At 66.4% G+C, this 54975-nt stretch carries 58 protein-coding genes and 1 pseudogene (1 of these 59 only partly in view); 24 read left to right on the top strand and 35 right to left on the bottom strand.

All coding sequences use genetic code 11. The annotated features are described in order from the left end of the window. Window positions 1-1201, top strand: the 3' portion of a protein-coding gene (locus BCY78_RS25305; protein ID WP_068304459.1) for a hypothetical protein. 1811 nt of this gene lie to the left of the window's left edge; the window shows 1201 of its 3012 coding nt (coding positions 1812-3012); its start codon lies off the left edge, out of view; its stop codon occupies window positions 1199-1201. A 271-nt stretch (window positions 1202-1472) separates the two neighbouring features. Here BCY78_RS25305 and BCY78_RS17465 read toward each other — a convergent pair whose 3' ends face one another. Together BCY78_RS17465 and BCY78_RS17460 are read right to left on the bottom strand one after the other, a co-directional pair. Then, window positions 1473-1697 carry a DUF2842 domain-containing protein gene (locus BCY78_RS17465; protein WP_068304456.1) on the bottom strand — a complete coding sequence of 75 codons (225 nt, stop codon included), beginning with the start codon at window positions 1695-1697 and terminating at the stop codon, window positions 1473-1475. Window positions 1698-1701: 4 nt separating this feature from the next. Next, entirely contained in the window at window positions 1702-2997 is a 1296-nt protein-coding gene (locus tag BCY78_RS17460) for an adenylosuccinate synthase (protein WP_068304454.1), read from the bottom strand. A gap of 155 nt (window positions 2998-3152) precedes the next feature. On the opposite strand from BCY78_RS17460, the gene BCY78_RS17455 reads away from it, so the two are divergent. The 5 genes from BCY78_RS17455 to BCY78_RS17435 all read left to right on the top strand — a co-directional run bounded on the left by BCY78_RS17455 (window position 3153) and on the right by BCY78_RS17435 (window position 6996). Further along, window positions 3153-3551: a DUF6524 family protein gene (locus tag BCY78_RS17455; RefSeq protein WP_068304452.1), complete on the top strand. Its 399-nt coding sequence runs from the start codon at window positions 3153-3155 to the stop codon at window positions 3549-3551. Beyond that, the gene (locus tag BCY78_RS17450; protein WP_068304450.1) at window positions 3541-3936 is read left to right on the top strand and encodes a VOC family protein; all 396 of its coding nucleotides are present in this window, start codon (window positions 3541-3543) and stop codon (window positions 3934-3936) included. The genes BCY78_RS17455 and BCY78_RS17450 overlap by 11 nt, the downstream gene beginning before the upstream one ends. A gap of 141 nt (window positions 3937-4077) precedes the next feature. Continuing rightward, window positions 4078-4446 (top strand): preprotein translocase subunit SecG, encoded by a 369-nt coding sequence (gene secG, locus BCY78_RS17445; RefSeq protein WP_068304448.1) that lies wholly within the window; start codon window positions 4078-4080, stop codon window positions 4444-4446. Window positions 4447-4584: 138 nt separating this feature from the next. Beyond that, on the top strand, window positions 4585-6228 hold the full coding sequence (locus tag BCY78_RS17440; protein WP_068304444.1) for a CTP synthase: 1644 nt from the start codon (window positions 4585-4587) through the stop codon (window positions 6226-6228). 267 nt (window positions 6229-6495) lie between these two features. Then, entirely contained in the window at window positions 6496-6996 is a 501-nt protein-coding gene (locus BCY78_RS17435; RefSeq protein WP_068304442.1) for a hypothetical protein, read from the top strand. Between the two features lie 75 nt (window positions 6997-7071). Here BCY78_RS17435 and BCY78_RS17430 read toward each other — a convergent pair whose 3' ends face one another. The 4 genes from BCY78_RS17430 to BCY78_RS17415 form a co-directional block, all read right to left on the bottom strand. Further along, on the bottom strand, window positions 7072-8670 hold the full coding sequence (locus BCY78_RS17430) for a peptide chain release factor 3 (protein WP_068304440.1): 1599 nt from the start codon (window positions 8668-8670) through the stop codon (window positions 7072-7074). Between the two features lie 71 nt (window positions 8671-8741). Continuing rightward, entirely contained in the window at window positions 8742-8939 is a 198-nt protein-coding gene (locus tag BCY78_RS17425) for a hypothetical protein (protein ID WP_068304438.1), read from the bottom strand. 72 nt (window positions 8940-9011) lie between these two features. Beyond that, window positions 9012-9239, bottom strand: coding sequence for a hypothetical protein (locus tag BCY78_RS17420; RefSeq protein WP_068304436.1), 228 nt, complete (start codon window positions 9237-9239; stop codon window positions 9012-9014). A 393-nt stretch (window positions 9240-9632) separates the two neighbouring features. Next, on the bottom strand, window positions 9633-10517 hold the full coding sequence (locus BCY78_RS17415; RefSeq protein ID WP_068304434.1) for a sensor domain-containing diguanylate cyclase: 885 nt from the start codon (window positions 10515-10517) through the stop codon (window positions 9633-9635). 376 nt (window positions 10518-10893) lie between these two features. On the opposite strand from BCY78_RS17415, the gene BCY78_RS17410 reads away from it, so the two are divergent. Next, complete coding sequence (locus BCY78_RS17410) at window positions 10894-12477, top strand: DEAD/DEAH box helicase (protein WP_068304432.1); 1584 nt, start codon at window positions 10894-10896, stop codon at window positions 12475-12477. Between the two features lie 62 nt (window positions 12478-12539). Here BCY78_RS17410 and BCY78_RS17405 read toward each other — a convergent pair whose 3' ends face one another. The 5 genes from BCY78_RS17405 to BCY78_RS17385 all read right to left on the bottom strand — a co-directional run bounded on the left by BCY78_RS17405 (window position 12540) and on the right by BCY78_RS17385 (window position 16602). Beyond that, on the bottom strand, window positions 12540-12803 hold the full coding sequence (locus BCY78_RS17405; protein ID WP_068304430.1) for a hypothetical protein: 264 nt from the start codon (window positions 12801-12803) through the stop codon (window positions 12540-12542). A gap of 119 nt (window positions 12804-12922) precedes the next feature. After that, window positions 12923-14293, bottom strand: coding sequence for a glutamate--cysteine ligase (locus BCY78_RS17400; RefSeq protein ID WP_068304427.1), 1371 nt, complete (start codon window positions 14291-14293; stop codon window positions 12923-12925). A gap of 55 nt (window positions 14294-14348) precedes the next feature. Beyond that, entirely contained in the window at window positions 14349-14864 is a 516-nt protein-coding gene (locus BCY78_RS17395; RefSeq protein ID WP_068304426.1) for a hypothetical protein, read from the bottom strand. Then, complete coding sequence (locus BCY78_RS17390; RefSeq protein ID WP_083195115.1) at window positions 14857-15753, bottom strand: GNAT family N-acetyltransferase; 897 nt, start codon at window positions 15751-15753, stop codon at window positions 14857-14859. Before BCY78_RS17390 ends, BCY78_RS17395 begins: the two co-directional genes overlap by 8 nt. A 93-nt stretch (window positions 15754-15846) precedes the next feature. Then, window positions 15847-16602, bottom strand: coding sequence for a 16S rRNA (uracil(1498)-N(3))-methyltransferase (locus tag BCY78_RS17385; RefSeq protein WP_068304424.1), 756 nt, complete (start codon window positions 16600-16602; stop codon window positions 15847-15849). Window positions 16603-16614: 12 nt separating this feature from the next. Here BCY78_RS17385 and ubiA point away from each other — a divergent pair, with 12 nt between their 5' ends. From ubiA to BCY78_RS17365, 4 genes are all read left to right on the top strand, one after another. Further along, entirely contained in the window at window positions 16615-17595 is a 981-nt protein-coding gene (ubiA, locus tag BCY78_RS17380; RefSeq protein WP_068304422.1) for a 4-hydroxybenzoate octaprenyltransferase, read from the top strand. A 69-nt stretch (window positions 17596-17664) separates the two neighbouring features. Next, a complete protein-coding gene (locus tag BCY78_RS17375; protein ID WP_068304420.1) occupies window positions 17665-19644 on the top strand; it encodes an OmpA family protein in 1980 nt (659 codons plus the stop codon). A gap of 73 nt (window positions 19645-19717) precedes the next feature. Further along, entirely contained in the window at window positions 19718-20038 is a 321-nt protein-coding gene (locus BCY78_RS17370; protein WP_068304419.1) for a hypothetical protein, read from the top strand. A 128-nt stretch (window positions 20039-20166) separates the two neighbouring features. Then, complete coding sequence (locus BCY78_RS17365) at window positions 20167-20802, top strand: hypothetical protein (protein ID WP_068304416.1); 636 nt, start codon at window positions 20167-20169, stop codon at window positions 20800-20802. 19 nt (window positions 20803-20821) lie between these two features. Here the strand turns inward: BCY78_RS17365 and BCY78_RS17360 are convergent, their stop codons facing one another. From BCY78_RS17360 to BCY78_RS17285, 16 genes are all read right to left on the bottom strand, one after another. Beyond that, window positions 20822-21262: a molybdenum cofactor biosynthesis protein MoaE gene (locus BCY78_RS17360; protein ID WP_068304413.1), complete on the bottom strand. Its 441-nt coding sequence runs from the start codon at window positions 21260-21262 to the stop codon at window positions 20822-20824. Between the two features lie 4 nt (window positions 21263-21266). Beyond that, window positions 21267-21512, bottom strand: coding sequence for a molybdopterin converting factor subunit 1 (gene moaD / locus BCY78_RS17355; RefSeq protein WP_068304506.1), 246 nt, complete (start codon window positions 21510-21512; stop codon window positions 21267-21269). A 2-nt stretch (window positions 21513-21514) separates the two neighbouring features. Further along, window positions 21515-22183, bottom strand: coding sequence for a CDP-diacylglycerol--glycerol-3-phosphate 3-phosphatidyltransferase (gene pgsA / locus BCY78_RS17350; RefSeq protein ID WP_068304412.1), 669 nt, complete (start codon window positions 22181-22183; stop codon window positions 21515-21517). Between the two features lie 41 nt (window positions 22184-22224). Then, window positions 22225-23643, bottom strand: coding sequence for a PAS domain-containing protein (locus tag BCY78_RS17345; protein WP_068304410.1), 1419 nt, complete (start codon window positions 23641-23643; stop codon window positions 22225-22227). 87 nt (window positions 23644-23730) lie between these two features. Continuing rightward, window positions 23731-25632, bottom strand: coding sequence for an excinuclease ABC subunit UvrC (gene uvrC, locus BCY78_RS17340; RefSeq protein WP_068304408.1), 1902 nt, complete (start codon window positions 25630-25632; stop codon window positions 23731-23733). A gap of 323 nt (window positions 25633-25955) precedes the next feature. Next, window positions 25956-26738, bottom strand: coding sequence for an SDR family oxidoreductase (locus tag BCY78_RS17335; RefSeq protein WP_068304406.1), 783 nt, complete (start codon window positions 26736-26738; stop codon window positions 25956-25958). Window positions 26739-26747: 9 nt separating this feature from the next. Continuing rightward, complete coding sequence (locus BCY78_RS17330) at window positions 26748-27680, bottom strand: calcium/sodium antiporter (RefSeq protein WP_068304404.1); 933 nt, start codon at window positions 27678-27680, stop codon at window positions 26748-26750. Next, on the bottom strand, window positions 27680-27880 hold the full coding sequence (locus BCY78_RS17325; RefSeq protein ID WP_068304403.1) for a hypothetical protein: 201 nt from the start codon (window positions 27878-27880) through the stop codon (window positions 27680-27682). Before BCY78_RS17325 ends, BCY78_RS17330 begins: the two co-directional genes overlap by 1 nt. Window positions 27881-27884: 4 nt before the next feature. Next, window positions 27885-28694, bottom strand: coding sequence for a S49 family peptidase (locus tag BCY78_RS17320; protein WP_068304401.1), 810 nt, complete (start codon window positions 28692-28694; stop codon window positions 27885-27887). 97 nt (window positions 28695-28791) lie between these two features. Then, window positions 28792-29340: a hypothetical protein gene (locus BCY78_RS17315; RefSeq protein WP_139103206.1), complete on the bottom strand. Its 549-nt coding sequence runs from the start codon at window positions 29338-29340 to the stop codon at window positions 28792-28794. Beyond that, window positions 29337-29921, bottom strand: coding sequence for a hypothetical protein (locus BCY78_RS17310; RefSeq protein WP_068304398.1), 585 nt, complete (start codon window positions 29919-29921; stop codon window positions 29337-29339). The genes BCY78_RS17315 and BCY78_RS17310 overlap by 4 nt, the downstream gene beginning before the upstream one ends. Continuing rightward, entirely contained in the window at window positions 29918-30502 is a 585-nt protein-coding gene (locus BCY78_RS17305) for a hypothetical protein (protein ID WP_068304396.1), read from the bottom strand. Before BCY78_RS17305 ends, BCY78_RS17310 begins: the two co-directional genes overlap by 4 nt. Window positions 30503-30563: 61 nt before the next feature. Next, window positions 30564-31139, bottom strand: coding sequence for a hypothetical protein (locus BCY78_RS17300; protein ID WP_068304394.1), 576 nt, complete (start codon window positions 31137-31139; stop codon window positions 30564-30566). Between the two features lie 67 nt (window positions 31140-31206). Beyond that, a complete protein-coding gene (locus tag BCY78_RS17295) occupies window positions 31207-32148 on the bottom strand; it encodes an aspartate carbamoyltransferase catalytic subunit (RefSeq protein WP_068304392.1) in 942 nt (313 codons plus the stop codon). 140 nt (window positions 32149-32288) lie between these two features. Further along, complete coding sequence (locus BCY78_RS17290) at window positions 32289-34805, bottom strand: ABC transporter permease (protein WP_068304390.1); 2517 nt, start codon at window positions 34803-34805, stop codon at window positions 32289-32291. After that, complete coding sequence (locus BCY78_RS17285) at window positions 34802-35500, bottom strand: ABC transporter ATP-binding protein (RefSeq protein WP_068304387.1); 699 nt, start codon at window positions 35498-35500, stop codon at window positions 34802-34804. The genes BCY78_RS17290 and BCY78_RS17285 overlap by 4 nt, the downstream gene beginning before the upstream one ends. On the opposite strand from BCY78_RS17285, the gene BCY78_RS17280 reads away from it, so the two are divergent. Beyond that, complete coding sequence (locus BCY78_RS17280; protein WP_068304385.1) at window positions 35499-36197, top strand: arylesterase; 699 nt, start codon at window positions 35499-35501, stop codon at window positions 36195-36197. The two genes, BCY78_RS17285 and BCY78_RS17280, sit on opposite strands and share 2 nt — an antisense overlap. A 3-nt stretch (window positions 36198-36200) precedes the next feature. Here BCY78_RS17280 and BCY78_RS17275 read toward each other — a convergent pair whose 3' ends face one another. The 3 genes from BCY78_RS17275 to clpS are packed head-to-tail and all read right to left on the bottom strand — an operon-like array spanning window position 36201 to window position 38429. After that, on the bottom strand, window positions 36201-37007 hold the full coding sequence (locus BCY78_RS17275; protein WP_068304383.1) for an SDR family NAD(P)-dependent oxidoreductase: 807 nt from the start codon (window positions 37005-37007) through the stop codon (window positions 36201-36203). Continuing rightward, window positions 37007-38086, bottom strand: coding sequence for a class I SAM-dependent methyltransferase (locus BCY78_RS17270; RefSeq protein WP_068304381.1), 1080 nt, complete (start codon window positions 38084-38086; stop codon window positions 37007-37009). Before BCY78_RS17270 ends, BCY78_RS17275 begins: the two co-directional genes overlap by 1 nt. Window positions 38087-38105: 19 nt before the next feature. Then, window positions 38106-38429: an ATP-dependent Clp protease adapter ClpS gene (gene clpS, locus BCY78_RS17265; RefSeq protein ID WP_068304503.1), complete on the bottom strand. Its 324-nt coding sequence runs from the start codon at window positions 38427-38429 to the stop codon at window positions 38106-38108. 173 nt (window positions 38430-38602) lie between these two features. Here clpS and BCY78_RS17260 point away from each other — a divergent pair, with 173 nt between their 5' ends. Next, window positions 38603-39310, top strand: a complete 708-nt coding sequence (locus BCY78_RS17260) for an HAD family hydrolase (protein ID WP_199523175.1) — start codon at window positions 38603-38605, stop codon at window positions 39308-39310. 172 nt (window positions 39311-39482) lie between these two features. After that, window positions 39483-41441 (top strand): D-alanyl-D-alanine carboxypeptidase family protein, encoded by a 1959-nt coding sequence (locus BCY78_RS25875; RefSeq protein WP_233499430.1) that lies wholly within the window; start codon window positions 39483-39485, stop codon window positions 41439-41441. A gap of 73 nt (window positions 41442-41514) precedes the next feature. Here BCY78_RS25875 and BCY78_RS17250 read toward each other — a convergent pair whose 3' ends face one another. Both BCY78_RS17250 and BCY78_RS25635 read right to left on the bottom strand, forming a co-directional pair. Beyond that, the gene (locus BCY78_RS17250; RefSeq protein WP_068304376.1) at window positions 41515-42429 is read right to left on the bottom strand and encodes a class I SAM-dependent methyltransferase; all 915 of its coding nucleotides are present in this window, start codon (window positions 42427-42429) and stop codon (window positions 41515-41517) included. A 185-nt stretch (window positions 42430-42614) separates the two neighbouring features. Next, entirely contained in the window at window positions 42615-42764 is a 150-nt protein-coding gene (locus BCY78_RS25635) for a hypothetical protein (protein ID WP_158515950.1), read from the bottom strand. A 121-nt stretch (window positions 42765-42885) separates the two neighbouring features. Between BCY78_RS25635 and hemC the strand changes: the two genes are divergently transcribed. Then, window positions 42886-43845 carry a hydroxymethylbilane synthase gene (gene hemC, locus BCY78_RS17245; RefSeq protein ID WP_068304374.1) on the top strand — a complete coding sequence of 320 codons (960 nt, stop codon included), beginning with the start codon at window positions 42886-42888 and terminating at the stop codon, window positions 43843-43845. A gap of 84 nt (window positions 43846-43929) precedes the next feature. Here the strand turns inward: hemC and mnmH are convergent, their stop codons facing one another. The 3 genes from mnmH to BCY78_RS17230 all read right to left on the bottom strand — a co-directional run bounded on the left by mnmH (window position 43930) and on the right by BCY78_RS17230 (window position 46343). Next, window positions 43930-44982: a tRNA 2-selenouridine(34) synthase MnmH gene (mnmH, locus tag BCY78_RS17240; RefSeq protein WP_068304372.1), complete on the bottom strand. Its 1053-nt coding sequence runs from the start codon at window positions 44980-44982 to the stop codon at window positions 43930-43932. A gap of 138 nt (window positions 44983-45120) precedes the next feature. After that, window positions 45121-46059 (bottom strand): alpha/beta fold hydrolase, encoded by a 939-nt coding sequence (locus BCY78_RS17235; RefSeq protein WP_068304370.1) that lies wholly within the window; start codon window positions 46057-46059, stop codon window positions 45121-45123. After that, complete coding sequence (locus BCY78_RS17230; protein ID WP_068304368.1) at window positions 46059-46343, bottom strand: SCP2 sterol-binding domain-containing protein; 285 nt, start codon at window positions 46341-46343, stop codon at window positions 46059-46061. Before BCY78_RS17230 ends, BCY78_RS17235 begins: the two co-directional genes overlap by 1 nt. A gap of 162 nt (window positions 46344-46505) precedes the next feature. On the opposite strand from BCY78_RS17230, the gene BCY78_RS17225 reads away from it, so the two are divergent. From BCY78_RS17225 to BCY78_RS17190, 9 genes and pseudogenes are all read left to right on the top strand, one after another. Further along, window positions 46506-47012, top strand: coding sequence for a tetratricopeptide repeat protein (locus tag BCY78_RS17225; RefSeq protein WP_233499432.1), 507 nt, complete (start codon window positions 46506-46508; stop codon window positions 47010-47012). 42 nt (window positions 47013-47054) lie between these two features. Then, window positions 47055-49955, top strand: a complete 2901-nt coding sequence (locus BCY78_RS17220) for a helicase-related protein (protein ID WP_068304365.1) — start codon at window positions 47055-47057, stop codon at window positions 49953-49955. After that, a complete protein-coding gene (locus BCY78_RS17215) occupies window positions 49952-50368 on the top strand; it encodes an RNA-binding S4 domain-containing protein (RefSeq protein WP_233499429.1) in 417 nt (138 codons plus the stop codon). The genes BCY78_RS17220 and BCY78_RS17215 overlap by 4 nt, the downstream gene beginning before the upstream one ends. Before the next feature lie 116 nt (window positions 50369-50484). Then, window positions 50485-50823: a ferredoxin FdxA gene (fdxA, locus tag BCY78_RS17210; protein ID WP_068304363.1), complete on the top strand. Its 339-nt coding sequence runs from the start codon at window positions 50485-50487 to the stop codon at window positions 50821-50823. 266 nt (window positions 50824-51089) lie between these two features. Beyond that, a complete protein-coding gene (locus BCY78_RS17205) occupies window positions 51090-51599 on the top strand; it encodes a CarD family transcriptional regulator (RefSeq protein ID WP_068304361.1) in 510 nt (169 codons plus the stop codon). 101 nt (window positions 51600-51700) lie between these two features. Then, complete coding sequence (locus tag BCY78_RS17200; RefSeq protein ID WP_068304359.1) at window positions 51701-52369, top strand: DUF2726 domain-containing protein; 669 nt, start codon at window positions 51701-51703, stop codon at window positions 52367-52369. Window positions 52370-52426: 57 nt separating this feature from the next. Then, on the top strand, window positions 52427-53167 hold the full coding sequence (locus BCY78_RS17195; RefSeq protein WP_068304357.1) for a YebC/PmpR family DNA-binding transcriptional regulator: 741 nt from the start codon (window positions 52427-52429) through the stop codon (window positions 53165-53167). Between the two features lie 240 nt (window positions 53168-53407). Beyond that, window positions 53408-53832: pseudogene (locus BCY78_RS24720) on the top strand (IS5/IS1182 family transposase); the annotation flags it as partial. 518 nt (window positions 53833-54350) lie between these two features. After that, on the top strand, window positions 54351-54975 hold a 625-nt coding region (locus BCY78_RS17190; RefSeq protein WP_139103204.1), incomplete at its 3' end, for a hypothetical protein.

The raw sequence follows: 54975 nt of genomic DNA, 5'->3' as shown, positions 1-54975 counted from the left end.
TCCGGCCGTGGCGGAAACCCCGGCCGAACCCGCCAGCACCGCCGATTCGGTGCGCGCGGCAATGGCGGCTTTCGCCTCGGACGGCTTCGCCGATGAAGATGCGCCGGAAACCCAAGCCGCGGTTGCTGATCTGGTTGAGCCTGTCCCGGCTCAGACCGATTTCGCCGAGGAAGCCCCGGTCGAGGTTGAGGAAGACACCCCGCTGGTCGCCGAAGAACCCGCTGTTCAGGTCGAGCCCGAAACGCAGGCGACGTCGCACGAGAACGCCTTTGACGAGGACGACCTCGATGACGACGAGGACGAGGATGACGATTTCGAGGCGCGTGTGGCTCAGGCTCTGGGCCGGACGGGTCTCGACGCCGAGAACGAGGCCGAATTGGTCGCCGAGCTGGCGGAAGTCGAGCGCGAGGCCGAGCAGGCTCGCCGCGCGGAAAGCGAACGCCGTGCCATGCTGCGCGGCGAGGCCGCCGATGCGGCTGTCGACCGGCTGATCAGCCAAGCTGATTCGGCGCTCTCGGGTGCCGAGGCGCAGCGTCGCCAGTCGACGCTCAGCCATCTGAAAGCCGCCGTCGTGGCGACCCGGGCCGAGGAAGAAGCGGGCGCCCCACGCAACGCCGAGGCCGAGCAACAGCAGGAGATCGCGCGCTACCGTGCCGATCTGGAACGCTCGGTGCGCCGGGGCGGGGATGAGGCCGGGGATGGAACCCCGCGTCGCCCGTCGCGCCCGCAGGTGCAGCGGACCGAACGTCCGCGCAGTGCCCAGCCGCCGCTGGTTTTGGTCAGCGAACAGCGGATCGACAAGCCGAAGGATACCGAGGTCGTGCGCCCTCGCCGGATCAACACCGGCGCCTTGGCCATGGAAGAGCTCTACGACGAGGACGCGCCCGCGCAGGAAGCCCCGCGCGGCAAGCGTTTTGCCGATTTCGTCGGGCCGATGAACCTGACGACGCTGGCGGAACTGACCGAGGCCGCTGCGGCCTATGTCACGCATATCGAGGGACTGGAGGAATTCACCCGCCCGCAGGTCATGCGCCATGTGGTGTCGACCGGGCTGCCGATGACCCGCTCGCGCGAGAACCTCCTGCGCAGCTTCGGCATGCTGATGCGTCAGGGCACGATGCAGCGCTCGCGCCGCGGTCAGTTCGAGCTGGCGCAGGGTTCGGAATTCGGCGAACAGGCCCGCCGCTTCGCGCAGAAGTAAGGCTACGGAAATCCATGGGGAAAGCGCCGGGAGACCGGCGCTTTTCGCGTTTAGGGTAGGTGCCTTGCGCGGAGCCAAGGCCGAAGGCCGCCGCGCATCGCCGGCGCGCGCCCACGCGGCGGCGATTTGGCCGGGGCTGGCGCGACGCTCAGGTGTCGGAGGGGCTTGGCCGGCATAAAGCGCGTCGTTCTGGCCGGGGATCGCCCCCGCGCGCGCCGGCAATGCGCGGCTTCTCGCAACGAAAAAGGCGCCGGGAGACCGGCGCCTTCGCTTAGTCTTCGGCCTTCTCGGGATCGGGCTGGCCGACCCCTTTGAACACGGCCTTCAACGGGAAGGCCCAGATCACGCCCAAGGCGATGTAGATGCCCAGTTCCACAAGGATCGGCGGGCGGTCGAACAGCGCCATCAGGCTCACCGCCGCGACGATATAGGCCGGCAGCGCCACCACGAGGATCAGGATCGACAGCCGCTTGCGGGCCTTGAGGGACAGGGCCATCAGATCAGTCCGCGAAGGGGTCGGTGACCAGGATCGTGTCGTCACGCTCGGGGCTGGTCGAGACCAGAGCCACCGGGCATTGGATCAGCTCCTCGATGCGGCGGATATACTTGATCGCCTGCGCCGGCAGATCCGCCCAGGAGCGCGCGCCGACGGTCGATTCCGACCAGCCCGCCATCTCCTCATAGACCGGGGTGCAACGTGCCTGCTGGTCCGCCGCGGTGGGCAGGTAATCCAGCTTCTGACCATCCAGCTCGTAGCCGACGCAGATCTTCAATGTCTCGAACCCGTCCAGAACATCGAGCTTCGTCAACGAGATACCGGTCACGCCCGAGGTCGCGCAGGTCTGACGCACCAGCGCGGCGTCGAACCAGCCGCAGCGGCGCTTCCGGCCCGTCACGGTGCCGAATTCATGCCCGCGCTCGCCCAGACGCTGGCCGACCTCATCGGTCAGCTCGGTCGGGAAGGGGCCTTCGCCGACGCGGGTGGTGTAGGCTTTCACGATGCCCAGCACATAGTCGATAGAGGTCGGGCCGATGCCGACACCGGTCGCTGCTTGACCGGCGATCACGTTCGAGGAGGTCACGAAGGGATAGGTGCCGAAATCGATGTCCAGCAGCGCGCCTTGAGCGCCTTCGAACAGGATGCGCTTGCCCGATTTGCGGGCCTCGGTCAGCACTTTCCAGACCGGCGCGGCATAGGGCAGGATCTCGGCGGCGATGGCGTTCAGATCGGCCAGCAGACGCTCACGATCCACCGGCTCGATGCCCAGACCGCGACGCAGCGGGTCATGGTGCTGCAACGCGCGGTCAACGCGGGCAGCCAGCGTCGCCGGATCGGCCAGATCGGCCACGCGGACGGAACGACGACCAACCTTGTCCTCATAGGCCGGGCCGATGCCGCGACCGGTGGTGCCGATCTTCGTGCCCTTCGAGGCCGCTTCCTCGCGGGCACGGTCCAGCTCGCCATGGATCGGCAGGATCAGCGGGGTGTTCTCGGCGATCATCAGCGTCTCGGGGCTGATCTCGACGCCCTGCTCGCGGATCTTGGCGATCTCCTTGACCAGGTGCCAGGGGTCCAGAACCACGCCGTTGCCGATGACAGACAGCTTGCCGCCGCGCACCACGCCCGAAGGCAGCGCGTTCAGCTTGTAGACCTTGCCGTCGATGACGAGAGTATGACCGGCGTTATGGCCCCCCTGAAAACGCGCGATCACATCCGCGCGCTCGCTGAGCCAGTCGACGATCTTGCCTTTGCCTTCGTCGCCCCATTGGGCGCCTACGACAACCACGTTGGCCATGACGGAGTCCTTCCCCGGTTTGGTGAAACCGTGCGTTCTATAGCGATGCCCGCGCCGGGGCGAAACACCCTTTTGATGATCCGGCGGGTTCCGGGCACTGGACAGCATGCCGCAGCTGTCGCACCAATCGAAGGGTTAACGAAAGGATTTGCCCGATGTCATTTGTGATCCGCTGGCTCATTGCCTTCATTCTGGTCGCCGCAACCTGGAATCCGACCGAATGGAATTTCACCCGCTGGGTGATCGAGAATGGCAAGGCCGAGCTGCCGATCACCGTGCTGGCGGGCCTGATCCTGCTGGTCGGCTGGATCATCTACCTGCGGGCAACGCTGCGCTCGATCGGGCCGATCGGCATGGCGCTGGTCGCCGCCCTGTTCGCGGCGCTGATCTGGGTGCTGGTCGATTACGGCATCATCCGCACCGATGATCCGGGCCTTAACGCCTGGCTGGGGATCCTGGTGGCGTCGCTGGTTCTGGGCATCGGGCTGAGCTGGTCGCTGGTACGGCGGCGAATCAGCGGTCAGGCGGATGTGGACGACGTGGATGTCGAATGATGTCTTCTCCTATGTCACGGTCGGCACCTCGGACCTGACACGGGCCGCGGCCTTCTACGACGCAGCCTTGGGGGCGTTGGGGCTGGAGCGACTGCATACGGACGCGCGGGAGATCGGCTATGGCCGCCCGGGCGGTCCGTGCCGCTTCTGGGCCAATCTGCCGTTCGACGGGCAGACGATGAGCGTCGGCAATGGCTCGATGCCCTGTTTTCAGGCCCTATCGCGGGCAGAAGTCACGGCCTTTCATGCGGCGGGCCTCGCTGCTGGAGGGACGGACGAAGGCGCGCCGGGGCTTCGGCCATACGGCCCCCATTTCTTCGCCGCCTATCTTCGTGATCCCGATGGCAACAAGCTGTCGGCAGTCTGCGAGTTCTCCGAGGGCTGAGGCGGGCAGGGGCCGTCGGGCCTCGCCTTTGGGCTACAGGGGGCGAAACGCTGACCTGATGGCCAAATGCAACGGCCAAAGGGCTTGCACCCCCAAATCCTGCGTCATAGATAGGCCCGAACCGAGACAAAGGCCCGCCCCATGCAGACTGTCGTCCTGATCATTCACCTCCTCCTCGCGCTGTCGCTGATCGGCGTGGTGCTGCTCCAGCGGTCGGAAGGCGGCGGTCTGGGCATCGGCGGGGGCGCCATGGGCCCGCAGGCGGGTCGTCCCCCGATGACCGGCCTTGCCAAGCTGACCTGGGGTTTCGCCGGGGCGTTCATCATCACCTCGCTGGCGCTGACCGTGATCGCCGCTTCGAACTCGTCGGATACCTCGGTCCTCGACCGTCTGGGCGTCGAGCTTCCCGCCGATGCCGGTACCTCGCCCGAGACCCCGTCGATCCCGCTGCCGGATATCCAGCTGCCGCCCTCGGGCGATGCGCCGGCCCTGCCTCCGGCGGGCGAGTAACGATTACCCAGATTTTGGGGTCTTGGCCCCGTTGACGCTGCATGTTGCGTCCGTATTGCGGATCGCGTGGGTTTGCGCTATAGCTCGAATCCCGTGATCCGTTCCTATTTGACCGCGACGAACACGGGAGTTTCCAGCATGGCGCGCTATGTCTTCATCACCGGTGGTGTGGTGTCGAGCCTTGGCAAGGGTCTGGCATCGGCAGCGCTGGGCGCGCTTCTGCAGGCCCGCGGCTTCACCGTCCGGCTGCGCAAGCTGGACCCCTATCTGAACGTCGATCCCGGCACGATGTCGCCCTTCGAGCATGGCGAGGTTTTCGTCACCGATGACGGCGCCGAGACCGATCTCGACCTCGGCCATTACGAGCGTTTCACCGGCGTGCCGGCGCGCAAGACCGATTCCATCTCCTCCGGCCGGATCTATTCCAACGTTCTGGAGAAGGAGCGCCGCGGCGACTACCTCGGCAAGACCATTCAGGTCGTTCCGCATGTCACCAACGAGATCAAGGACTTCCTCCGCGTCGGCGACGATGAGGTGGATTTCATGCTCTGCGAGATCGGCGGCACGGTCGGCGACATCGAGGGCCTGCCGTTCTTCGAAGCCATCCGTCAGTTCATCCACGAGCGTCCGCGCGGCCAGTGCATCCTGATGCACCTGACGCTGCTGCCGTATCTGGCGGCCTCGGGCGAGCTAAAGACCAAGCCGACGCAGCACTCGGTCAAGGAACTGCAGTCGATCGGCCTCGCGCCCGACGTGCTGGTCTGCCGCTCGGAACATCCGATCCCGGAAAAGGAACGCGCCAAGATCGCGCTGTTCTGTAACGTCCGCCCGGATGCCGTGATCCCGGCCTATGACCTGAAGACGATCTACGAGGCGCCGCTGGCCTATCACCGCGAGGGGCTGGATCAGGCGGTTCTGGACGCTTTCGGCATCACCCCCGCGCCGCGCCCGAATCTGAGTCGCTGGGAAGACGTCATGGACCGTCTGACCCATGCCGAGGGTCAGGTTCGCGTCGCTATCGTCGGCAAGTACACGCAGCTGGAAGACGCCTATAAATCCATCGCCGAGGCGCTGACCCATGGCGGCATGGCGAACCGGGTGCGCGTCAAGGCCGAGTGGATTGACGCCGAGCTGTTCGAGAAGGGCGACCCGACTGCCGTGCTGGAAGGCTATCATGCCGTTCTGGTGCCGGGCGGCTTCGGCGAGCGCGGGACCGAAGGCAAGATTCGCGCTGCTGCCTGGGCGCGTGAGAAGAAGATCCCCTATCTGGGCATCTGCCTCGGCATGCAGATGGCGGTCATCGAGGCGGCGCGCAACCTCGCCGGCATCGAGGATGCGGGCTCGGAAGAATTCGATCACGAGCGCGGCGCTAAGCGGTTCGAGCCGGTGGTCTACCACCTAAAGGAATGGGTGCAGGGCAACTACAAGGTCCAGCGCTCGGTCGGCGACGACAAGGGCGGCACCATGCGTCTGGGCGCCTATAACGCCGCGCTGGACCCGGAATCGCTGGTGGCCAAGGTCTATGGCGCGACGGCGATCGAAGAGCGCCACCGCCACCGCTATGAGGTCGACATCCGCTACCGCGACAAGCTGGAAGCCTGCGGGATGCATTTCTCGGGCATGTCGCCGGACGGCCGCCTGCCGGAGATCGTCGAGCACAAGGATCACCCGTGGTTCATCGGCGTGCAGTTCCACCCGGAACTGAAGTCGAAGCCCTTCGCGCCGCATCCGCTGTTCGCGGACTTCGTGCGCGCCGCGGTCGAGGTCAGCCGGCTGGTCTGACCGACCGAGCCTCAACGTCAGGGAAGGGCGGGGCAGTAGCCTCGCCTTTTTTCATTGCGCTCTGCGGTTGATCGGGTGGGGGCCGATACAATGTCGAGGGGTGATGTTGTGACCTTAGGGCAGCAGTCTAACTAGTTGACGGGGCAACTGAATTTCTCCGGGTGAATAAATATTGATCAATGTGGGCGGGGCTTGCACCCTGAGCAGACGCTGGCCGTGGCATTTCTCACGGTGAGCCAATCTTGCTTACTTTGACGGAGAAGACATATGTCCAAAGTTCTCACATGGGTTCCTGTTGCCGCGTTTCTGGCATCTTTCGCGACAACCGCTTCGGCCGATACCATTTGTGGTGCCCGTGCCATTCCTCGCGGCTCTGTCTGGTTCCTTCAGGTTTCGCATTCGGCCAACACGATCTGCGAAGTCAACTTTACCAGTGCACGCGGCAATTTCTCGGGCAATTGCGTGACCTATGCCGAGGATGAGTTTGGTGACGCCCTGCCTATCCCCGCCACCATGTCCGGTCGGCTGGTCATCAACGGGGCCTGCGGTTTCACCGGAAATGCCTCGCATACCACGGCCGAGGGTTCGGATACGCTGGCCCTGAACGGCAGCCTCTCGGCGCCGGGTCGTGGCCGGAACGAGCGGCCGACCGAAGCATCGGGCATGGTGTCCACCGGGGTTACCCTCGACGGTGGCTATCCGGAGATATTCAGCTTCAGCATGGTGCGCCGGACCGACAGCGCCTCGTTCCCCAGCCTGATGAACTGACACAAGAAAAACGAAGCGCCGACGGTTTCCCGTCGGCGCTTTGCGTTTGTCAGCTGGGAAGGCCTGAGGCCTCTCTCAGACCATCATTTCCTTGGTCGCGGTCAGCTTGACCCCTTCATGGTCGCGCTGGATGCGGTCGATGTCCCATTGCAGGCGCGTCAGATAGACCAGATCGCCGTCATGGTCGGTGGCGATATGGCCCTTGTTGGTGTTCACTACCTTCTCGACCTCGGCCTTCTCGCCCGAGATCCAACGCGCCGAGGTGAATTGCGAGCCCTCGAAACGCACGGGCAGGCCGTATTCCAGCTCGATCCGCGAGGCGAGGACCTCGAACTGCAGCGCGCCCACGACGCCGACGATGAAGCCCGAGCCGATCATCGGCTTGAACACCTTCGCGGCGCCTTCCTCGGCGAATTGCATCAGCGCCTTTTCCAGATGCTTGGCCTTCATCGGGTCGCCCGGGCGCACCGATTGCAGCAGTTCCGGCGCAAACGACGGGATGCCGGTGAACTTCAGCGCCTCGCCCTCGGTCAGCGTGTCGCCGATGCGCAGCTGGCCATGGTTCGGAATGCCCATGATGTCGCCGGCCCAGGCTTCCTCGGTCAACTCGCGGTCCGAGGCGAGGAACAGCACGGGGTTGGTGATCGACATCGGCTTGCCCGAGCGGACATGCGTCAGCTTCATCCCGCGGTGGAAGTGCCCCGAGGCGAGGCGCACGAAAGCCACCCGGTCGCGGTGCTTGGGGTCCATGTTGGCCTGCACCTTGAAGACAAAGCCCGTGACCTTCCCTTCCTCAGGGCCGACCTCGCGCTTGTCGGTGTTCAGGGGCTGCGGCTCCGGGCCGAATTCGGCCATGCCGGCCATCAGTTCGCGCACCCCGAACGAGTTGATCGCCGAACCGAACCAGATCGGCGTCATCGAGCCATTGAGCACCGAGGCGCGGTCGAAGGCGGGCAGCAACTCGCGCGCCATCTCCAGCTCCTCGCGCAGCTGGGCCAGCATATCGGCGGGGATGTGCTCGGCCAGCTTCGGGTCGTCGAGGCCGTTGATCTTGACGCTCTCGCCGACCTTGTTGCGGTCGGCGCGGTCCATCAGCTCCAGCCGGTCGTGCAGGATGTCATAGCAGCCAAGGAAATCGCGGCCCTGACCGATCGGCCAGGACGCCGGGGTCACGTCGATCGCCAGGTTCTCCTGGATCTCGTCGATGATCTCGAAGGTGTCGCGGCTCTCGCGGTCCATCTTGTTACAGAAGGTCAGGATCGGCAGGTCGCGCAGGCGGCAGACCTCGAACAGCTTCTGCGTCTGGCTTTCCACGCCCTTCGCCCCGTCAATCACCATGATCGCGGCGTCGACGGCGGTCAGCGTGCGGTAGGTGTCTTCCGAGAAGTCCGAGTGGCCGGGCGTGTCGACGAGGTTGAAGCGGTAGGTGTCAAAATCGAAGGACATGGCCGAGGCCGAGACCGAGATCCCCCGGTCCTTCTCCATCTGCATGAAGTCCGACCGCGTACGACGGGCTTCGCCTTTGGCGCGGACTTGTCCGGCCATCTGGATTGCCCCCCCGAACAGGAGGAACTTCTCGGTCAGCGTGGTCTTGCCGGCGTCGGGGTGCGAGATGATCGCAAAGGTCCGGCGGCGGGCGATTTCGGGCGGAAGTTGGGGGCGATTGTCCAGCATGCGCGAGGCTCTAGCCGAAGGCGCGCGGCAAGTCTACTGGCGCCTCGATCCGCGCCCTTGTCAGGAAGGGTTTAGTCGGCTTGCTGGACGTCGTCGGCCTTGACCACAACGGCGGGGCGGGCCGGCGGCGGGGTCAGCATCCGCAGTGAGACAGCGCAGACGCCTTGGGCGTTGCATTGCGGGGCGGTGTCCGTGCTGGCGGCCACGGCGATGGAGCCGTTCAGCGAGAGGGTCAGCAGGGCGGCAAGCGCGAGGGCGGTGCGGGTCATGGCGGTCATCCTTGTGCAGGTGTTGCAAGGAGAACGACGCTCAGGACTCGCGGGTTCCCGCCCATGAGAAATTTAGCTGTGGACAGTCGCAACCCGAGGGGTGTCGGCCTGCGCCTCGGTAGCCGACGCGGCTTGCGTCGAGGCATGGATATGGGCCGGGCGCGGCGGCGGCGGGGTCAGCATGCGCAGGGACAGGGCGCAGACGCCACGGTCGTTGCAGGCGCTTTCCGTCGCGCTGACTTGCGCGCCGTTGAGGGTGAGCGTGGCGAGGGTCGCAAGGGTGAGGGCAAGGCGGGTCATGGCAGCAAACTCCGGACAACTGGGGGAACATGGCCATGGGTCGCGCCGGGGCCTTCTTCGGTTCAATCGAAGGGCCGGATAAAAAAGACCGCCCCGAGGGGCGGTCGAGAAACGTCCGAAGGGACGGGGGACAAGGGACGGCCGAACGTCGGCCAATGGCGTGCCGGAGGAAATACGCCGGCAGGCCGATACTCACGCAACACGGCAGCGGGGCGCTGACTCCCCGGGGCCAACAGCGCAGCGGCACGAGGGAACACCGACCGCGCTGAGTTCGCGAGGTCAACGCACGGCTTGAGCCTTTGGTTCCCGTGTTTCGCGAAAAAAAAATTGAAAAGCGAAACGCCGCGGATCCGGGGATCGCGGCGTCGCTTTTCATAGGGGCTGTCGGGTGGATCAGTTGACCATGACCTTCCGGCGCATCGCGTTGGAGGCGACGCAGATCCGGTTCCGGCCGCTGGCCTTGGCTTCGTACAGCTGGGCATCGGCGCGGTCGGTCCAATCCTCGACATCCAGCAGCGAATCGCAGGCCTCGGCCACGCCGAAGCTGGAGGTCACCTTGATCTCGGGATGGCCGGGGATCACCGCAGCCTCGATGGCGCGGCGGACCCGCTCGGCCACATCGGCGGCGGTCATGGAATCGGCATTGGCCACCAGCAGCGCGAATTCCTCGCCGCCCACGCGGCCGAAGCTGTCTTCGACCCGCAGCTCCCGCAGCACGGTGCGGGCCACGGTCTTCAGCACGGCATCACCGGCGGCATGGCCCCACGTGTCGTTGATCTTCTTGAAGTGGTCGAGGTCGAACAGCACCAGCGACGCCTTGGCATGGTTGCGGGCGCGTGCGGCGAAGGTCTTGCGCAGGATGTCCGAGAAGGCGCGCCGGGTCATGGCGCCGGTTAGCACATCGCGGCTGGCTTCGGACCACAAGCTCACTTGATCGACGACCAGCTTGGCAAAACCCTCCAACAACTGGCAATCCCGGTCCGAGAAGCTGCGGTCAGCGGTGTCGAGGATGCGCAGGGTGCCGATCACCGACTCCTCGGAGATCAGCGGAATTTCCAGAAACGAGCGATAGACGCCGCCGTCCGAATTGGCCGGAGCCCCATGCAGCGCCACCGCGACGGCGGGGACGTGGAAAACGGATTTGATCAGGTCCGTCACCGCCGAGAACTGGGCGGGAGCCGGCAGGGCGGCCTGTATCGGGGTATTCAGCATAGAACTGGCCTCATCCGCCGGATCGGCGGCATACTCGAACTCGGTGATGGCGGCATGGGCGTTCATCGGCTCCATCCTCGGCTGACGTGTCGGGACCTTGCCGTTATCGAGCCGGATTGAGACCGGGTTTGGGACGCTGTAGGGCGAAAAGAAGGTTAATTTCGACTTAACCATGACCGCCCCGTTAACTTTGCCTTAATTCTGCCGCGATTAGTGGTCGGTCCGGGCTGTGGCGGGGAATTGTTGCGGGGGCGGGGCCGATTTAACCCTCTGTTCAGGGGCAAAATGGGGCAAATCCCCTGTTTCCGTTGACCTGTGGGCATATTTGCGGTAGGGCGCGCCATCCGGTCCTGCCGCAAGGTGGGTCCGAACCGCTGCCGGGGCGCGGTGACTGGCGTCCCTTACATTCCTTGCGGCCCGATGCCGCAAACGACGGACGTACATGACCAAATTTTCTGACCTCAAGCTGGACCCCAAGGTCCTGAAGGCCGTGGCCGAAGCTGGCTACGAAAACCCCACGCCGATTCAGGCTCAGGCGATCCCCGAGGCGCTGGAAGGCCGTGACGTGCTGGGCATCGCCCAGACGGGCACCGGCAAGACCGCCAGCTTCACGCTGCCGTTGATCACTCGTCTGGCCCGTGGCCGTGCCCGCGCCCGGATGCCGCGCTCGCTGGTTCTGGCGCCGACGCGCGAACTGGCCGCTCAGGTCGCCGAGAACTTCGACATCTACGCGAAGTATACCAAGCTGACGAAAGCGCTGCTGATCGGTGGCGTCTCGTTCGCCGAGCAGGACAAGCTGATCGACCGTGGCGTCGACGTGCTGATCGCCACCCCGGGCCGTCTTCTGGACCATTTCGAGCGTGGCAAGCTGCTGTTGACCGGCGTCGAAGTGATGGTGGTCGACGAGGCCGACCGGATGCTCGACATGGGCTTCATCCCGGATATCGAGCGCATCTTCCAGCTGACGCCGTTTACCCGTCAGACGCTGTTCTTCTCGGCCACCATGGCGCCCGAGATCGAGCGCATCACCAACATGTTCCTGTCGAACCCGGTGCGCGTCGAAGTCGCGCGTCAGGCGACGACCGCCGAGACCATCGAGCAGAAGCTGATCGAGCTGTCGCCGACCCGTCGCGACCGCGCCTTCAGCGAGAAGCGCGCCATGCTGCGCTCGCTCATCGCCGCCGAGGGCGACGCCTGCTCGAACGCCATCATCTTCTGCAACCGCAAGATCGACGTGGACGTGGTCGCCAAGTCCTTGGCCAAGCACGGTTTCAACGCCGCGCCCATCCATGGTGATCTGGATCAGTCGGTGCGCATGCGCACGCTTGAAGGGTTCCGCGACGGCTCGATCCGTTTGCTGATCGCTTCGGACGTGGCGGCGCGTGGCCTCGACATCCCGGCCGTGAGCCACGTCTTCAACTTCGACGTGCCCTCGCATTCCGAGGATTACGTCCACCGCATCGGCCGCACCGGCCGCGCCGGTCGCAAGGGCAAGGCCTTCACCATCGCCACCCCGGCCGATGAGAAGTATCTCGCTGCGATCGAGCATCTGCTGCAAAAGCCGCTGCCGCGCGGTGAGGCGCCGGAAGGCTTCGCCGAAGCCGCTGCCGAGGCACGTCCCGACCGCAAGCGTTCGGAGAAGAGCGAAGGTCGCAGCACGCGTTCGCGCAGCCGTCGTGGCGACAAGGGTGACAAGCCCGCCGACAAAGCCAGCGAGAAGGTCGCCGACAAGGCCCGCGCCGAACGGGCCGAGCGTGTCGAGGCCGAGGTGCTGGAAGCCGTCGCGCAGGAGGCCGCCGCCGAGGTCGAGGCCAAGCCCGCCCGCGAAGAGCCGCGCCGCGAGAGCCGCTCGGACAACCGCGCCGACAACCGCAATGACAGCCGGAATGACAATCGCAACGAGAAGTCGGGCGAGGGTCGCAGCCGTGGTCGTGGCCGCCGTGATCGTGATGACCAGCCGGTCGTCGGCATGGGCGACCATGTGCCGGAGTTCCTGATGCGAGAATTCCGCGCCAAGGCCAGCTGAACCGGGCCTGATGGCAAAGCAAAAGGGGCGCCTCTCGGGGCGCCCCTTCGCTATTCAGCACTTCAACGCGCGGCCAACTCTTCCATCGCGGCGGCGGTGCGGCGGGTGTTCTGGTAGATGCCGAGGCCGAGGTACATGAAGCCCGCCATCAGCGTGACATAGAGCAGCCCGCCGATCAGCACGCCGACGGCGACGAGGGCGCTGGGGATACCGTTCTGGCTGGGGATGAACAGCGTCGCCACGGTGCCGAACAGCACCCCGATCAGCAGGATGATGACGAGAACGTTGATCAGCTTCTCGAGCATGTTGATGAAAAAGTCGCGCATGGATCTCTCCTGGAAAATGTAGGTCTGAAAAAAGCTCAGGCCGTCAGGAAAGCACGAGGGGCGCGACACGGCAAGCCGTGCGCGCCCCTTGTCTCATTGCCGCACGCAAGCGTGACGGATCAGTAGCTGTACTCGCCGTAGATGCGCGACAGATCGCCATTCCAGTCGCCGTTATAGCGGGCCAGCAGCTCGTCCGCCGGGGCCATCCCGGTTTCGAGGCTGTCCTGCAGCGCGCTGAGGAAATGGGTCTCGTCGGGTACCAGACCGCCGGCCCCCTTGCGGGCGCGGGCTTTCAGGCCGGCTTCGCTGATGGCGACGACCTGACGGGCCAGATCCATCATCTTTACGCCATGCGTCTCGGCCTGAAGGCCATCGACGCTGGCCGCGACACGCAGGGCCTCGCGGGTCTCGGTGTCCCAGTCCTTGCACAGATCCCAGGCGGCATCGAGCGACGATTGGTCGTACATCATGCCGACCCACAGGGCGGGCAGGGCGCACAGACGGCGCCATTGGCCACCGTCGGCGCCGCGCATCTCGAGGTATTTCTTCAGACGGGCCTCGGGGAAGATCGTCGTCAGGTGGTCGGCCCAATCGCTGAGCGTCGGCACCTCACCCGGCAGCGCCGGCAGCTGACCCTTCAGGAAGTCGCGGAAGGACTGACCCAAGGCATTGATATACTTGCCATCGCGGTAGACGAAATACATCGGCACATCGAGGGCGTAGTCGACATAACGCTCAAAGCCCATGCCGTCCTCGAAGACGAAGGGCAGGGTCCCGGTGCGCGAGGAATCGAGGTCGCGCCAAATGCGCGAACGCCAGGATTTGTGGCCGTTCACCTTGCCATCGAAGAAGGGCGAGTTGGCAAACAGCGCCGTTGCAACGGGTTGCAGGGCCAGCGCCACGCGCAGCTTTTGCACCATGTCGGCCTCGGACGCGAAGTCGAGGTTCACCTGCACGGTGCAGGTGCGGTACATCATTTGCGTACCGTGCGTGCCGACCGTCGGCATGTAATCAGTCATCAGCCGGTAGCGCCCCTTGGGCATCATCGGCATCTCGTCATGCGACCAGATCGGCGCGGCGCCGAGGCCGATGAAGCCCACGCCCACCTCGTCGGCGATGGATTTCACCTCGCGCAGGTGTTCGTTCACCTCGTCGCAGGTCTGGTGGATCGTCTCCAAGGGCGCGCCCGAGAGTTCCAGCTGCCCACCCGGCTCAAGGCTGACATTGGCCCCGTTCAGCGTGAGGCCGATGATCTTGTCGCCTTCCAGCACCGGCTGCCAGCCATAGCGGTCGCGCAGCCCCTCCAGCACCATCCGGATCGAGCGCTCGCCGTCATAGGGCAGCGGCTTCAGGCTGTCCTTGCAATAGCCGAACTTCTCGTGCTCGGTGCCGATGCGCCAATCGTCCTTCGGCTTGCCGCCCGAGGCGAGGTATTCAGCCAGTTGATCTTGGTGCTCGATCGGCCCGCCGCCGGATTGAGGGATGGACATGTCTTTGGCGCTCCGGGCTCAAGTTTCGGACCCCAGACCTGTAGCGCGGGCGACCTCAAGTCAAGAGGCGGCGGGTCGGATGGCGCCATATCAGGCGCGCGCGCGGGGCAGGGCCCTGGGCGATGATGCGCAACAGGCGCGGCATGTCGAGGCCGGGCAGGGCGGCAAAGGCGTCGAACAGGGCCTCGGCCCCGGTCGCGTCACGCGGAATCGCAAGGATGCTGCCGTCGAAACTTTCCACCAGCCAGAACGACCCATCGGCGCTGAGGGACAGCGCGAGGACATGGTCGATCACCACGATCCCACCGCCACGCGGGCCGAAATAGCGGATCTCGCCCTCGACCAGCTCGACCATGCCGACGCCGGTGTTGCGGGTGGCGAAGCGGACCCGTTGCAGCGCGCTGAACAACAGCCCACCACCGATCAGCGCCAGAAGCGCGCCGCCGATGTGGACGATGCCGGGGCCTTTCCACAGCCACCACAGGCCGATCAGGGTCAGCAGCGTCGCCACGGCGGTTTCCGCCCATCGCGCAATCACGGCCTTCGCTTCGGGGCGCATGAAGTCAATCATCGGGCCCTCCGAGGCGGGGCTCGCGCAGCAGGGCAAGGCCGTAGGTTCCGACACGGGTGAAGCCGATCGCCTCATAGGCGCGCGACGCGGCCGGGCCTGAGGCGAAGAGGATGGCGTGGGTAACCCCCTCGGCGCGGGCCTCGGCCAGATGCCGGGCGACGGCGCTGCGGGCGGCGTGGCGGTTGCGGTGTTCGGGCGGAGTGAAAACGCCGCCGACCTGCACCCGGTCGGGCAGGCGCGCGTTGAAGGCGGTCATGGCGAGGGGCTGGCCGTCATGCTCTAAAATACGCATGCGTCCCTCAAGGATCGCCTGCGCCGCCCGGCGCCGCCCCAAGGCCGCCGCGCGGGGGGCGGGGGTGTTCAGCGTCTCGCCCTCGTAGATCGTGAACCAATGCTCCAGCAGTTCGAGGTCGCTCGGCTCGGGTGCCCGGATCTGGCCCGGCGCCAGCGCATCGAGGCGCAGGTCGGTCAGCGCCAGACGGTAGAGCGGCTCGTCATGGGCATGGGCGAGCTGCGCGTCATCAAGCGCCATCGCCGCCCGCAAGGCATGGAGCTGCGTGGCCTCGCCAGTCAACCCGGAGAGCGGACGCCCGTCCAGCCAGCGGCCAAAGGCGGCCCAGACCTCGGGCCCGGCCTCAGGGGCTTGGAAGACGGCGTAGCCCGCGTTCGACGCGCCGAAGACCCCGGTGATGGTGGCGCCCTCGCGGGTCACAGCCACCGCCATCGCACGTGGCGAGCGGCGGTCCCCCAAGCCATGCTCGGCCAGATTCGAGCGAAGGAACATCGAGCTGTCGGCATGCCGGGCGAGGAAAGCCTCGATCGCCGGCAGGTCGGCATCACGCGCCGCAGACAGAGGAGCCGGGGGCAGGGGATCGGCAGGACGGGGCACGGGTCACGGGCTCCAGGGCAAGACACTCAGGCGTGTTTGGTGGCCCGAAATGGCGCCTGTGTAAAGGCGGCTGGCCGGGACGAGGGGCAGGCCTCAGCCGGCCACCCAATCGCCGTGCCGTGTCTGCCACAACGCCAGCGCCGCGACGGCGGCGGTATCCGCGCGCAGGATCCGGGGCCCGAGGCTGAGGCGGCGCACGAAGGGCAGGGCCTTCAGCCGCGCGCGCTCAGCGGGCGAGAAGCCACCCTCGGGACCTATCAGGATCGCGGCCGGCGCGGGGGCGGGATCGGCGATGTCCTCTCCCACGAGGCTTTCGTCGGCCCACCACAGCAGCCGATCGGCCGGCCAATCGGCCAGCAGGCGGTCCAGCCGCGTCAGCTCGGCCACCTCGGGGACGAAGGTGCCGCCGGATTGCTCGGCGGCCTCGATGGCATGGGCTTGCAGACGGTCGCGGCGGATACGCTCGGAATTGGTGAATTCGGTCTGCACCGGCAGGATGCGCGCGGCGCCCATCTCGACGGCCTTCTCGACGATGAAATCGGTGCGGGCCTTCTTGATCGGCGCGAAGACCAGCCACAGGTCCGGCGGATCGAGCTGCGGGGCCGTCGGGCCCTCGACCGTCAGCACCCCGCCGCGCTTGGCCATCCGGCCCATCACCCCCCGCCATTCGCCGTCGCGGCCGTTGAACAAGGCGACGGGCGTGCCCTCGGGCAGACGCATGACGTTGGAGAGGTAATGCGCCTGATCCTGCGTCACCTCAACCTGTTGCCCTTCGGACAGGGCTTGCTCTACATAGAGCCGAACCTTGGGGCGCGGCGCAGCGGCGTTTTCGGGGGCAGATACGGGCATGGGCGGGACTGTATGACCGGCGAAGGGCAAACACCAGAGGGCGGCGAGCGCGATACCAAGATCGCCGACCGGGTCGAGGGAAGCTGGGTCGATACCAAGGCTCCTGAGGAGCTGCGTCCCTATCTGCGCCTCAGCCGCGCGGATCGGCCGATCGGCACCTGGCTGTTGCTGTTGCCCTGCTGGTGGGGCGCGCTGCTGGGGGCCCTGTCGCTGCCCGAGGTCTCGGGCGGGCGCGTGTTCTGGGTGATGCTGGCCTGCGGAGCCGGGGCGTTCCTGATGCGCGGCGCCGGCTGTACCTGGAATGACATCACCGACCGCGACATCGACGGTCGGGTGGAGCGGACCCGCAACCGTCCGCTGGTGTCGGGCGCGGTCACGGTGCGCGAGGCCCTGATCTGGATGGCCGTGCAGATGGTGGCCTCGTTCTTCCTGCTGCTGACCTTCAACGCCGCCGCGATCACCTTGGGCATTCTGGCCTTGGTTCCGGTGGCGATCTATCCCTTCGCCAAGCGCTTCACCTGGTGGCCGCAGGTCTTCCTGGGCCTCGCGTTCAACTGGGGCGCGTTGCTGGCCTGGACAGCTGTCACTGGCTCGCTCGGCTGGCCGGCGGTGATCTTGTACATCGCGGGCATCAGTTGGACGCTGTTCTACGATACGATCTACGCCCATCAGGACCGCGAGGACGACGCGCTGATCGGCGTGAAATCCACCGCCCGCCTGTTCGGCGAGAATACCGAGAACTGGCTGCGCGGCTTCCTCGTGGGCTCGGTCGTGCTGATGTCGCTGGCGATCATCTACGCGCTGGCCCAGCGGGGCGAACCCCTGATCCTGTCGCTGTCGCTGGCCGGCGCCTGGGCCTTTGGCGCGCATCTCAACTGGCAGTTGGGTCGGCTGAACATCAACGATTCGGGGCTGCTGCTGAAGCTGTTCCGCTCCAACCGCGACGCGGGGCTGATCGTTGTGCTGATTCTTGCCGCTGCCTTGCTGGTGTGATTGCATCACGCGGCATATGGGGCTAGGCCAAGCTGACGGGCCCGCCCGGGCTGCCTTTGCGGAATCTCCATGTCACAGAAAACCCTGCTCGTCTCCATCGCTTCCTTTCTGGCGGCGGCGGTACTGGCGCTGTTGACCGCGCTGTTTCTCGTCTCGTTGGTGGAAAACCGAACCGCGAGCGAGCTGCGCGAGGCCTTCGCCGAGGCGAACATGGGCTGGACCCGGGTTGAGGTGAACGGCCTTACCGCGACGCTGACGGGCACCGCACCGACCGAAAGCGCCCGCATCCGCGCGCTGCAGGTGGCGGGCGAGGTGATCGACGCCTCCCGCCTGTCCGAGGAGATCGTGGTGCCGGTCCGCACCGCCGTCGTCGCCCCCGTCTACCGGATCGAGGTGATGCGCAACCGCGACGATCTGTCCGTGATCGGCCTTGTGCCCGACCGCCCTGAGGGCCAGCGGATCATCGACCGTCTGGCCGACGCGCTGCCGGATCTGGAAATCGAGGACATGCTGCAGACCTCGGACCATGCGATTCCCGGCGGCTGGGTTGCCGCGGTCGACTTCGCGCTGGACGCCCTGCAACGCTTCGACGTGGGCCGCATTTCCGTTACCGCCGGCCGGATCGAGGTCGAGGCGCTGGTCGATGGCCCGGAGGAACGCCGCTCTCTGGAACAGGCGCTGCGGGGCATCGCGCCGCGCGGTCAGGTGCTGTCGCTGGATCTGGTCGCCCCGCGTCCCGTCGCCGCGCCGTTCCTGCTGCGCGTCGATGCCGCCGAAGGCGCCCTGACGCTGGGCAGCTGCGTGGCCGACACCGCCGAGGCTCAGGAGCGGATCGGCACCGCCTTGCGCACGGCCGGTCTCACCCGGGGCGTCAACTGCCCGCTCGCGCTGGGCGCGCCGACCCCGCGTTGGGGCGAAGGGGCCGCCGTGGCCATTCGCGCCTTGGCCGAACTGGGGGATGGCAGCCTGACGATCTCGGACGGGACCGTGATCCTCTCCGTGCCGCACACCGTGGACACCGCCGATTTCGACCGCGTGGTCGGCCGGCTGGAAACCGCGATGCCCGACGCCTTCAGCCTCAGCGCCCGCCAGTTGGAAGCCCCGGTCGAGGAAGGCGCGCAGACCGCCGCGGCGCCGGAGGTCCTGCTGACCCTGACGGACGAGGGCCGTTTCTCGGTCGCAGGCCGCCTGCCGGATGAGCGTATCCGCGCCACCGTGCGCGCCTTCTCGGCCGCGCGCTTTGGCCCCGACGCGGTGGAAATCGCCACCCGCCTTGATCCGGAACTGCCGGCGGGCTGGGCGGTGCGAGTGTTGACCGTTATCGAAGCCCTCGCCGAACTCCATGACGGTCGCGCCACCGTGCGCGCGGACCGCGTGTCGATCTCCGGCGTCTCGGGCAATCCCGACGCCCGTAGCCAAGTCACGCAGGCGCTGCTCAATGGCCTTGGGGCGGATGCCCCGATCGAGGTCAACGTCACCTATGACGAGGCGCTGGACCCGGTCGTCAACGCGCCCACGCCCGACAATTGCGAAGCGCGCATCCAAGACATCCTCGCCGAGACGAAGATCACCTTCGACCCCGGCTCGACAGAGATCAACGCCGAGGCCGGGCGCGTCATCGACCGCATCGCCGATGTGCTGCGCGAATGCGGCGAGCTGCCCTTCGAGGTCGCCGGCTATACCGACAGCCAGGGCCGCGAGGAAACCAACCTCAACCTCAGCCAGGCCCGCGCCGAGGCCGTGATCAACGCCCTGCTGTCGCGCCGGGTGCTGGTCGCCTCGCTGGAGGCGCATGGCTATGGCGCGGCCGATCCGATTGCCGACAACGGCACCGAGGCCGGCCGCGAAGCCAACCGCCGCATCGAGTTCCGCCTGATCCGCCCCGAACCCGAGCCCCAACCGCTGGACCCCGCGCTGGAAGCCGAACTGACCTTCGAGATCCAGTCCGCCGATGACAACACGACCCGCCCGCGTCCGCGCCCCGGTTCGGAGCCGCCGGTGGAGGAAACCGTAGGCAGCGGCGACGAGGAAGCGCCCGAAGACGGTTGACGCCGGCGCCCCATCCGCGCCACATCCCCTTAACCCGCAGACCCGCTTTTTGACTGCCGCCGGAGACCCACCCATGAACCGAACCGAATTCGTCATCGTGACGGTGATCGTTCTGACCGCCGCCTTCGCGTTGGGATGGTTCGTCAATTGGTTGGTTCACCGCTTTACCCGCGTCACCCAGGCCGATTTGGGCGAGCTGGAGCGGATGGCGCAGGCCCTGCACGACGCTGAGGAAACGCGCGATCAGGCGATCGCCTATATCCAGCACCGCGACGAGGAAGTGGGCCGCGAAATGGCCCAGCTGCAGGCCGAGCTGCACGCCGCCATGGACGGCTTGCGTGGCGCCCGCCACGAGGCCGAGCAACTGCGCCAGCAACTCTCGGGCCACGAGTGATCGGCCGCGCTGTCCGGCGGCGCTCCAAGGCTTCATCCCGGCGCTACACATCGCCGCGAGCAGGTCTTGCCCGGTGCCCGGCGGGCGGGCAATGTAGGCCCCATGCCGACGCCGCACGAGACCCTGACATGAGCGGTACCTTCCCGCGCCGAGCCCGCCCCGTGACGGGACCGGCCCTTGCCTGCCTTCTGGCCAGCGCGACCCTGCCGTCGCTCTCGGGCGCGCAAACCCTGCCAGAGGCGGCGCAGGCCATTCAGCAGATGATCGACACGGGACAGGGGCCGCAAGCCGTTGCCGCGGCACGACAATTCCTGCGGCAGGTCACGGGGCAGGTGGGCTTCGGCGTCACCAATGCCCAGCTGACCGTCACCCCGGCCGAGGGCTTCGGCATGTTCCAGCCGCGTCCCAACAACATCTTCGCGCTGGGCGAGCCGGTCTATGCCTATGTCGAGGTCTACGGCTTCTCGATGAGCCAGCTGACCAATGGTGCGAACCGGCTGTTGTTCGATGTCTCGTTCACGCTGGAATCCCCGCAGGGCCAGCAGATGACCGACTCGCTGATCCCGATGGGCGAGGTGCAGCTCGACAGTTTCTCCAGCCCGGTGGACGGCTTCTTCCACCTGACCTATCGGATCAACGGGGCGGTCGGGGATTATGTGCTGCGGACGCTGGTGGTCGACCGGGCGACCGGCCAACGCGCCGAGTTCCGGCTGCCGGTGATCTTCGCCGATCCCGTCTCGCCCGAGAACATGGCCGAGAAATAAGCCCGCCGCGCCCAGACGTTTACCAGCGCTTCAGCGCCTCTTCATCGACATCGCGGGCCTCGACCCAGCTTTCGCCGTCGGCCGAGTGCTCCTTCTTCCAAAACGGCGCGCGCGACTTCAGGTAATCCATCAGGAATTCCGCCGCGGCGAAGGCATCGGCCCGATGGCGCGAGGCCGTGGCGACCATCATGATCATCTCACCCGGCGCCAGCGGCCCGAAACGATGCACGATCAGCGCGTCGGCCAAGGACCAGCGCTGACGGGCCTCGTCCTCGATGGCTGAGAGGGCGCGTTCGGTCATGCCGGGATAATGCTCGATCTCCATGCCCTGCAGACGGCCCTCGTTGTCGCGCACGATCCCGCAGAAGGTGACGACCGCGCCGGCCCCGTCGACCCGTTGGGCGAAGGCATTGCATTCGGCGCCGTAATCGAAGGGCTCGGCTTGGACGCGGATGGCCATGGGCTCAGCCCCCGGTCATCGGCGGGAAGAAGGCGACTTCCCGCACCCCGGCCAGCGGCGCGTCGAAGTCGGACAGCTCCTGATCCAAGGCGACCCGCACGGCTTTCAGGTCCGAGAACGCCAAGGCGTAGCGCTCCTCTCGCGTGCGCAGTTCCTCGACCAGCTCGGTGACCGTGGTGGCCGAGGTCTCGACCGTCTCGCGCGGCAGACCGATGCGCTCCCGCAGCCAGGCGAAATACAGGATTGTCACGCTCATTCGCCCGAATCCTTCAGATGGGGCAGGGCCTTGCGCAGGTAGTCCAACCCGGTGATCGCGGTCAGGATCGCGGCGATCCAGATCAGCGCAAGGCCGATGGCCCAGACCACCTCGCCGCTGACATTGGCCAGCGAGAGCACGTTGATCTCCGCGTCGATGCCCGCATCGGCCATCTCGGTGATGACGGCGGCATTCGACGCCAGCGCCTGCTCACGGACGTATTCCAGACCCAGAGCGGCAAACAAGGTGGAGATCGCCACCATCTGCGCCGTGGTCTTCCACTTGGCGAGCTTCGTCACCGCCAAGAGGCGCGACGTGTTGCCGAGGTATTCCCGCAGGCCTGACACGAAGACCTCACGGAACAGGATGACCGTCGCGGGCAGGATGAGCCAGGGGTCCATGCCGGAATAGCCGGTGATGACCAGAAGCGCGATCACCACCATCGCCTTGTCGGCGATCGGGTCCAGCATCGCGCCCATGCGGCTCTCCTGCCGCCAGAGGCGCGCGAGGTAGCCGTCGAAGTAATCGGTGATCGCCGCGCCGAGGAACAGGATCAGCGCCAGCCAATCCGCCCAGGGCCTGGCGAAATAGAGGAACATCACCGCCACGCCGGGGGCGGCGATCAGGCGGAGGAAGGTCAGCGTATTGGGGATGGTCCAGCGCATGGGATTGTTCGTAGCCCATGCGCTGCGCCGGGAAAAGAGGGCTATTCGGCCGCGTAGCGTGGCGCACCGTCGCTGATGTCATTCTCGGCGGAAAGCCCCATGTCTGCCGCATCGGACGGATCGCCGGACATGAAGCCGTGCTCGATGCCGTCGTCGCCCGCCGCTTCGGCTTCGGCCGCCGCTTGGGCGGCCTGCGCGCTTTCCGCCTTGGCGCGGGTGGCGTTGATCATCGACAGGCTGGTCTGGATCTGCACGGCGAGGTTGGAGAGGCTCTGCAGGCTTTCCGAAATCTCGGCCTGAACCGAGTCGATCTGGTCCAGCGTGGCCGAACAGGCGGCTTCGAAGACATGGTCGCGCCGGCTTTCTACTCGGCCGAGGATGCGGATCGTGTCCAGGCCCAGCACCAGACGCCGGATCTCGAACGCGGCGGCAATCAGCGACGCGGCGAGGTTCGCCGCATCAGCGAGGGACGCCTGCACGCGCTTCTGGCTGTCGCTGCCAAGTTTCTCGACGATCAGATGTTCCTTGCGTCGTTCCGATCCTTCTGTGCCACTCTCGGGGCGGCGGATATGGCTCGACATCTCAAGGTGCAGCCGGGCGCAATTGGTCAGGATCAGGCCGCGGCGCACGGCGGTATCCATGCGACCGCAGATATTCGCCTCGCCGGTGACGAACTTGGTCAGCCGTTCCGAGATATTGTCGAACGACGTCTTGTAGTTCATCGAGATCTGGCTGATCGGGCCGCCCTGCGGCTCCAACCTTGCGGCGATCAGGCGCATGTTCACCGGCAGCAGTTTCAAGCTGTCGAACAGGCCGACGAGGCGGGTCTGTTCCTTCAGCGCATCGGTCAGCGCGGTGACCAGCCCGGTCAGATGCGCGGCGACCTTGTCGGCCGGGCGACCGAGGCCGGCGTCGCGCGCCGCCGATTCTTCCTGCAGGGCCTGAGACATGAATTCCGGATAGGAATAGAAGCCCAGCTCATTCAGCCGCTCAAGCAGGATTTCCGCCGAGGCTTCGGCCGAGAGATCTTCCTTCTCCTCACGGCGGCGAAGATTGGCGTATTCCGCGCGGATCGTGTGGAACAGGTTCGAATTCGGCTTCATCCGGACGGAGAAATAGCCACCGTCACAGGGGATGGCAGCGGCCAGAACCCAATAGTAGCGCCCGTCCTTCGAGCGGTTTTTCACATAGCCCACGGCGGGCTCACCGGCCTTCAGGTACTGCCAGAAGATGTGGAAGAAGCCCTTGGGCATGTCCGCATGGCGGATCAGCTTGTGCGGCGCGCCGATGAATTCCCGGAAGGAATAGCCCGCGAGACGCCCGAAGACATCGTTCGCGGCCTGAATGACGCCCCGATCATCGGTGCGCGAGTAAATCAGTTCGCGCAGGTCGAAAGGCACTTCCTGCCCCGCATCGCGCGGGGCGTTGGCGTAGGAATTCGTTTGGGACACCTGGGTCATGACCTTCGTTGCCTGTGCAAGATTTGCCCCTCAATCTGCGCACAGAACCTTTCTGCAAGGTTACTATCGGCCCCGGTTCCGACCCTTCTATTCGCCCGTATGGAAATAATTGTAGACGGTTTCCGCCATCGCCTGCGAAATTCCGTCCACGGCCATCAGATCCGACAGGCCGGCGCGCGTCACGGCCTTGGCCGAGCCGAAATGCTGCAACAGCGCCCGTTTGCGCGCGGCGCCGATGCCGGGAACCTCGTCCAGCGGCGTCTTGGTCGTCGCCTTCGCGCGGGCGGCACGGTGGGTGCCGATGGCGAAGCGGTGAGCCTCGTCGCGCAGGCGCTGGATGAAATAGAGCACCGGGTCGTTGTGCTTCAACGCGAACGGGTTCTCGCCGGGGATGTGGAATTCCTCGCGGCCGAGGTCACGCTCCACCCCCTTCGCCACGCCGACGAAGGGCACATCGTCGATGCCGAGTTCCGCCAGAACCTCGCCCACCGCGGTCACCTGAGGCGCGCCGCCGTCGATGAGCAGCAGGTCCGGCCAGGCGGGCGTCGCACGGGCGGGGTCCTCTTTCAACAGACGTTCGAAGCGGCGTGTCAGCACCTCTTTCATCATGCCGAAATCGTCGCCGGGCGCGGTCTTGATGTTGAACTTGCGGTACTGGTTCTTGATCCAGCCGTCCGGCCCCGCGACCACCATCGCACCCACCGAATGCGCGCCCTGAATATGCGAGTTGTCGTAGATCTCGATCCGTTGCGGCACGTCATCCAGCCCGAAGGCCTCGGCCAGCCCGGTGAGCAGGCGCGATTGCGCGGCGCTCTCGGACATCTTCCGCCCGAGGCTCTCGCGCGCGTTTCTGAGCGCGTTTTCCACCAGCTCGGCCTTCTCACCGCGCTTTGGCACCGCAAGCGCCACGTTGCGCCCGGCGCGGGCCGAGAGCAGTTCGTGGATCAGGTCCTCGTTGTCGATCGGATGCGAGAGCAAGATCTGTCGGGGCGGCGGTTTGCCGTCATAGAACTGGGCGAGGAAGGCTTCGAGGATTTCGGGTTCCTCGGCGCCGGCGCCGGTGCGGGGGTAGAAGTCGGCGTTGCCCCAGCTTTGGTTCGCCCGGATGAAGAAGACCTGCACACAGGCCTGCCCCTTCTCTAGATGGAGCGCTACGACATCGGCCTCCTCGACCCCGCGCGGGTTGATGCCCTGCGACTGCTGCACGGCGGTCAGGGCGCGGATGCGGTCCCGCAAGGCGGCGGCGCGCTCGAATTCCATGTCGTCCGAGGCCTGCTGCATCTGCGCGGCCAACTCGGTCTGGATGTTCGAGGTCTTGCCCGACAGGAACTGCTCGGCATCGGACACGAGGTCGCCGTAAGCCTCGGGCGTGATCAGGTTCACGCAGGGGCCCGAGCAACGCTTGATCTGATACAGAAGGCAGGGGCGGCTGCGGTTGTTGTACACGCTGTCCGCACAAGACCGCAGCAGGAACACCTTCTGCAACTGGTTCAGCGTCCGGTTCACCGCCGACCCGCTGGCGAAGGGGCCGAAATAGCTGCCCTTGGTTGTCCGCTTGCCGCGATGCTTGCGGATCTGCGGATAGGCGTGGTTCTTGGCGATCAGGATGTTCGGGAAGCTTTTATCGTCGCGCAGCAGCACGTTGTAGACGGGCTTCAGCTGCTTGATCAGGTTCTGCTCCAGAAGCAGCGCCTCGGTTTCGGTCCTCGTGGTGAGGAACATCATCGAGCGCGTTTCCGAGATCATCCGCGCGATGCGCCCGTTATGCCCCGAGGGCCGGGCATAGTTCGACACCCGCGCCTTGAGGTTGCGCGCCTTGCCGACATAGAGCACCCGCGCCTCGGCATCGAGCATCCGGTAGACGCCCGGAGAGCCGTCGAGCGTGCGCACGTAGCTGGCAATCAGCGCGTGGCCGGTCAGCTGCGGGCCGTCAGTTGCCTTGGCATCGTCGGCGGGCGTCAGAGGGGGCAGGTCGGGCGTGTCGCTCATGGTCGGGCTGGCAGGATCACGGGCGTGATCGGGGGGCTGATTCTGCGGTTGCGCTGCACTGTAGCGCGGGTGAGTACAAGGGCAAAGCTGTCCACGGTTTCTGTGGATAAGTCTGTGGAGGCGCTGTGAGCCTGATCGGAATCCCCTTGCTGCAAAGCCTTTTCTGTGAGCTGCCTAATTTTTAGGCGGAAAATCAACCCCTTGTTTTTCAAGGAAAAGATTTTGCAGTCGCAGCAAGGGACTGAAATACTTATGATTTTCTTAACAGGATTGTGACGCGCTGCGGCACAGTGGACAACCTGCCGCAGGGTTAGCCAAAAGGGTTATTCCACACCCAGAATATCGGGGGTTTTCCACCCAAGGTGCTGACCGCCATCCACACAGAGTAGCTGACCGGTCACCGCCTTCGCATCCAGCAGGTATCCCAGCGCCGCGGTGATATCCTCAGGGTCCGAGCCGCGCTCAAGCACGGTATTGGCGCGCTGGCGGGTGAAGTGATCCTCGCTTTGGCGGGCGCCCTTCAGGGTCGGGCCGGGGCCGATGGCATTGACGCGGATATCCGGGGCCAAGGCCTGCGCCGCGGTGCGTGTCAGCGCCCAGAGGCCCATCTTCGCCAGCGTGTAGGTCATGAACTCGGGCGTCGGCTTCAGCACGCGCTGGTCGACCATGTTGACCACCAGACCGGCGGCGACGGGCTCGCCACGCGCATCGGGCTTTGCCTTGGGACATTGGGCGGCGAAGGCCTGCGTCAGCACGAAGGGCGCGCGCAGGTTCGAGTCCATGTGCCGGTCCCATTTCGCCCGGGTCGCGCTGTGCAGGCTGTCGTACTCAAAAATCGAGGCGTTGTTGATCAGCAGCGTCAGCGGGCCGCCCAAGGCCTCGGCTGCGGCGGGCAGCAGGGCCTCGGTCTGTGCCTCGATCAGCAGGTCGGCTTGCAAGGTCACCGCCGTCACGCCAAGCGCCCGGCATTCGGCGGCGGTGGCCTCGGCCCCGTCGGCGGAGCTTGCGTAATGCAGCGCCACGTCCCAGCCGCGAGCGGCGAGATAAAGGGCCATCGCTGCGCCCAGTCGTTGACCCGCGCCGGTAATCAGTGCCTTGCCGCTCATGCCAATCCCTCAGAACATCTGCACGACATATACGACATAGGCGAGGATCAGGATCACCCCCGAAACTTTGCCGATGCTGCGCCCGGTCGCCACGAACAGGCCCAGCAGCGCCGAGGCGCCCAGCATCAGCCACAGGTCGAGGTGCAGCATCGTCTCGGGGACCGGGATCGGCCCGACCAGCGAGGCGATGCCGATGATGCCCAGCAGGTTGAAGATGTTCGAGCCGATGACGTTGCCCATGGCCACACCGGCCTCGCGGCGGAGGGCGGCGGCGACGGTGGTGGCGAGTTCCGGCAGCGAGGTGCCGACGGCGACCAGCGTCAGGCCGATCACCGCCTCGGACACGCCCAAGACCAGCGCGATATCCGTAGCACCCTGCACCAGCAGGTTGGCGCCCAGGGGCAGGCCGATGATGCCGCCCAGCAGGTACAGGCCGATCCTAACGCCCGAGATGCCGTCTTCGGCGCCTTCCAGCTCGGCCTCGTCGGATTTGCGGTGCGCCTGAGCGCGGGCATAGCTGTTCCAGAGCATGGCACCGAGGCCCGCCAGCAGGATCAGGCCGTGCCACCAGGTGATCGGTCCCAGCCAGGCGAGGGCGATGAACAGGGCGCTGGCAGCCATCATGATCCCGAAGTCATGCATCAGGCTGCGCGAGACCGGCACGGCAGCGATCAGCGCGGGAATGCCCAGCACCAGCAGGATGTTGGCGATGTTGGAGCCGACGACATTGCCCAAGGCCAGCGCCGGGGCGCCGTCGAGGATGGCATCGACCGACACCAGCAATTCGGGCGCCGAGGTGCCGAAGGCGACCACGGTCAGGCCGACGATCAGGGCGGGCACGCCCAGTCGCAGGCTCAGGTTCACGGCGCCTTTGACCAGCGCATCACCGGCCAGCACCAGCAGGACGAGGCCGGCCACAACCATCACGATATCGAGGAACATCAGCGGTTTCCGCAGTCAGGACGCTCGCAGGGCGTCGGTTGGTTGGAGAAGTTCACGCGCTTGCAGGTCGGGCAACGCAGCCGGTCCAGCGCCGTGCGCTTGGGCGCACTGCCAAGCCGGCCCTTGGGGCGCAGGGCTTTCTGGACCATGCCCATCACCAGCATGAACAGAAGAAAGAGGACGACGACGCGGATGATCATCGCGTCAAAGGCCCAGCCGCGCCCAAAGGGCCGCTTCCTCGACCCCGCTCACGGCTTCCTGCGCCAACGACAGGCCAAAGCGCGACAGCAGCCGCTTGCGGGGGCCGAAGGCCCGGAACCGCAGCTTGTCGCCGTAGCGCGCCTTCAGCGTCGGCACGGCATGGCCGATGCCATCGGCAAGACCCAGCCGCACGGCCTCGCGCCCCAGCCAGAAGCGGCCGTCGAAGAGGTCGGTCTCGGCGGTCAGCTTGGCGCCGCGTCGTTCCTTCACATGGTCGATGAAAACGCCGTGCATCTGCTCCAGAAGGCTGTCGAGGCGTTCGATATCTTCGGGGTTCTCCGGGCGGAACGGGTCGAGCTGGCTCTTGGAGCGGCCGGCGGTGTGCACGCGGCGTTCGATCCCCAGTTTACCGATCGCCTCATGCAGACCGAAGCTGGCCGAGATCACGCCAATCGACCCCAGGATCGACGCCGGGTCGCAGAAGATGTCATCCGCCGCCGAGGCGATCCAATAGCCGCCCGAGGCCGCCGCATCCTCGACGAAGGCATGGACCGGCACCTTGGTCTCGTCGGACAGGCGGCGGATCCGTGCACCGATCAGGGCCGATTGCACGGGCGAGCCGCCGGGCGAGTTGATCACCAGCCCCACCGCCTTGGGCTTGCCGGTGCGGAACGCGCGCTCCAGCAGGGGGGCGGTGCTTTCGTCGGACAGGCGGCCACGACCGCCGGCGGCGATCATGCCCTGCAGGCGGACGATGTTCACGCGCGGGGACCGGTCGAAAAGCCGGGCGGGCAGGGCAAGGGCGTTTTTCATGCCCCCGATGTAGGGGCCGGGTCGGGGGGCAGCAAGGTCGAGGCCCCTGCGGGCGGGGAAAAAATCCGTAGATTTCCGTCGCGTTTTCGCGGGCGGCTCAGTTCATGTGCCGGATCCGCTCGCGCGAGATCAAACGATGGACGACGCGGGCGTCGGGGATACGCTCGAACTTCCATTCGCGCTGCACCGCGAGGCCGCGTTTACGCGCGCCATAGCGCGGCGCGGTCAGGTAGCGTGTGATCTGATAGTCGTCGAAGCCCCGGCGCAGGGTGACGGTGCCGGGATCGCCATCCTGCAGCGCGAGAGTGTTCATCAGGTCCCAAGGCGTGAGCGAGGTACTGGTGAAGCCGAAAACGCTGGTGATGATCTCAGCGCCCTCATCGGTCAGACGATACCGCGTCTGGCGGCGCTGGATCGCGCTGGTGACGACCCAGAAGGCGAAGCACAGCAGGATCGGCAGCATGAAACCGGCCAGCACGAGGGCGAAGATCCGCGCGGGCAGGAATTCGGTCCCCCAGATGTTCCAGAACACGGCGGCAAAGATGGCCGTGCCCGCCAGCCCGATCACTGTCTGCCGCGTGAACAGGTCGCGTATCCTGACGCTGGGGTCGGGCTTTCCTTCCCACAGGATGGCAGGCGGGCTCATGCCTTGGTCTCGGAACGGGTGTGGTCGGCGATCAGCCGGTAGACCTGCCGCGCGGTGCCGATCCGCTCGAAGCCGATGGCGACCACCACGCGCTGGCGGCGACGGTGGCTGATGCCATTGCGCGAGCGGGTGCGATAGGTGCGGATATGCTCCTCGCGGCGGAACCAGACCGTGCCGGGACTGTCGTCCTCAAGTTCCAGCACGTTCATCTCGGCGAAGGGTAAGCGCTGCACTTTCACCTGCCCCATCGACAACCGGGCGATGAAGGCGGCGCGATCGGTCAGGGCGTAGGTGGTGTGACGGCGTTGGTAATCGGCGTGGAAGGGGCGGCCGATGACCATGTAGAGCCCGACGAGGAAAAACGGCGTGACGAAATAGGGGAAGAGGCCGAACGCCCCGTCGCCCGAGGTCATCGCCCGCGCACCGAGGAACCACACGCAGGAGAAGGCGGTGAAGAACAGCCCGAAGAGGGCCTGCCCGTTAATGAAATCGCGCCAGCCGAGGCCCGTTTGCGGGCGATCCCGCCACAGCAAGGTCTCATCGCGGTCGAGGGGCGGCTGCCAGCTGTCGATGGCGCTCATTCTTCCGCCTCGCGGCGATGCGGGGCCATCAGGGTCCAGACCTCGCGCGGATTGGGGATCTGGCGAAAGCCCAGCCGCCCGGTGCGGGTAGCGACAACCCGGCCATTGCCATTGCTGCTGCGGATTGCGCTGTAGCCGAACCAGATCGTGCCGGGATGCTGATCCACCAGATCGAAGCCGCGCATCTGCTCAATCCCGCAGCGTTGCAGGCGACGGCGGCCGAAAGTCTCGGTCGCGATGAAGGCGGCGCGGTTGGTCAGCGTGTACCAAGTCTTGCCGCGCTGGTAGGAATCCATGAACAGCCGCCCGACCAGCAGATAAAGCCCGATGGCGAGGAACAGCGTGCCGGCCAGCGGGAACAGCAGGAAGAGGTAGGCGAAGGGGTCCGCCGCGCCGAAGCTGCCGACCATGACGCCGGTGCCGATCACCCAGCCGCCGGAGAAGACGGTGAAGAAGGCGCCGATCACCGTCTCGAGGCTGATGAGGTCGCGCCAGATCACGCCGGTTGCGGGTTGGCCTTGCCAGAGGATGGTCTCGCCGTCTTCAAGAAGGCCCTCCCATCCTGCGGGTTGGTTGGTCATGAATGCCTCGGGGAAAAGTCATACTGCAATGCGATCAGCGTGACCTGCCTTGCCGGGGCAATCAAGCGCCTTCGTCGCGCCGCGCGGTCTTGATGGCGAGGAGGTGATCGTACACCGCCCGCGCCTCATTGCCGATACGCTCGAAGGCGATGTCGACGTCATGGCTGCGGCCGCGCCATTTCTGCCTTTCTGTCGCAAAGATCACCCGGTCGTAGCCGCCGCCCAAGGGGCTGTCCGCATGGATCGGAAAGCTGCGCAGGCTGACATGGCCCAGCCGGTCGGCCTGCGCAATGATCGCGCGGCGGTCGGTGAGGGCATACCGGGTGCGCTGGCGGCGTTTGGCGTCGGCGTAATGGGGCCAGAAGCCGAAGAAGAAGGCGGCGAGGGTGAAGAACACCACGCCGGGCAGGACGGCCAGCGCGACCAGCTGAGGCAACAGCAGGAACACCATGGCGAGGCAGATCACGGCGCCACTGGCAAAGCCGAGGCCCATCACCGTCTCGATCAGGCGCGACCACAGGAACATCAGCCGGCCGTCCGGACGCCCCTGCCACAGCAGGGTCTCGCCGGGTTCCAGCCGGGTCAGCCAAGAGGTGTCGGTCTCTGGCGGCGGAGTGGATGAGAGGGCCTCGGTCATGGCCCGAGGCTAGGGCAGGGCGGTTGCGACGGCAAGCGCCCTGCGTTGGCCCGTGTTAGCCGGCGCGTCAGGCCGCGCGTGCGGCCCGCAGGTTCTGGGCAAGCAGGTCCATCGCCGCCATACGCACCGCGACGCCCATCTCGACCTGCTCTTGAATGACCGAGCGGTTGATGTCGTCGGCGATGGTGCCGTCGATCTCCACACCGCGGTTCATCGGGCCGGGATGCATGACGATGGCGTCCTCCTTGGCGAAGGCCAGCTTCTCGGCATCGAGGCCGTAGCGGTGGTAATATTCGCGCTCGGACGGGATGAAACCGCCATCCATGCGCTCTTTCTGCAGACGCAGCATCATCACCACATCGGCGCCCTCGAGGCCCTTCTTCATGTCGTCGAAGACCTCGCAGCCGAATTCCTGCACGCCCGAGGGCATCAAGGTCGGCGGCGCGATGAGGCGCACGCGGTTCTCCATCTTGCCCAGAAGGATCAGGTTCGAACGGGCCACCCGGCTATGGGCGATGTCGCCGCAGATGGCGATGGTCAGGCGGTGTAGCCGGCCCTTCTTGCGCCGGATGGTCAGCGCGTCGAGCAGCGCCTGTGTCGGATGCTCATGCTTGCCGTCACCGGCGTTCAGCACCGCGCAATTCACCTTCTGGGCCAAAAGGTCCACGGCGCCGGAATTCGGGTGCCGGACGACCAGCAGATCGGGGTGCATCGCGTTCAGGGTCAGCGCCGTGTCGATCAGCGTCTCGCCCTTTTTCACCGAGGAGGACTGCATCGACATGTTCATCACATCCGCCCCAAGCCGTTTGCCGGCCAGCTCGAACGAGGCCTGTGTGCGGGTCGAGTTCTCGAAGAACATGTTGATCTGGGTGAGGCCGCGCAGCACCTCGGAATGCTTGTCGCCCGAGCGGTTCAGCGCGACGTATTCGTCGGCCTTGTCGAGGATGGCGGTGATCTCGATGGGGTGCAGCGGCTCGATCCCGAGCAGATGGCGTTGCGTGAAGGTCATGCCGGGCCCTCCTTGGGATTTGCGCCGGGGTATAGGAAAGGGGCCGCGTCGGAGCAAGCGGAAAGCGGGGTAGGGGGGCTGTCTGCCCCCCTCGCCTTCGGCTCACCCCCCGAGGATATTTCAGGAGCAAAGATGCGGGGTCATTCCTGCGACCTCAGGATCCCGGCCGGGCGGGCAGCGAGAGGGCGCAGGGCGAAGAGGAGGCCCGCGATCAGCACCGCGATCACGCCGCCCAGCACGATGGCCAGCGCGGAGATGGGCTCGAAACGGTAGCTCAGCTCCATCACCTGCGTGAGGATCGCCCAGGCCGCCAGCGCGCCAGCGCCGATGGCGACGAGCCCCGCCGCAGCACCCATCAGCGCCGAGCGCAGGGCGAAGGAGGTCAGGATCCGCGCGCGGGTGGCGCCGAGGGTCTTCAGCACGGCGGCCTCGAAGACACGTGTCCGCTCGCCTGCCGCCGCCGCGCCGATCAGCACGACGAAGCCTGTGGCCAAAGTCGCCAAGGCGGCGATGGAGGTGGCGGCGGCCAATGCGCCGAGGGCCTCGGTCACACGGGTCGCGGCCTCGCGGATCGGGATCGCGGTGACGGCGGGGAAGTCGCGGCCCAACTCGCGCAGGATCTGACCCTCGGTGCCTTCCGGCGCGCGGGCGGTGGCGATGACCGTGTGCGGCGCGCCCTGCAGGGCGGCGGGGTTGAAGGTCATCACGAAGCCGATGCCGCCGGTGCGGAAATCGAGCTCGCGGAAATTGGCGATGGTGCCGGTGATGTCGCGGCCAAGGACGTTGACGGTCACCGTGTCGCCCAGCGAGAGACCCAGCTCGGCACCTTCCTCGGCCCCGAAGGAAATGAGCGGCGGGCCGGCGTAATCCTCGGGCCACCACTCGCCCTGCGTCAGCCGCAGCGCGCCCTGATCCTGCGCATAGGTCAGCCCCCGGTCGCCGCGCAGCACCCAGTGGTTGCCGTACTCGCGGGCTGGGCGGCCGTTGATCTGGCTGATCACCCCGCGCAGCTGAGGCGCGGTCTGGATGTCGTCAACGCCCTCGAACCCGGCCAGCCGCTCGGTGAAGGCGTCAAGCTGGGCGGGCTGGATGTCGAGGAAGAAGAAGGAGGGTGCGCGGTCGGGCATTTCGGTCGAAATGGCGTTGCGCAGATTGGCGTCGATCTGGCCGACGGCGGCCAGAACGCTGAGGCCGAGCCCCAAGGACAGCACCACGGCCACCGCCCCTTCGCGCGGGTTGCCAACCGCGCCCAGGGCCAGCCGCAGGGCGGTGAGCCCCCGCACGGCGCGCGACCTTGCCGAGCGGCGGGCGAGCGCGCGCAGGATCAGGGCCACCACCGCGAGGATCGCCAGCGCGCCGAGGATGCCCACCACCGCCCCCGCCGCCAATTGCCAGGTGCCCGACAGCCACAGCACGGAGCCGATCAAAGCGACTGTGCTGAGCGCCAGCGCCAGCAGGGGCAGGGCGCGGGGCAAGGAGCGGTCATTGCCGGTGCCACGGAAGAGCGCGGCGGCGCGGACCTGCTCGACCCGTGCCAGCGGCCAGAGGGTGAAGACCAAGGCGGTCAGCACGCCGTAAAGTGCCGCCTCGCCAAGAGGTTGCCAGTAGATGCCATTGGCGATGGGCACGGGCAGCGAGCCCGAGGCGAGCGGGACGCCGATCAAGAGCGCGCCAGCCCCTAGCACCAGACCGGCGCCGACCCCGGCAAGGGTCAGCGCGCCGATCTGCAGGAAATAGGTGAGGAATATGATGCGGCCTTCGGCGCCCAAGGTCTTCAGGGTCGCGATCACGCCGGTCTTCGCGTCGAGATAGGCGCGCACCGCCGAGGCGACGCCGATCCCGCCGACGGCGAGGCCCGCGAGGCCGACCAGCACGAGGAAGGCGCCGAGGCGATCAACGAAACGGGCGATCCCGGGCTCGGCGCGCGAGGCGTCGCGCCAGCGGATGCCGGCGTCGTGGAAGGTGTCGATCAGCGAGCGGCGGGTGGTGTCGAGCGTTGCGCCCTCGGGCAGGGTCAGGCGGTACGAGCTGTCATACATCGAGCCCGCGCCGAGGAGGCCTGCGTCTTGCAGTGCGTCCAAGGCCACCAAGGTCCGGGGGCCGAAGCCGAAGGAGGTGCCGACGGTATCGGGCTCGCGCTCGATGGCGGCCATCAAGGCGAAATCCTGCGTGCCGAGGCGCACGACGCCGCCGACCTCAAGGCCCAAACGGTCGATCAGCAGCGGGTCGAGCGCGGCGCCGGGCAGGCCGTCGCGGCCGGCCAGAACCTCGGCGGGAGACATCGGAGGGTCGAATTCGGCCGTGCCGACGAGAGGCCAGTTCGCGTCGATGGCCTTGACCTGCGTCAGCGCGCGCTCGCCGTCGGGCGAGGCGGCCATGGAGCGGAAATCGACGACCTCGGCCCAGGCGGCGCTATTCGCGTCGAGCCAGGCGCGTTCCTCGTCATCCGCGAGTCGGTAGGTCATGCGCAACTCGGCGTCGCCGCCCAGCAGCGCGCGGCCCTCGCGGGCGAGGCCGGCTTCGATGGCCGAGCGGACGGAGCCGACAGCGGCGATGGCACCGACGCCGAGGGCAAGGCAGAGGAGGAAAATGCGGAAGCCGGCGACGCCGCCGCGGAGTTCGCGCCGGGCCAGCCGGGCCGCAACGGAAAGGCTCATTGCGCGGCCTCGGCCATCGACGTCTCGGCGTCGATCAGACCATCACGCAGGGTGACGACCCGGTCGCAGCGGGCGGCGAGTTCGGGGGCGTGGGTGACCAGCACCAAGGTCGCGCCGTGGCGGTCGCGCAGCCCGAAGAGCAGGTCCATGATCGCCTGTCCGTTGGGGCCATCAAGGTTGCCGGTGGGTTCGTCGGCGAGCAGGATCGCCGGACGGGGGGCGGCGGCACGAGCCAGAGCGACACGCTGTTGCTCGCCACCCGACATCTGCGCGGGGTAATGGTGCATGCGCGACCCGAGCCCCACGGCTGTCAGTTCCGCCTCGGCCCGCTCGAAGGCATCCTTGACGCCGGCCAGCTCCAGCGGCGTCGCGACATTCTCCAAGGCGGTCATCGTCGGGATCAGGTGGAAGGACTGGAACACCACGCTCATATTGCCGCGGCGGAAGCGGGCGAGGGCGTCCTCGTTCATCGCCGTCAGGTCATGGCCCAGCGCGGTGACGCTGCCGGCGGTGGCCTTCTCCAAGCCGCCCATCAGCATGAGAAGCGAGGATTTTCCCGATCCCGAAGGCCCGATCAACCCGACCGACTGGCCCCGCTCAACTTCCAGCGAGATGCCCTTCAGGATCTCGACAGGGCCGGCGTTGCCCTGCAAGGTCAGGCGGGCATCCTTCAGGGAAAGAACGGGATCAGGCATGAAAACAATCCTCTTAAGCTCTCGCCGATATGGGGTCTGGCGCGCCGCAGGCAAGCGGCTGGCCCTCGGCGCGGCGGTGGTTTTCACGCTCGGGGCCGGAAATTCCGTCGCCTTTGCCGAAACTTTGACCATCACCGCCTTGGGGGATTCGCTGACACAGGGCTACGGATTGCCGCAGGGCGAGGGGCTGGTACCGCAGCTACAGGCCTGGCTCGACGCACGGGGGCAGGACGTCACGCTGATCAACGCGGGCGTCAGCGGCGACACGACGACGGGCGGCCTCGCGCGGCTCGACTGGACGCTGTCGGACCAGCCGGATGCGATGATCGTGGCCTTGGGGGGCAATGACCTGCTCAGGGGGATCGACCCGGCGCTGAGCCGTCAGAATCTCGAGGCGATCCTTACGCGGCTGGAGGCCGAGGGGATCCCGACGCTGCTCGTCGGCCTGCCGGCACCGGGCAACTACGGCGCTGAGTATCAACAACAATTCGCGGCGATGTATCCGGAACTGGCCGAGGCGCATGGCGCGCTTCTGGTCCCCGATATGATGGCGCCGCTGATGGCCCGCGTGGCTGAGGGTGCGGCGCCCGACAGCGTCATGCAGGGCGACATGATCCACCCCAACCCGACGGGCGTCGGGCTGATCGTCGAGCAACTAGGGCCGATGGTCGAAGAGCTGATCGAGCGCGCGCGCTGAGCGTCAGTGCGCGGCGCGCTGCACGGTGTCCAGAACCGAGCGCCCGCCGTCCAGCGTGACGATCTGCCCGGTCATGAAGGCCGAGGCCGAGGACGACAGGAATTGCGCCAGCTCCGCAACCTCGGAAGCCGTGCCAATCCGGTGCAGGGGCGTGCCCTGAATGATCGCATCGCGGTATTCCGGGTTCTCGGCGATGATGTCGCGCAAGGTCCCCGACATGAGCGACCCCACGGCGACCGCATTGACCCTGATGCCATGCGGTGCCAGCGCGACGCCCATCGAGCGGGTCATCTGTTCCAGCGCGGCGTTGGAGATGGAAAAGCCCAGCAGTTCCGGCTGGGTCCGATGCGCGGCGATGGACGAGATGTTGATGATCGCGCCGGCGCTTTGCGGCTTCTCGTCTTCCTGCTCGGCCTGAAGGATCATCCGGCGGGCGACGGCTTGCGAGGTCCGCAGGGCCACGTTCAGGTTCTGATCCAGCAGCGTCTCGACCGAGGTGTCGGTCGGGTCGAGCATGTCAGTGACGCCGAAGCTGCGGGTTGCGTTGACAAGGATGTCGACCCGATCAAAGGCATCGAGCGCGGTGGACAAAAGGTTCGCCACCGCCAGTTTCTCACGCAGGTCGCCGACGAAGAGGCGGCAATTCTCCTGCGCGGCGAGGTCGTCGCAATTGGCCTTCAGCCGCTTCTCGTTCATGTCCGAGAAAACGACATTCGCGCCCTCGTCGAGGAAATGTCGGGCGATGGCATGGCCAATGCCGGTCGCGGCGCCGGTGATGATCGCGGTCTTCCCTTGGATCGAAAAGCTCATCAGCGTCGTCCTCTGCTATGCGTCACACGGCTGCGCGGCTTGGACGCGGCGTCGGTCTTGCCGGCCCGCAAGGGGGCCTCGGCATGGAACAGCTTGAAGCTGTTGTTGCCCGGCAGCTCCTCATGTTTGCGGAAGCACTCCGCCAGCGTGGTCTCGTAGGGCAGGTGCCGGTTGGCGACGAGGAACAGCTGGCCCGAGGGCTTCAGCATCGCCGCCGCCGCACGGATGAAGGCGGCCCCCAGCTGAGGGCGGGCGTCGCGGCCTTGATGGAAGGGCGGGTTCATGATCACCGCGTCGAGCGGCAGTTTCGGCAACGGTTGCGTCGCATCGGCCCAGTGGAAGACCGCGCGGGGATCGGTGACGTTGATCCGGGCGCAGTCCAGCGCACGGGCATCGGCCTCGATCAGGTGCAGCGCAGCGATGCCGGGCGCTTTGGCCAGCATCTGTGCGGACAGGTAGCCCCATCCGGCGCCCATATCGGCGACGACGCCCTTCAGACCGGCGGGCAGGACGGAGGCCAGCAGCGCCGAGGCCGGGTCGATTCCGTCGGACGAGAACAGGCCAGGCAAGGTGCGATAGACGCGCTCGTGATCGCGGGTCTCGCCGGGCTCGGCGCGCCAATCGGACAGCGCGTCCCCGACCGAATCGAACCACGCGATCTTGCCGTGGCCTTTCGAGATGGCCTCGGACAGCTCGACGCGGCCGCGCAATTCCTTCAGCACCGCCTCGGCGCCGTCGTTCTTCTGCCCGTCCACGACCACCGGCCCTTTGGTCAGCGCCGAGGCCTGCGCGATCAGGTCGCGCGCCTCGGCCCGGCTGCGGGGCAAACAGACCACGACGGCGGCATAGCTTTCGCCGGGCGCGGTGGCGCAGGCGAAGCCTTGCGCCTTGAAGGACGCGTGGTCGGGGGCGTGGGGGGTGACGATCTCCAGCTGTTCCCGCGGCAGCGGCGAGAAGAACTCGCCCATGCGGGGGTGGAGAATGGCGATGGGGCCAGCCTCGGGCAGGGCAAGCCCGGCCTCGACGGCAAGCTCCAGCCGCTGGTGTCGCGGGGCCGGATCACTGGGGGACATGCGCATCAGCGGGCGCGTTGGCGCCCTACTCCTTTTCCAGGGTGCATTGCAGCGGGTGCTGGTGGCGGCGCGCGAAGTCCATGACCTGCGCCACCTTGGTTTCGGCGATCTCGTGGCTGAAGACGCCGACCACGGCAAGCCCCTTCTTGTGGACCGTCAGCATGATTTCGAACGCCTCGGCATGGGTCATGCCGAAGAACCGCTCCAACACATGCACGACGAACTCCATCGGCGTGTAATCGTCGTTGAGCAGCATGACTTTGTACATGGGCGGGCGCTGAGTGCGCGTCCGGGTCTTGAGCGCGAGGCCGGGATCGTCGTCGCCGGGACCATCCTTGCGCTCGGTCATCAGGATCGGGTGAACCATGGGCAATGGGACCTTGCGGTTGTCCTAGGGGCGGAGTGACCCCCGCAGCGGTCTGAGCCGCGATCGGGGCGGCGGTGGGGCCGGGGGGTGACAGATTCGAGTTCCGGGCAGTATATAGCGCCGAAAACGTCCAAGAAAACCCTGACGGGACAAAGGTGACCATGCGTCTGACGACCATCGGGCTCGATGCCGACGACACGCTCTGGCACAACGAGCGCTTCTTCACCCTCACGCACGGCCGTTTTGCCGAGCTTCTGGCCGACCATGCCGAGCGCGATCATCTGGCCGAACGCCTGCTGGAGGCCGAGCGTCGCAACGTCGGTCGCTATGGCTTCGGGATCAAGGGGTTCATGCTGTCGATGATCGAAACCGCCATCGAGGTGACCGAGGGCCGCGTGCCCGGTCACGTCATCGGCCAGATCATCAGCGCGGGGCAGGAGATGCTGCTGCATCCGATCGAATTGCTGCCCGGCGTGCAGGACACGGTCGAGGCGCTGGCCGATCGTCACAAGCTGATCCTGATCACCAAGGGCGATCTTCTGGACCAGGAGCGCAAGCTGGCGCAGTCGGGGCTGGGCGATCTGTTCGATGCCGTCGAGATCGTCAGCCACAAGACGCCCGAGACCTACGCCCGCATCTTCCAGACCCATTCCGAGAGCCCAGAGGCGACGCTGATGGCCGGCAATTCCATGGCCTCGGACGTCCGTCCGCCGATTGAGGCCGGGGCCTGGGGCGTGTTCGTCCCGCATGGTCTGGAATGGGCGCTGGAACGCGCCGAGGAACCTGTGGATCATCCGCGCTATCGGCGGATTTCCACCCTCGCGGAATTGCCGGATTTGATCGACGCGATCAGCGCCATCTGAATGTAGTGGCGCAACCGGTGGGTGAGCCCCAGATTTAGTGGGGTGCTTTAACAACACCGTAAAACACGTTGAAAAGTCCGGGGCTTTTCTTGTCAGACCTTTAATGTTAGCTTGCTACCAGCAGAAATGACGGGGCCGCGATGACGGTTCCGCAGAGGCAGAGGACAGGCACGTGACAACGCAGTATCGGCGTTGGTTCCGCGGCTTTGGTGTTATGGGCATTGTGGTCATGTTGACCGCGCTGACGATGGCTGGGCTGGCGACACGTGCTTCGGCTCAACCCTATGCAGCCGTGCTCATGGACGTGCGAACCGGCGAGATCCTTTCCCAGACGGATAACGCGACAGCGCGCCTTCACCCGGCGTCGCTGACCAAGATGATGACCCTCTACATCGCCTTCGAGGCGCTGGAGAATGGCGAGATCAACGAGGACACTCCGGTCCGGATTTCTCGTCATGCCGCGGCTCAGCCGCCCTCGCGCCTTGGGTTGCGCTCTGGTCAGACCATCGCCTTCCGTTACCTGATCCGCGCCGCGGCCCTACGCTCGGGCAACGATGCCGCCGTGGCCATTGCCGAGGCGCTGGAAGGGTCGGTGTCGGCCTTCGCCGCGCGCATGAACCGCACCGCGCGGGCCATCGGCATGACCCGTACCCATTTCGCCAACCCGCATGGCCTGACCACCGAAGGGCACCTGTCCTCGGCCCGCGACATGGCGATCCTTGGGCGGCAGCTGTATTTCGACCACCCGGATTACTACAACATCTTCTCGCGCATGTCGGACAGCGCCGGAATCGCAACGGTCAACAATACCAACCGCTTGTTCCTCAGCAGCTATCGCGGCGCCGACGGTATCAAGACCGGTTTCACCAACGCCGCGGGCTACAACCTTGCCGCCATGGCCGAGCGTGACGGCGTCCGCCTTCTGGCTGTCGTCTTCGGCGCCCGCTCCTCGCAGGACCGTCTGCGCCGCGTCTCGGGCCTTCTGGACCGGGGCTTCCGCGAGGCGCCTCGACGTGCCGCCGTGCGCCGTCCGGCCCGACCGGATTACGTGCGCGGCGCGGATGACCGCGGCAGCGGGGTTGCTGCCGGACGGACGATTCGCCTACAGACAGCGCCGACCACCTCACGCTTCCCGCGCGCCCGGCCGCTGCCGGGGGCCGAGCCCGCGCCCGAGATGCTGCTCGCCCTGTCCAGCGGTATCGACGAGCTGATCGACGAGATCCGCGAACCCGATCCCGAGGCGGATACCGACGACTCTGGCGTGGCGCAGGGCGTCACCTCGGAAGAGCCGGACGAGACGATCCTCGCCGCGAGCGACCCGGACATGCCCGATGTCGACGCCACCGAGGCCGTGCGCGTTCTGGCCGCCCTGACGGCCTCGCCCCTGCCGCGCCGCCGACCGGCCGGACAGGACGGGCCGGGCGTCGAAGTGGCCCGCGCCGCTGATTCGGGCTTCACCGTGATCGAGCCCGAGCAGCTGGCCGCCCTGACCGGCGAATCCCTCCCGGATGAGGTGACGGGTTCCTCCGAGCCCTCGCTTGCCGCAAGCCTCGTGCAGACGGCCGTCGCCGCGGCCACCGAATCGACCTTGGGCGCCATCGGGACCGCCCCGTCGCTGGCCGCGCCAATGGAATCGCAGGCCGCGCCGGTCATCGCCGTCGCCCCGCCGGTGCCGTCGATCGAGCCGGTCGCCTCTGATCTGACGGTCGATGATTCGGGCCGCATCCTGTGGCGCGATGAGGAATTGCTCCACGCCCTCGATGCCGAGAACCCCGAGGAGCCGATCCTGCCGCCGGTCATCGTGCTGACAAGCGCCGACGATGGCGCCGACGAGCCCCACACCGCTCCCGCGCCCGAGATCGTCACCAGCGTCTCGACCTCCGGCGGGCGTCTGTGGCGGGTCGAACTGGGCCGCTTCCACACCTCTTTCGCAGCCGAGCGCGTGCTTCTGGGTGTCGCGCTGCAAGAAGCCGCCACCCTGGGCCGGGGTGTACGCTCCATCGCCACACGGGGCGGGCGCTTCGTGGCCGAGGTCAACTCGCTGACGCAAGAGGAGGCCGAGCTGGCCTGCCTGCGGCTGGTGGCCCGCGATGCACAATGCGAGGCGGTCGGACCCAGCGACGCCGGTTAATCCCCCTCACCGCAAACGAAAAAAACGCCCGCGCAAGCGGGCGTTTTTTCATTCTAGGCAAACGTTTGTCGGCTCAGTTCCGGGTGCAGAGCACACGCACGGAATCGTATTTCTTCTCCGGCGCGGCCATCGCCGTTCGGGCCAGCAGCCGGGCCGAGTGACGCACCTGCCGGTCCACATCCGCCTGCGTGACGGCGCGGCCCTCCATGGTGGCGACGATCCGGGCTTCGTCGAGGATCCAGTCCGGCATGAACTGGCGCACATAACCCCGATACAGCACGGCCTGCACCTTCAGCCCGGCCGCTTCGGCACAGGCGCGCAGGCTGTCCGGCGTGAAGAAGTTCAGATGGCGCGGCACGTCCAGCCAGCGCCAGCTGTCACCCATCATCTTCGCGCCCTCGCAGGCGTTGTTGGGCACCTCGACCGACATCACGCCGGTGTCGGTCAGCAGGCTGCCGGCATTCTTCAGCGCCAGCACCGGGTCGATCGTGTGCTCCAGCACATGCGCGAAGACGATGGCGTCGTAGCGACGGTCCAGCACCGCGTCCGGCAAGGCCTCGGCCGTGCCTTCGCGGACATCGAGGCCATTGGCCCGCGCCAGCTTGGTCGCCGCGGGGTCAGGCTCGACGCCGATCACGCGCTGCACATGCGGAGCGATGGTCAGCATCCGGTCGCCATTGCCGCAGCCGATCTCCAGCCCCTCGCGCGCGCCCTGCGGGATGACCGAGCGCCACCATTCGGACGTCGGCTCGGCCCCGTTCTCGAAGCGATAGGCGATGGAGCCCAAGACGCGCTGCAGCTTGCCGGGGCGCAGGGCCTCTTCCTCGGCGCGGATCTCGGCGCGGTTGATATGGGTGTAGTAGGTCTCGACCTCGTAGAAGGCGCCGACCTCCTCCGGGGTGGGACGGGGATGGATCTGGCCGTAGCGATGATCCGGTGTCCACCAGATCGTCCATTGGCGCGGGTCGGACGGGCGCCGCCAGTCCATGGCCAAGGGGCGCGCGGGCTGCAACGGGGCCGCGGTGAACGGGCAGGTTGGCGAGGCAGAAGCGGCTCCAGCCATCAAGTTTTTCGTCCCTGAGAGGTCTTTCATCAGCCGCGTCCCTATCCTGCGTCAGGGTCGTGGTGCGCCTCGTTTGGGGCGAGAAAAGGGCGCCCTCAGGGAAAATACCCTCAAATCGCACCCGAAAACAGCGTCTGATGCGGGTTTGCCGGGCTTTCCGGCGCATCGAGGGCCGTGACGGCCCCGGCCAGCATCAGGGCCAAGGCGACGGCAGACCACAGGCGCAGGGCGTTCAGGCGGGGTTTGGCATAGAGCGGCATGGCGTGTCTCCGGGCTGGATGGGCGGGGCTTTCCCATGGGTCGCTGCGCGGGGCGGGGCGGTTCAATCGCCGCGACATCGCGGGCGTTGCGCGGGGCTGCGCGCTGGTCTAGGCAAGCGGCATGACCGTGACCCCTCCCACCCCCGCCGAACCCCCGAAGATCGGCACCCGCGGCTCGCCGCTGGCGCTGGCCCAGGCCCATGAGACCCGCGCCCGGCTGATGGCCGCCTTCGACCTGCCCGAGCAGGCCTTCGAGGTGGTGGTCATCAAGACCACGGGCGACGACCGCGCCATGATCGAGGCCGACCGGCCTCTGAAGGAGATCGGCAACAAGGGCCTGTTCACCCGCGAGATCGAGGAGCAGATGCTCGATGGTCGCATCGACATCGCCGTGCATTCCTCGAAGGACATGCCGGTCGAGCAGCCCGAGGGGTTGATGATCGACTGCTTCCTCCCGCGGGAGGATGTGCGCGATGCTTTCGTATCGCCCAGCGTCGCGCGCCTGATGGATCTGGCGCCGGGGCAGGTGGTGGGGACCTCGTCCCTGCGTCGTCGCGCCCAGCTGCTCTATCGCCGGCCCGATCTGAAGGTCGTCGACTTCCGCGGCAATGTGCAGACCCGCCTGCGCAAGCTGTCCGAAGGCGTGGCGGATTGCACCTTCCTCGCCATGGCCGGTCTGAACCGCCTCGGCATGGCCGATGTCGCCAGCTCGGCGATTGCCCCGGAGGAGATGCTCCCCGCCGTCGCCCAAGGCGCGATCTGCATCGAGCGTCGGGCCGCGGATGAACGGGCCGAGGCGATGCTGGCTACGATTCACCACGCCGCCACCGGCTACCGGCTGGAGGCCGAACGCGCCTTCCTGCGCATGCTGGATGGCTCCTGCGAGACCCCGATTGCGGGCCTTGCGGTGATTGAAGGTGACGAGATCTGGCTGCGCGGCGAGATCCTGCGCCCGGACGGCTCGGAGTCGCTGACCGACGAGGGGCGCGCCGCCATCACCGATGCCGCCGAGCTTGGCGCGGACCTTGCGCGACGTCTTCTGTCGCGCGCACCGGCCGGTTTCTTCAGCTGGCGCGGCTAAGGCCAGACAAATCGCCGAAGTAGGAAAAGTGAAACCCCGGCCGCAGTCGCGCCGGGATTTCTGCATTCTCATGTTGGAAAAGTCTTAGCGTAGGTAGTCCGTGATCTGCTGGGCCAAGCCCTGTTGAGCGGCGTCATCCAAGGTCTCCGCATGGAAGCTGGCGATGGCGGGCTTGTCCTGACGCAGCTTGGTCCGGGCATAGCGCGGGTCGTAATGCTCTTCCATCAACCGCGCGGCCAGCGGGGCGAAATCCGCCTGTTCGGCCATCCCCTGCCATTCGGCGATGGTCTCGCGTGACTGGAAGGGCTGAAGCGCGGCGATACGGCGCTGCAGCTCGGCGGGGTCGGCGGTGATATCGGCATAGGCTCGGGTCAGCCATGTGGCACGGGCCTCGACGGGCGCGTCGATCTCGATCCTCGGCGCCGCCTGCATCGCCTGCCACAGGGCGGGGGGGATGCGCAGGGCGCCGATCCGGTTCGACTCGGCCTCGACCAGAACCGGGCGCGTCGGGTCCATCCGTGCCAGCGCCACGGCCAAGGCACTCTCGAACCCTTTCTGTGCTGGCTGAGTGTCGCCCGGCACCAGCCCGAACAGACTGCCGCGATGACGCGCCAACCCCTCGAGGTCGATGACCTGACCGCCCAGAGCCGCGACCTTGTGCAGGATCGCGGTCTTTGCCGTCCCGGTATTGCCGTCCAGCACCAGAATGGGCGCGGGGCAGGGCGCCTCGTAGAGCGCCTGCTGCACCAGCCGCCGCCAGCTGCGCCAGCCACCCTCGACGACACCGACGCGCCAGCCGATCTGGCCATAGATCATGGCGATGGAATTGGACCGCATGCCGCCGCGCCAGCAATAGACCAGCGGGCGATAATCGGCGGGCTTGTCGGCGAGGTAGGTCTCCAGATGCCGTGCGGCGTTCTTGGCCACCAGCGCCGCCCCCATCCGCCGGGCGAGGAACCGGCTCTCCTGCACATAGACCGTGCCGACCCGCGCGCGCTCGTCATTGTCGAGGGACGGAAGGTTCACCGCGCCCGGCACATGATCCTCGGCGAATTCGCCGGGCGAGCGGACGTCGATCACCTCGTCATAGGGCAAGGCGAAAAGGTCGGAGACGGAGGAGAGGGTCACGCGCTGCATGCCTTCGACTTATCCGCCTGCACGCTCGCTGCCTAGCCCTGCCCGCGCGCCGGTTCGCCGCCTTATCATCTTTGATCCAGAAATATCCTCGGGGGGTGAGCCGAAGGCGAGGGGGGCAGACAGCCCCCCTTATCTGTCCTAACTGCTGTAACGGTCGAACAGGACTACGACACGCGACAGGAAGTCCGCGCGGATCTCCTTACGCTCCATCAGCAATTCGTGCCGCCCGCCGGGGTATTCGGCGAACTCGACGCCCGGCCAGCGCCCCACCCGGTCGCGGATGGCGCTCGGATTGACGATCGCCTCGTCGTCGCCCAACCCGAACAGGGCCGGCACGGCAGGCGAGGGCAGGGCGGCCAGTTCGGCCATCTCGCGCAAAGCCGCCCCCATCCAGCGCAGGGACGGCCCGCCCAGTCCAAAGCGAGGCTCGGCGAGGATCTGGGCCTTCATCCGGGCGTATTGCTCGGGATCGGTGGTCAGGTTGTTGCCCTCGAACCCCATCGTCGCGATGCCGAAATTCGGCCCGGTCGTCGGCGCATAGCGGCGATCCAGCCCGAAGGGGCGGGCCAGCCCCGCGACCAGCTTCAGCGCTTTCAACTGGCCGGGATCATTGGCCAGCCCCAGCATCGGCGCGCTGAAGGCGGCGGCGGGGGGCGTGAGGCCGCGCATCAACCCACGGGTGGCGATGCAGCCGCCCATGGAATGCGCAAGCCAGGGCTTGGGGCCGGGGGCCAGTGTCTCGGCAGCGGCCAGCGCGGCATCCAGATCCAGCTGGAACTCGGCGAAATCGCCGACATGGCCCAGCAGCCCGTCGTCGAAGGCGCGGTCCGCCAGACCCTGTCCGCGCCAGTCGATGACGAAAGCGCCCCAGCCAGCGGCGGCAAGGTCGCGCACGACCAGCCCGTATTTCTCGATGTATTCCGTGCGGCCGGGCAGGATCATCACATGACCCTTGCCCCCCGCCGGCATGGCCCAGAAGGCCAGCCGCGTCTTCACCCCGTCCGCCGCCGCCAGCCAGAAGGCCCGCCCGTGATCGGGCGCCCCGCATTCCGACAGCGGCGCGACGGGCAGGTCCATCAGCCCAGCACCGAGGCCAGCTTCATCGCGTCCGACATCGAGCCGTCGATCTTCAGCTTGCCCTGCATGAAGGCCATGGTCGGGTTCACGTCGCCCGACAGCATGCCCTCGAAGGTCTCGGCCGAGGCGGTGAGGGTGACGTCGGTTTCCTCGTCGCCGGCGCGCACGCCCGACTGGGCGAGGACGATCGCGCCCTCGTCTTCGATGACGAATTTGGCCGAGCCGTCGAAGCTGGAAACCTTGGCGGAAAGGGCCTCGACGGCCTGATCGATGATGCTGCTCATGGTGTGTGTCCTGAACGTGATGGCAATGGCGTGATGCGCGTCCCTCGGACCCCTCGCTTTTCGCCGCGGGCGCGTTATCTTGGGACTATGAAGCAGGCGCGTTTCTTCCTCAATCCTGTCGTGGCGGCATCTTTGACGTTAACGTCACTTTTGTCTCCCTTGGTGCTGTCACCGGCGCCCACGCTGGCCCAGGAGGTCAGTGTCGAGGACCTTCTGGATGAACTGGCAAACCCCGACGAAGCCGGCTGGATGCGGCTGGAGCGCCAGATCCTGCGCCGTTGGGGACAATCGGGCTCGCCGACCATCGATTACCTGTTCCAGCGGGGCGAAGAGGCCCTGCAGGCCGGTCGCGCCGACATTGCCATCGACCATTTCAGTGCCGTTCTGGATTATGCCCCCGATTTCGCCGAGGCGTGGAACGGTCGGGCGACGGCCTATTACCTCGCCAACCGGATGGGGCAGTCGCTGTCGGATATCGAGCAGGTGCTGCGGCTCAATCCGCATCATTTCGGGGCGCTGGCCGGGATGGGGATGATCCTCGAATCGCTCGACCGGCCGCAGCAAGCGCTGGAGGCCTATCAGGCCTCGTTGGCGATCCATCCCCATCAGCAGGCGGTGATGGACGCGGTCAACCGGCTTGAGCTTGCCTCGGCCGGACAGTCGCTTTAGGTCCGTCACAGACGCAGACCGCGCGTTTCACAAGGCAGTACGATGAGCACGAAAAGCCGGGTCACGGCCGTTCTGGGCCCCACCAACACCGGCAAGACGCATTACGCGATCGAGCGGATGCTCAGCCATCGCACGGGGGTGATCGGCCTGCCGCTGCGCCTGCTGGCGCGCGAGGTCTATGACCGCATCGTCGCCCTGCGCGGGCCCTCGGTCGTGGCGCTGGTCACGGGCGAGGAGCGGATCGTCCCTGAACGCACGCAATATTGGGTCTGCACCACCGAGGCGATGCCCTTGGAGATCGGCGCGGATTTCGTCGCCATCGATGAGATCCAGCTCTGCGCTGACCCGGACCGGGGCCACGTCTTCACCGACCGGCTGCTGCATGCGCGGGGGCTGCATGAGACGCTGTTCCTCGGCTCGGACACGATGCGCAGCGCCATCGCGGCGATGGTTCCGGGCGTACAATTCGTCCGGCGTGAGCGGATGTCGGTGTTGTCCTATGCCGGCTCGAAGAAGATCGCGCGGATGCCGACGCGCTCGGCCATCGTCGCCTTCAGCGTCGAGAACGTCTACGCCATTGCCGAGTTGATCCGCCGCCAGAAAGGCGGCTGCGCGATTGTCATGGGCGCGCTCAGCCCCCGGACCCGCAACGCGCAGGTCGATCTCTACCAGAACGGCGATGTGGATTATCTGGTGGCCACGGATGCCATCGGCATGGGCCTGAACCTCGATATCCGGCATGTCGCCTTTGCCGGCACGTCGAAGTTCGACGGCCGCCGGATGCGGATGCTCAACCCGGATGAGCTGGCGCAGATCGCGGGGCGGGCAGGGCGGCACACGGCGGCCGGTACCTTCGGCGTCACCGGCGAGGCGCGTCCGCTGCATCCCGAAGTCGTCGAGGCCATCGAGAACCACCAGTTCCTGCCAGTGCGCAAGCTGCAATGGCGCAATGCGCGGCTGGAATTCGGCTCGATCGACCGGCTGATCGGCTCGCTGGAGCATCCGACCCGCGACGAATGGCTGACCCGCGTGCGCGAGGCCGACGACCTGATGGCGCTGAAAAGCCTCGCCGCGATGCCCGAGGTGACGGCCCGTCTGCGCAACCCGCGCGACGTGCGGCTGTTGTGGGACGTGTGCCGAATCCCCGATTTCCGCGGCATCAGTCATACCGAACATTCGACATTGCTCGCCCGGTTGCACGAATTCCTGCATGATGGCGGGCGAATCCCCACCGATTGGCTGGCAAAATCGATCAAACGCATTGATCGGACCGAAGGGGACATCGATACTTTGTCCCGGCGTCTGGCCTTCATCCGGACATGGACTTACGTTGCACAGCGCGCGGGCTGGGTTGATGACGAAAGTCATTGGCGCGGCGAAACTCGCGCGGTAGAAGACCGCCTGTCGGATGCGCTTCACGCGCGACTGACCGCAGCATTTGTCGACCGGCGCACCTCTGTGTTGCTGCGCCGGTTGAAACAGAAGGAGAGCCTTGTGGCCGAGGTGAATGACAAGGGTGAAGTGACGGTGGAAGGCGAGTTCATCGGCCGTCTGGAAGGGTTCCGTTTCCGCCAGGACAAGACCGCATCGCCGGACGAAGCGAAGACGCTTCATCAGGCGGCTGTGGCCGCGCTGGCGCCGGCGTTCAACCTGCGCGCCGACAAGTTCTACAATGCGCCCGACACCGAGATGGACTTCACCGAGCAAGGTGGCCTGATGTGGGGTTCGGAAGCCGTCGGCAAGCTGATCGCCGGCCCGGACGCCCTGCGCCCGCAGGTGCAGGCTTTCGTCGACGAGGAAGCCGGTCCCGATGTCGCTGAAAAGGTGCGTCGTCGCCTCCAGCATTTCATCGACCGCAAGGTCGCCGCGCTGTTCGAGCCGCTGGCGAACCTGCAACGCGATGAAAGCCTGACCGGCCTGCCGCGTGGCTTCGCCTTCCGTCTCGTCGAGGCGCTGGGCGTGCTGCCGCGCGACGGCGTGGCCGACGAGGTCAAGGCGCTCGATCAGGACTCGCGCGGCGCGCTGCGCAAGCATGGCGTGCGCTTCGGTCAGTTCACCATCTTCCTGCCGGCCCTGCTGAAGCCCGCGCCGACGCGTCTGCGTCTGGTGCTGTGGTCGCTGGCCGAGGGGCTGGACACCTTCCCGGAAAGCCCGCCCCCCGGTCTGGTCACCATCCCGAATATCGAAGATGTGCCGGCCCAGCATTACACCCTGTCGGGCTTCCGTCCGGCTGGCTCGCGCGCGATCCGCATCGACATGCTGGAGCGTCTGGCGGACCTGCTGCGCACTAAAGACGCGCGCGCCGGTTTCGAAGCCACGCCCGAGATGCTGTCGATCACCGGCATGACGCTGGAGCAATTCGCGGATCTGATGCAGGGCCTCGGCTATGCCGCCGAGAAGGGCGAGCGAGCCAAGACCCGTCCGGCCGCCGGTCTGGAAGCCTCGGCCGAGGATATCGCCGCCAAGGCGCAGACCGAAGCCGATGCCTCGCATATCGCGACCCCGGCTGAGGACGCTCCGGCTGACGAAGCGCCCGCCGCTGAGGCCGAGGCTCCGGCTGAGGCCGCCGCACCGGCCGCCGAAGAGCTCGAGTCGTTCTACACCTTCCGCTGGGCCCCGCGTCCGCGCAACAACCGCGGCGAGGGTCGTGACGGCCAGCGCCGTGGCGGTGGTCCGCGTCGCGACGGTCAGCAGGCCGAGGGCGAGCGTGGCCCGCGTGAGAAGCGTGACGGCGACCGTCCGCGCCGCGATGGCAAGGGCGGCGGCGACCGTCCTGACCGGGGTGGCAAGGGTGGCAAGCCGCAGGGCAAGGGCGGTCCCAAGGGGGGCAAGCGCGATCAACAGCCGCGCAGCTTCACCTCGGGGCCTGAGCGCAAGCGGGACCGGATCGATCCGGACAATCCCTTCGCCGCCGCTCTGATGGGGCTCAAGGACAAGCAGTGACCGCTGCTGATCGGAACAAGGACACCGGCCCTTCGCCTCTTGGCGAGGGGCCGATCCGTTTGGACAAGTGGCTGTGGCACGCGCGGTTCTTCAAGTCGCGCAGTCTTGCGGCATCGGCCTGTGGCGGCCCGATCCGTCTGAACGGCAACCCGGTCGCCAAGCCCTCGCAGGCGGTCCGGGCCGGGGATGTGATCACCTTCCTGCAGGGCCGTCAGGTCCGCGTGGTAAAGGTGCTGGCACCCGGTCTTCGCCGCGGTCCCGCGCCCGAGGCGCAGGCGCTGTACGAAGATCTCTCGCCCCCGCCCGTGCCCTCGCCGGCCGAGGCAGGCGAGCCCCGCGCCGAGGCCGGTGGCCGGCCTACGGGGAAGGCACGTCGGCAGATGGATGCCCTCAAAGGCGACGGTCCCCTCTGAGCGGTAAGTTTCCGGACCTGCCGGGGCGATTTACCGCTGGCCCGTGGCTTGATTGATCGCAGCAACAGCGTTAAGTCCGCTGCGAAGCCGAACCGGATACCAGAGCGAGCCCCGCCATGACCTATGTCGTGACCGACAACTGCATTGCCTGCAAATACACCGATTGCGTCGAGGTCTGCCCGGTCGACTGTTTCTACGAGGGCGAGAACTTCCTCGCCATCCACCCCGACGAATGCATCGACTGCGGCGTCTGCGAGCCGGAATGCCCGGCCGACGCGATCCGTCCCGACACCGAGCCGGGGTTGGAAAACTGGGTCGAGCTGAACCGCAAATACGCCGAACTCTGGCCGGTCATCACCCAGCGTCGTGACCCGCTGCCCGAGGCCTCGGACCGCGACGGTGAGGCTGACAAGCTGACCAAATATTTCTCGGAAGCGCCCGGCGAGGGCAGCTGAGCCGAGACTACCCGTTCGGGTGGCAAGGATTGGCCGAGAGGGCCGAAATCGGGTTGCGCCGCTGCGTCGCGACCCATTCGGCTCTTTGATTCGGGCCCGATTCGTGTTACAAGACTGCCACAACAATGATCTGCCCGGCATCCGCAGTGCTGCTCGCCTGTGCGATGTTTTTTTTGGCTTCAATGATGTGATCCGGCGGGAAACAGCTGTTTCCCGTGGGGTTTTTGTCGCCTGAAAAGCTGGGCTCAACTCGAGGAAGCTGTAGCATGAGCAAAACCCGCAAGGCTGAATTCCGTCCTAACGAGTTCGTGGTCTATCCGGCGCATGGCGTCGGCCAGATCGTGTCCATCGAGGAGCGTGAAATCGCCGGGATGCAGCTCGAACTCTTCGTCATCTCGTTCGAAAAGGACAAGATGACCCTGCGCGTGCCCACCGACAAGGCGACCGCCGTCGGCATGCGGTCGCTCTCGACCCCGGACGTGGTGTCGAAGGCGCTGCAGACGCTGAAGGGCAAGGCCCGCGTGAAGCGCGCCATGTGGTCGCGCCGCGCGCAGGAATACGAGCAGAAGATCAATTCCGGCGACCTGCTCGCCATCGCCGAAGTGGTGCGCGACCTGCACCGCACCGACGACCAGCGTGAGCAATCCTACTCGGAGCGTCAGCTCTACGAAGCCGCGCTCGAGCGCCTGACCCGCGAAGTCGCGGCCGTTTCGGGCATCGACGAGGCCGGCGCCGCCAAGCAGGTGGACGAGGTTCTGGTCGCCCGCGCGGCCTGATCCTTTCGAAGACCGACAGTTTGCGAACCCCGGGCCTCGGCTCGGGGTTTTCGCTTTCTGGTGGTCGCAATTTTGCCGAAATCGCGCGGCATTTCCGGGGCATGGAACGTATCAGTGTCTCGACCGGTCAGGGTCTCTTCGATTTCTCAAACCCGCTCCTAAGCGCGATTTGGACCCATAGCGGGCCCACGTTGATCCTGATGGGCGGGATCGTGCTGGCCCTCTCCTTTCTGCTATCGCTGCTGAAGCGCATCCTCGGTGTTCGGGGGCAGGGGCGTCCGCGGGGCCGCGCCAACGGCGTGCACGAATTCACGCCCGGCAATTTCACGGTCAAGTCGCTGGTGAACAAATCGGAACGCCGGCTGCACCGGGATCTGACGGATCTGGTGCCTGCCGTGTTCTCGCCTCAGGCGCGCTTGCACACGCAGGTGAGCCTCGGTGCGATCCTCTATGCGCAGGACGCGCGGGATTGGCACACGATCCGGGGGAAGTATGTCGATTTTCTCGTCACCAGCGGCAGCTTCGAACCCCTGTGCGTGATCGAATATCAAGGGACCGGGCATTTCGGCCACGACCGTGACTCGGCCCGCGATGCGCGACGTCGCGATTGGGAGAAGCGGCGGGCCTTGCGGCTGGCCAATCTGCCCCTGATCGAGGTGCCGGCCGAATACGATCGCGCGCTGCTGGTCGATCTGCTCGGCGATGTGACGGGACGGCGTCCCGCCGGACTTGCCCGCAACGAGAGCGCGGACTTGCCAGCCGAGGCCTGACTGCATTATAGCCAACGGCAATCCCGAAGACCCCGATACGAAGACCCGGAGCATCCCATGGCAGGCCATTCCAAATGGGCCAACATCCAGCATCGCAAGGGCCGGCAGGACGCCGCGCGCTCGAAGCTGTTCTCGAAATTCTCCAAGGAGATCACCGTCGCCGCCAAGATGGGCGACCCTGATCCCGACAAGAACCCGCGCCTGCGTCTGGCCATCAAGGAAGCCAAGTCGCAGTCGATGCCCAAGGACAACATCGAACGCGCGATCAAGAAGGCCGTGGGCGGCGATGCCGACGCCTATGAGGAAATCCGCTACGAGGGCTATGGCCCGAACGGCGTGGCGGTGATCGTCGAGACCATGACCGACAACCGCAACCGGACCGCCTCGAACGTGCGCTCGACCTTCACCAAGAACGGCGGCAACCTGGGCGAGACCGGCTCGGTGGGCTTCATGTTCGACCGCATGGGTCAGATCATCTACCCGGCCTCGGTCGGCGATGCGGATGCTGTCATGGAAGCCGCCATCGAGGCCGGCGCCGAGGACGTGGAAAGCAGCGAAGACGGCCATGTGATCTGGTGCGCTTTCGAGGACGTCAACGAGGTCTCGACCGCGCTTGAAGCGGCGCTGGGCGAATCCGAGTCGACCAAGCTGGTCTGGAAGCCGCAGACCACCACCGAGCTCGATCTCGACGGCATGCAGAAGCTGATGAAGCTGATCGACGCGCTGGAAGACGACGACGACGTGCAGAACGTCACCGCCAATTTCGAAGCCTCGGACGAGGTCATGGCCGCCCTCTGAGGCGCCCGTCAGCGATCGGAACAGGGGCCCTTTGCGGGCCCCTTTTTCATGGGTTCGTTAGAGCGTAAATCAGCTCTGGCCGGCTGCCCTCTCCTTCGAAGCCGATGAAGAAGTTCTTGAGCCATTGCCGGCAGGTTCTGACACCCTTCGGGCCGGTCACACCTGAGCGGGCCATTGCCGGACCAAAGACCTTCGCAGCGACAGGCCCTGATCTCAGCGCCTCCCGCGCCGCAGCCCTGGCAGATCCCGGCGCACGAGCAGATCGGCAGCGTTACCGCCGACGGTGCCTACGACACCCGCAGAGGCCACGATGCCATCGCTGACCACGGCGCCCACGCGTTCGGACGCTCTCTCGAACCGAAGGCGTTCGTGTCCTCACTCCGCCCCGCAAGAGCGCCAGACCGTGGAAGACAGTCACCGCCGGCGCGGTCGCACGAAACGAAGCACTGCGGGCATCGAAAGACCTCGGTCGTGCCGTCTGGCGACGATGGAGCGGATGCCACCGCCGAAGCCGCGTCGAGACGAAGATGCACTGCGTGAAGCTTCTGGCGCAGCGCCTCATCGCAAGGGACGTCGACCGACAGGTCGCCGAGCTTCAGGTCCACATCGCCATTCTGAACGGCGACACGGCGCTCGGCATCCCGGTCACAAATGCCATGGGATAGGTCTGTCCGGGCAAAGGGGAACCCCGGCCATCAGCTCTTTTGCGCAACAGAGCCGAGCGAACTCGTAAACGCGGACACAGGGGAGCAGGTCAGCTATATTCCCATTGTGTTCACGAAGGGTGGTAGCCGCTGTGGGCGTGCCACAATCAACGGAACGCACTGAAATCATTGAAAGCGTATGATCCATGGCTCAGTGTATCCCGCCCAAGCAATTTCAATGAGTTACCCGGAAAGGTGTACCACGGTTCCTGCCGATCGTTTCAAACCACTCGTGCCATTGCAATCAACGGCACAGACGAAGAAACTTAAGAGCCCGGGCCGTTTCTCGACCACGCAAGTTCAGCCTAACAAGTTCGCACAGGTCACGCCGTTGATGCTCAACTCCAACCGTACCTGCGAACGAAAACGCCCTCTGGTCGGGAAAAGCTTGCCTCGTGGGCCGTCTCAGGTGATGTTGGTTGACGTCGCAATTTCGCGTCTGAAGTGTATGTTCGGGATAAGTGTGTAAGAGGTTCGACATGGCATTCGGCGGTTTCGGTTTGGTCCGGGGAACGACCTGCGCGCTCGTCATGGGGTTAGGCACATCGGCCAGCGCGCAGCACGGCGGCCATGATGATCACGGATATGCCATTCTGCACACGGCGCCGATGTCGGAGGTCTGGTCTGCCTTTTTGGAATCCTGCTCAAATTTCGTGACCGATCCCGAAGCCTACGTCGAAGCGCACACACGTCCCGATCCAACGGCGGAACAGGTCGTGCATCGGACGCAGGATGGCGGCATCGTCATGGCCAGCCGCACGACCCATAGCGGCGTCTGGCACATGATGGAGCTGGTCGATACGTCAGTGCGGCGCCGCGCCGTTTGCCAAGTGCAGTCGGAGCCCGAGGTCGAGTCTTTCTTCGACCACACGCGCTATCACCAGCTGATGACAGACGGCGATGCCGAACTTCGGGCGATGGTGGCAGAGGCCGGCGGCTCCATCGTGGGTGGCTCAATGCCACTGCTCGATATCGGGGCCTCGCATGACTTCCCCGAGATCCCCGGTGCCGAATTTTATACCTATGCCTACGCAATCGAATTGGACTTCGCCGGCGAGACGCGGCTGGTCCATGCCGGCATCAATGGCGGCGCCCTTTCGCTGA

It is taken from the genome of Pararhodobacter sp. CCB-MM2 (genome assembly GCF_001691415.1).
Lineage (GTDB): Bacteria > Pseudomonadota > Alphaproteobacteria > Rhodobacterales > Rhodobacteraceae > Pararhodobacter.
Note: the sequence above shows the minus strand (reverse complement) of the source record. Positions and strands in the feature narration are given on the sequence as shown.

Excerpts from the sequence above, each read along its gene's own strand:
- BCY78_RS17465 (WP_068304456.1), bottom strand. The coding sequence starts at position 1,697 with ATGGCCCTGTCCCTCAAGGCCCGCAAGCGGCTGTCGATCCTGATCCTC.
- BCY78_RS17460 (WP_068304454.1), bottom strand. The coding sequence starts at position 2,997 with ATGGCCAACGTGGTTGTCGTAGGCGCCCAATGGGGCGACGAAGGCAAA.
- BCY78_RS17455 (WP_068304452.1), top strand. The coding sequence starts at position 3,153 with ATGTCATTTGTGATCCGCTGGCTCATTGCCTTCATTCTGGTCGCCGCA.
- BCY78_RS17450 (WP_068304450.1), top strand. The coding sequence starts at position 3,541 with ATGTCGAATGATGTCTTCTCCTATGTCACGGTCGGCACCTCGGACCTG.
- secG (WP_068304448.1), top strand. The coding sequence starts at position 4,078 with ATGCAGACTGTCGTCCTGATCATTCACCTCCTCCTCGCGCTGTCGCTG.
- BCY78_RS17440 (WP_068304444.1), top strand. The coding sequence starts at position 4,585 with ATGGCGCGCTATGTCTTCATCACCGGTGGTGTGGTGTCGAGCCTTGGC.
- BCY78_RS17435 (WP_068304442.1), top strand. The coding sequence starts at position 6,496 with ATGTCCAAAGTTCTCACATGGGTTCCTGTTGCCGCGTTTCTGGCATCT.
- BCY78_RS17430 (WP_068304440.1), bottom strand. The coding sequence starts at position 8,670 with ATGCTGGACAATCGCCCCCAACTTCCGCCCGAAATCGCCCGCCGCCGG.
- BCY78_RS17425 (WP_068304438.1), bottom strand. The coding sequence starts at position 8,939 with ATGACCCGCACCGCCCTCGCGCTTGCCGCCCTGCTGACCCTCTCGCTG.
- BCY78_RS17420 (WP_068304436.1), bottom strand. The coding sequence starts at position 9,239 with ATGACCCGCCTTGCCCTCACCCTTGCGACCCTCGCCACGCTCACCCTC.
- BCY78_RS17415 (WP_068304434.1), bottom strand. The coding sequence starts at position 10,517 with ATGAACGCCCATGCCGCCATCACCGAGTTCGAGTATGCCGCCGATCCG.
- BCY78_RS17410 (WP_068304432.1), top strand. The coding sequence starts at position 10,894 with ATGACCAAATTTTCTGACCTCAAGCTGGACCCCAAGGTCCTGAAGGCC.
- BCY78_RS17405 (WP_068304430.1), bottom strand. The coding sequence starts at position 12,803 with ATGCGCGACTTTTTCATCAACATGCTCGAGAAGCTGATCAACGTTCTC.
- BCY78_RS17400 (WP_068304427.1), bottom strand. The coding sequence starts at position 14,293 with ATGTCCATCCCTCAATCCGGCGGCGGGCCGATCGAGCACCAAGATCAA.
- BCY78_RS17395 (WP_068304426.1), bottom strand. The coding sequence starts at position 14,864 with ATGATTGACTTCATGCGCCCCGAAGCGAAGGCCGTGATTGCGCGATGG.
- BCY78_RS17385 (WP_068304424.1), bottom strand. The coding sequence starts at position 16,602 with ATGCCCGTATCTGCCCCCGAAAACGCCGCTGCGCCGCGCCCCAAGGTT.
- ubiA (WP_068304422.1), top strand. The coding sequence starts at position 16,615 with ATGACCGGCGAAGGGCAAACACCAGAGGGCGGCGAGCGCGATACCAAG.
- BCY78_RS17375 (WP_068304420.1), top strand. The coding sequence starts at position 17,665 with ATGTCACAGAAAACCCTGCTCGTCTCCATCGCTTCCTTTCTGGCGGCG.
- BCY78_RS17370 (WP_068304419.1), top strand. The coding sequence starts at position 19,718 with ATGAACCGAACCGAATTCGTCATCGTGACGGTGATCGTTCTGACCGCC.
- BCY78_RS17365 (WP_068304416.1), top strand. The coding sequence starts at position 20,167 with ATGAGCGGTACCTTCCCGCGCCGAGCCCGCCCCGTGACGGGACCGGCC.
- BCY78_RS17360 (WP_068304413.1), bottom strand. The coding sequence starts at position 21,262 with ATGGCCATCCGCGTCCAAGCCGAGCCCTTCGATTACGGCGCCGAATGC.
- pgsA (WP_068304412.1), bottom strand. The coding sequence starts at position 22,183 with ATGCGCTGGACCATCCCCAATACGCTGACCTTCCTCCGCCTGATCGCC.
- BCY78_RS17345 (WP_068304410.1), bottom strand. The coding sequence starts at position 23,643 with ATGACCCAGGTGTCCCAAACGAATTCCTACGCCAACGCCCCGCGCGAT.
- uvrC (WP_068304408.1), bottom strand. The coding sequence starts at position 25,632 with ATGAGCGACACGCCCGACCTGCCCCCTCTGACGCCCGCCGACGATGCC.
- BCY78_RS17335 (WP_068304406.1), bottom strand. The coding sequence starts at position 26,738 with ATGAGCGGCAAGGCACTGATTACCGGCGCGGGTCAACGACTGGGCGCA.
- BCY78_RS17330 (WP_068304404.1), bottom strand. The coding sequence starts at position 27,680 with ATGTTCCTCGATATCGTGATGGTTGTGGCCGGCCTCGTCCTGCTGGTG.
- BCY78_RS17325 (WP_068304403.1), bottom strand. The coding sequence starts at position 27,880 with ATGATCATCCGCGTCGTCGTCCTCTTTCTTCTGTTCATGCTGGTGATG.
- BCY78_RS17320 (WP_068304401.1), bottom strand. The coding sequence starts at position 28,694 with ATGAAAAACGCCCTTGCCCTGCCCGCCCGGCTTTTCGACCGGTCCCCG.
- BCY78_RS17315 (WP_139103206.1), bottom strand. The coding sequence starts at position 29,340 with ATGAGCCCGCCTGCCATCCTGTGGGAAGGAAAGCCCGACCCCAGCGTC.
- BCY78_RS17310 (WP_068304398.1), bottom strand. The coding sequence starts at position 29,921 with ATGAGCGCCATCGACAGCTGGCAGCCGCCCCTCGACCGCGATGAGACC.
- BCY78_RS17305 (WP_068304396.1), bottom strand. The coding sequence starts at position 30,502 with ATGACCAACCAACCCGCAGGATGGGAGGGCCTTCTTGAAGACGGCGAG.
- BCY78_RS17300 (WP_068304394.1), bottom strand. The coding sequence starts at position 31,139 with ATGACCGAGGCCCTCTCATCCACTCCGCCGCCAGAGACCGACACCTCT.
- BCY78_RS17295 (WP_068304392.1), bottom strand. The coding sequence starts at position 32,148 with ATGACCTTCACGCAACGCCATCTGCTCGGGATCGAGCCGCTGCACCCC.
- BCY78_RS17290 (WP_068304390.1), bottom strand. The coding sequence starts at position 34,805 with ATGAGCCTTTCCGTTGCGGCCCGGCTGGCCCGGCGCGAACTCCGCGGC.
- BCY78_RS17280 (WP_068304385.1), top strand. The coding sequence starts at position 35,499 with ATGAAAACAATCCTCTTAAGCTCTCGCCGATATGGGGTCTGGCGCGCC.
- BCY78_RS17285 (WP_068304387.1), bottom strand. The coding sequence starts at position 35,500 with ATGCCTGATCCCGTTCTTTCCCTGAAGGATGCCCGCCTGACCTTGCAG.
- BCY78_RS17275 (WP_068304383.1), bottom strand. The coding sequence starts at position 37,007 with ATGAGCTTTTCGATCCAAGGGAAGACCGCGATCATCACCGGCGCCGCG.
- BCY78_RS17270 (WP_068304381.1), bottom strand. The coding sequence starts at position 38,086 with ATGCGCATGTCCCCCAGTGATCCGGCCCCGCGACACCAGCGGCTGGAG.
- clpS (WP_068304503.1), bottom strand. The coding sequence starts at position 38,429 with ATGACCGAGCGCAAGGATGGTCCCGGCGACGACGATCCCGGCCTCGCG.
- BCY78_RS17250 (WP_068304376.1), bottom strand. The coding sequence starts at position 42,429 with ATGGACTGGCGGCGCCCGTCCGACCCGCGCCAATGGACGATCTGGTGG.
- BCY78_RS25635 (WP_158515950.1), bottom strand. The coding sequence starts at position 42,764 with ATGCCGCTCTATGCCAAACCCCGCCTGAACGCCCTGCGCCTGTGGTCT.
- hemC (WP_068304374.1), top strand. The coding sequence starts at position 42,886 with ATGACCGTGACCCCTCCCACCCCCGCCGAACCCCCGAAGATCGGCACC.
- mnmH (WP_068304372.1), bottom strand. The coding sequence starts at position 44,982 with ATGCAGCGCGTGACCCTCTCCTCCGTCTCCGACCTTTTCGCCTTGCCC.
- BCY78_RS17235 (WP_068304370.1), bottom strand. The coding sequence starts at position 46,059 with ATGGACCTGCCCGTCGCGCCGCTGTCGGAATGCGGGGCGCCCGATCAC.
- BCY78_RS17230 (WP_068304368.1), bottom strand. The coding sequence starts at position 46,343 with ATGAGCAGCATCATCGATCAGGCCGTCGAGGCCCTTTCCGCCAAGGTT.
- BCY78_RS17220 (WP_068304365.1), top strand. The coding sequence starts at position 47,055 with ATGAGCACGAAAAGCCGGGTCACGGCCGTTCTGGGCCCCACCAACACC.
- fdxA (WP_068304363.1), top strand. The coding sequence starts at position 50,485 with ATGACCTATGTCGTGACCGACAACTGCATTGCCTGCAAATACACCGAT.
- BCY78_RS17205 (WP_068304361.1), top strand. The coding sequence starts at position 51,090 with ATGAGCAAAACCCGCAAGGCTGAATTCCGTCCTAACGAGTTCGTGGTC.
- BCY78_RS17200 (WP_068304359.1), top strand. The coding sequence starts at position 51,701 with ATGGAACGTATCAGTGTCTCGACCGGTCAGGGTCTCTTCGATTTCTCA.
- BCY78_RS17195 (WP_068304357.1), top strand. The coding sequence starts at position 52,427 with ATGGCAGGCCATTCCAAATGGGCCAACATCCAGCATCGCAAGGGCCGG.